At 69.8% G+C, this 56,694-nt stretch carries 51 protein-coding genes and 1 pseudogene (1 of these 52 only partly in view); 23 read left to right on the forward strand and 29 right to left on the reverse strand.

All coding sequences use genetic code 11. The features are described from left to right. The first annotated feature begins 111 nt into the window (after positions 1–111). Complete coding sequence (locus Pth03_RS27685; RefSeq protein WP_239119421.1) at positions 112–1,329, forward strand: DUF6716 putative glycosyltransferase; 1,218 nt, start codon at positions 112–114, stop codon at positions 1,327–1,329. A gap of 203 nt (positions 1,330–1,532) precedes the next feature. Here Pth03_RS27685 and Pth03_RS27690 read toward each other — a convergent pair whose 3' ends face one another. Both Pth03_RS27690 and Pth03_RS27695 read right to left on the reverse strand, forming a co-directional pair. Next, complete coding sequence (locus Pth03_RS27690) at positions 1,533–3,605, reverse strand: N-acetylneuraminate synthase family protein (RefSeq protein WP_203947341.1); 2,073 nt, start codon at positions 3,603–3,605, stop codon at positions 1,533–1,535. A gap of 401 nt (positions 3,606–4,006) precedes the next feature. Next, a complete protein-coding gene (locus Pth03_RS27695; protein ID WP_203947342.1) occupies positions 4,007–5,425 on the reverse strand; it encodes a sensor histidine kinase in 1,419 nt (472 codons plus the stop codon). Between the two features lie 237 nt (positions 5,426–5,662). On the opposite strand from Pth03_RS27695, the gene Pth03_RS27700 reads away from it, so the two are divergent. Further along, positions 5,663–6,295, forward strand: a complete 633-nt coding sequence (locus Pth03_RS27700) for an ACT domain-containing protein (RefSeq protein WP_203947343.1) — start codon at positions 5,663–5,665, stop codon at positions 6,293–6,295. A gap of 21 nt (positions 6,296–6,316) precedes the next feature. Here the strand turns inward: Pth03_RS27700 and Pth03_RS27705 are convergent, their stop codons facing one another. Next, positions 6,317–7,600, reverse strand: a complete 1,284-nt coding sequence (locus Pth03_RS27705; RefSeq protein WP_203947344.1) for an ABC transporter ATP-binding protein — start codon at positions 7,598–7,600, stop codon at positions 6,317–6,319. Between the two features lie 379 nt (positions 7,601–7,979). On the opposite strand from Pth03_RS27705, the gene Pth03_RS27710 reads away from it, so the two are divergent. Then, complete coding sequence (locus Pth03_RS27710) at positions 7,980–9,602, forward strand: glycoside hydrolase family 13 protein (RefSeq protein WP_203947345.1); 1,623 nt, start codon at positions 7,980–7,982, stop codon at positions 9,600–9,602. A gap of 40 nt (positions 9,603–9,642) precedes the next feature. Further along, positions 9,643–10,659, forward strand: a complete 1,017-nt coding sequence (locus Pth03_RS27715) for a LacI family DNA-binding transcriptional regulator (protein ID WP_203947346.1) — start codon at positions 9,643–9,645, stop codon at positions 10,657–10,659. Positions 10,660–10,825: 166 nt separating this feature from the next. On the opposite strand, the gene eda is transcribed toward Pth03_RS27715, so the two are convergent. From eda to zwf, 4 genes are read right to left on the reverse strand one after another with little or no spacing between them, the layout of a single operon-like run. Beyond that, positions 10,826–11,440 (reverse strand): bifunctional 4-hydroxy-2-oxoglutarate aldolase/2-dehydro-3-deoxy-phosphogluconate aldolase, encoded by a 615-nt coding sequence (eda, locus tag Pth03_RS27720; protein WP_203947347.1) that lies wholly within the window; start codon positions 11,438–11,440, stop codon positions 10,826–10,828. Continuing rightward, complete coding sequence (locus Pth03_RS27725; RefSeq protein ID WP_203947348.1) at positions 11,437–12,396, reverse strand: glucokinase; 960 nt, start codon at positions 12,394–12,396, stop codon at positions 11,437–11,439. Before Pth03_RS27725 ends, eda begins: the two co-directional genes overlap by 4 nt. Continuing rightward, entirely contained in the window at positions 12,393–14,225 is a 1,833-nt protein-coding gene (edd, locus tag Pth03_RS27730) for a phosphogluconate dehydratase (protein WP_239119418.1), read from the reverse strand. Before edd ends, Pth03_RS27725 begins: the two co-directional genes overlap by 4 nt. Next, complete coding sequence (zwf, locus tag Pth03_RS27735; RefSeq protein ID WP_203947350.1) at positions 14,222–15,718, reverse strand: glucose-6-phosphate dehydrogenase; 1,497 nt, start codon at positions 15,716–15,718, stop codon at positions 14,222–14,224. The genes edd and zwf overlap by 4 nt, the downstream gene beginning before the upstream one ends. 104 nt (positions 15,719–15,822) lie before the next feature. On the opposite strand from zwf, the gene Pth03_RS27740 reads away from it, so the two are divergent. After that, positions 15,823–16,974 carry an ROK family transcriptional regulator gene (locus Pth03_RS27740; protein WP_203947351.1) on the forward strand — a complete coding sequence of 384 codons (1,152 nt, stop codon included), beginning with the start codon at positions 15,823–15,825 and terminating at the stop codon, positions 16,972–16,974. Between the two features lie 6 nt (positions 16,975–16,980). Here Pth03_RS27740 and Pth03_RS27745 read toward each other — a convergent pair whose 3' ends face one another. Beyond that, the gene (locus Pth03_RS27745) at positions 16,981–17,733 is read right to left on the reverse strand and encodes a DUF2470 domain-containing protein (RefSeq protein ID WP_203947352.1); all 753 of its coding nucleotides are present in this window, start codon (positions 17,731–17,733) and stop codon (positions 16,981–16,983) included. A 77-nt stretch (positions 17,734–17,810) separates the two neighbouring features. Between Pth03_RS27745 and rpsD the strand changes: the two genes are divergently transcribed. Continuing rightward, positions 17,811–18,425 (forward strand): 30S ribosomal protein S4, encoded by a 615-nt coding sequence (rpsD, locus tag Pth03_RS27750; protein WP_203947353.1) that lies wholly within the window; start codon positions 17,811–17,813, stop codon positions 18,423–18,425. On the opposite strand, the gene Pth03_RS27755 is transcribed toward rpsD, so the two are convergent. Next, entirely contained in the window at positions 18,413–18,979 is a 567-nt protein-coding gene (locus Pth03_RS27755) for a P-loop nucleotide/nucleoside kinase family protein (protein ID WP_203947354.1), read from the reverse strand. The genes rpsD and Pth03_RS27755 overlap by 13 nt on opposite strands. 59 nt (positions 18,980–19,038) lie before the next feature. Next, entirely contained in the window at positions 19,039–20,583 is a 1,545-nt protein-coding gene (locus Pth03_RS27760; RefSeq protein ID WP_373318604.1) for an LCP family protein, read from the reverse strand. Positions 20,584–20,868: 285 nt separating this feature from the next. Between Pth03_RS27760 and Pth03_RS27765 the strand changes: the two genes are divergently transcribed. Further along, the gene (locus Pth03_RS27765) at positions 20,869–21,738 is read left to right on the forward strand and encodes a LysR family transcriptional regulator (protein WP_203947356.1); all 870 of its coding nucleotides are present in this window, start codon (positions 20,869–20,871) and stop codon (positions 21,736–21,738) included. A gap of 85 nt (positions 21,739–21,823) precedes the next feature. Further along, on the forward strand, positions 21,824–22,696 hold the full coding sequence (folP, locus tag Pth03_RS27770) for a dihydropteroate synthase (protein WP_203947357.1): 873 nt from the start codon (positions 21,824–21,826) through the stop codon (positions 22,694–22,696). On the opposite strand, the gene Pth03_RS27775 is transcribed toward folP, so the two are convergent. Further along, positions 22,683–24,122, reverse strand: coding sequence for a pyridoxal phosphate-dependent decarboxylase family protein (locus Pth03_RS27775; RefSeq protein ID WP_203947358.1), 1,440 nt, complete (start codon positions 24,120–24,122; stop codon positions 22,683–22,685). The two genes, folP and Pth03_RS27775, sit on opposite strands and share 14 nt — an antisense overlap. Positions 24,123–24,266: 144 nt before the next feature. On the opposite strand from Pth03_RS27775, the gene Pth03_RS27780 reads away from it, so the two are divergent. Then, on the forward strand, positions 24,267–24,737 hold the full coding sequence (locus Pth03_RS27780) for a hypothetical protein (protein ID WP_203947359.1): 471 nt from the start codon (positions 24,267–24,269) through the stop codon (positions 24,735–24,737). On the opposite strand, the gene Pth03_RS27785 is transcribed toward Pth03_RS27780, so the two are convergent. The 4 genes from Pth03_RS27785 to Pth03_RS27800 are packed head-to-tail and all read right to left on the reverse strand — an operon-like array spanning position 24,667 to position 27,471. Then, complete coding sequence (locus Pth03_RS27785; protein WP_203947360.1) at positions 24,667–25,467, reverse strand: ABC transporter ATP-binding protein; 801 nt, start codon at positions 25,465–25,467, stop codon at positions 24,667–24,669. The two genes, Pth03_RS27780 and Pth03_RS27785, sit on opposite strands and share 71 nt — an antisense overlap. Beyond that, entirely contained in the window at positions 25,468–26,265 is a 798-nt protein-coding gene (locus tag Pth03_RS27790; protein ID WP_308442387.1) for an ABC transporter permease, read from the reverse strand. It abuts the gene before it with no gap. After that, positions 26,262–27,035 (reverse strand): ABC transporter permease, encoded by a 774-nt coding sequence (locus Pth03_RS27795; RefSeq protein WP_203947361.1) that lies wholly within the window; start codon positions 27,033–27,035, stop codon positions 26,262–26,264. The genes Pth03_RS27790 and Pth03_RS27795 overlap by 4 nt, the downstream gene beginning before the upstream one ends. 52 nt (positions 27,036–27,087) lie before the next feature. After that, positions 27,088–27,471: a DUF3052 family protein gene (locus tag Pth03_RS27800; protein WP_203947362.1), complete on the reverse strand. Its 384-nt coding sequence runs from the start codon at positions 27,469–27,471 to the stop codon at positions 27,088–27,090. A gap of 119 nt (positions 27,472–27,590) precedes the next feature. Here Pth03_RS27800 and Pth03_RS27805 point away from each other — a divergent pair, with 119 nt between their 5' ends. The 3 genes from Pth03_RS27805 (at position 27,591) to Pth03_RS27815 (ending at position 31,097) form a co-directional block, all read left to right on the forward strand. Continuing rightward, entirely contained in the window at positions 27,591–28,571 is a 981-nt protein-coding gene (locus Pth03_RS27805; RefSeq protein WP_203947363.1) for an alpha/beta hydrolase, read from the forward strand. 173 nt (positions 28,572–28,744) lie between these two features. Then, the gene (locus Pth03_RS27810) at positions 28,745–30,262 is read left to right on the forward strand and encodes a serine/threonine-protein kinase (RefSeq protein WP_203947364.1); all 1,518 of its coding nucleotides are present in this window, start codon (positions 28,745–28,747) and stop codon (positions 30,260–30,262) included. A 31-nt stretch (positions 30,263–30,293) separates the two neighbouring features. Continuing rightward, positions 30,294–31,097: an ABC transporter ATP-binding protein gene (locus Pth03_RS27815; protein WP_203947365.1), complete on the forward strand. Its 804-nt coding sequence runs from the start codon at positions 30,294–30,296 to the stop codon at positions 31,095–31,097. A gap of 36 nt (positions 31,098–31,133) precedes the next feature. Here the strand turns inward: Pth03_RS27815 and Pth03_RS27820 are convergent, their stop codons facing one another. Further along, positions 31,134–31,694 carry a hypothetical protein gene (locus Pth03_RS27820; protein ID WP_203947366.1) on the reverse strand — a complete coding sequence of 187 codons (561 nt, stop codon included), beginning with the start codon at positions 31,692–31,694 and terminating at the stop codon, positions 31,134–31,136. A gap of 132 nt (positions 31,695–31,826) precedes the next feature. On the opposite strand from Pth03_RS27820, the gene Pth03_RS27825 reads away from it, so the two are divergent. Beyond that, positions 31,827–33,023 carry a sensor histidine kinase gene (locus tag Pth03_RS27825; protein ID WP_239119419.1) on the forward strand — a complete coding sequence of 399 codons (1,197 nt, stop codon included), beginning with the start codon at positions 31,827–31,829 and terminating at the stop codon, positions 33,021–33,023. Further along, complete coding sequence (locus Pth03_RS27830; RefSeq protein ID WP_203947368.1) at positions 33,020–33,700, forward strand: response regulator; 681 nt, start codon at positions 33,020–33,022, stop codon at positions 33,698–33,700. The genes Pth03_RS27825 and Pth03_RS27830 overlap by 4 nt, the downstream gene beginning before the upstream one ends. Positions 33,701–33,787: 87 nt before the next feature. On the opposite strand, the gene aceA is transcribed toward Pth03_RS27830, so the two are convergent. Then, positions 33,788–35,077, reverse strand: coding sequence for an isocitrate lyase (gene aceA, locus Pth03_RS27835; RefSeq protein WP_203947369.1), 1,290 nt, complete (start codon positions 35,075–35,077; stop codon positions 33,788–33,790). Between the two features lie 245 nt (positions 35,078–35,322). Here aceA and Pth03_RS27840 point away from each other — a divergent pair, with 245 nt between their 5' ends. From Pth03_RS27840 to Pth03_RS27855, 4 genes are all read left to right on the forward strand, one after another. Beyond that, a complete protein-coding gene (locus Pth03_RS27840; protein ID WP_373318605.1) occupies positions 35,323–36,792 on the forward strand; it encodes a helix-turn-helix transcriptional regulator in 1,470 nt (489 codons plus the stop codon). A 93-nt stretch (positions 36,793–36,885) separates the two neighbouring features. Next, the gene (locus Pth03_RS27845; RefSeq protein WP_203947370.1) at positions 36,886–37,839 is read left to right on the forward strand and encodes a glucosyl-3-phosphoglycerate synthase; all 954 of its coding nucleotides are present in this window, start codon (positions 36,886–36,888) and stop codon (positions 37,837–37,839) included. Positions 37,840–37,928: 89 nt separating this feature from the next. Then, the gene (locus tag Pth03_RS27850; RefSeq protein WP_203947371.1) at positions 37,929–39,155 is read left to right on the forward strand and encodes an acyl-CoA dehydrogenase family protein; all 1,227 of its coding nucleotides are present in this window, start codon (positions 37,929–37,931) and stop codon (positions 39,153–39,155) included. Between the two features lie 39 nt (positions 39,156–39,194). After that, positions 39,195–39,899, forward strand: coding sequence for an HAD family hydrolase (locus Pth03_RS27855; protein ID WP_203947372.1), 705 nt, complete (start codon positions 39,195–39,197; stop codon positions 39,897–39,899). A gap of 47 nt (positions 39,900–39,946) precedes the next feature. On the opposite strand, the gene Pth03_RS27860 is transcribed toward Pth03_RS27855, so the two are convergent. Further along, positions 39,947–40,531, reverse strand: a complete 585-nt coding sequence (locus Pth03_RS27860) for a TetR/AcrR family transcriptional regulator (protein WP_203947373.1) — start codon at positions 40,529–40,531, stop codon at positions 39,947–39,949. A gap of 135 nt (positions 40,532–40,666) precedes the next feature. Between Pth03_RS27860 and Pth03_RS27865 the strand changes: the two genes are divergently transcribed. Then, complete coding sequence (locus Pth03_RS27865) at positions 40,667–41,500, forward strand: SDR family NAD(P)-dependent oxidoreductase (RefSeq protein ID WP_203947374.1); 834 nt, start codon at positions 40,667–40,669, stop codon at positions 41,498–41,500. Between the two features lie 189 nt (positions 41,501–41,689). Here Pth03_RS27865 and Pth03_RS27870 read toward each other — a convergent pair whose 3' ends face one another. The 9 genes and pseudogenes from Pth03_RS27870 to Pth03_RS27905 all read right to left on the reverse strand — a co-directional run bounded on the left by Pth03_RS27870 (position 41,690) and on the right by Pth03_RS27905 (position 49,751). Continuing rightward, positions 41,690–43,699 carry a hypothetical protein gene (locus Pth03_RS27870; protein WP_203947375.1) on the reverse strand — a complete coding sequence of 670 codons (2,010 nt, stop codon included), beginning with the start codon at positions 43,697–43,699 and terminating at the stop codon, positions 41,690–41,692. After that, positions 43,696–44,862, reverse strand: coding sequence for a 5'-methylthioadenosine/S-adenosylhomocysteine nucleosidase family protein (locus Pth03_RS27875; protein WP_203947376.1), 1,167 nt, complete (start codon positions 44,860–44,862; stop codon positions 43,696–43,698). The genes Pth03_RS27870 and Pth03_RS27875 overlap by 4 nt, the downstream gene beginning before the upstream one ends. Next, a complete protein-coding gene (locus Pth03_RS27880) occupies positions 44,789–45,592 on the reverse strand; it encodes an NUDIX hydrolase (protein ID WP_203947377.1) in 804 nt (267 codons plus the stop codon). The genes Pth03_RS27875 and Pth03_RS27880 overlap by 74 nt, the downstream gene beginning before the upstream one ends. A 157-nt stretch (positions 45,593–45,749) precedes the next feature. Beyond that, positions 45,750–46,562, reverse strand: a complete 813-nt coding sequence (locus Pth03_RS27885) for an aminoglycoside 3'-phosphotransferase (RefSeq protein WP_203947378.1) — start codon at positions 46,560–46,562, stop codon at positions 45,750–45,752. A 107-nt stretch (positions 46,563–46,669) separates the two neighbouring features. Then, positions 46,670–47,398: a hypothetical protein gene (locus Pth03_RS27890; RefSeq protein ID WP_203947379.1), complete on the reverse strand. Its 729-nt coding sequence runs from the start codon at positions 47,396–47,398 to the stop codon at positions 46,670–46,672. 30 nt (positions 47,399–47,428) lie between these two features. Beyond that, on the reverse strand, positions 47,429–47,956 hold the full coding sequence (locus Pth03_RS27895; RefSeq protein ID WP_203947380.1) for a DUF1697 domain-containing protein: 528 nt from the start codon (positions 47,954–47,956) through the stop codon (positions 47,429–47,431). Positions 47,957–48,066: 110 nt separating this feature from the next. After that, entirely contained in the window at positions 48,067–48,993 is a 927-nt protein-coding gene (locus Pth03_RS27900) for an alpha/beta fold hydrolase (protein WP_308442388.1), read from the reverse strand. A gap of 73 nt (positions 48,994–49,066) precedes the next feature. Beyond that, positions 49,067–49,282, reverse strand: a pseudogene (locus Pth03_RS41705) (epoxide hydrolase N-terminal domain-containing protein); the annotation flags it as partial. Between the two features lie 22 nt (positions 49,283–49,304). Next, on the reverse strand, positions 49,305–49,751 hold the full coding sequence (locus Pth03_RS27905) for a MarR family winged helix-turn-helix transcriptional regulator (RefSeq protein ID WP_239119420.1): 447 nt from the start codon (positions 49,749–49,751) through the stop codon (positions 49,305–49,307). 139 nt (positions 49,752–49,890) lie between these two features. On the opposite strand from Pth03_RS27905, the gene Pth03_RS27910 reads away from it, so the two are divergent. After that, complete coding sequence (locus Pth03_RS27910; protein ID WP_203947381.1) at positions 49,891–50,406, forward strand: DinB family protein; 516 nt, start codon at positions 49,891–49,893, stop codon at positions 50,404–50,406. Positions 50,407–50,735: 329 nt separating this feature from the next. Beyond that, complete coding sequence (locus Pth03_RS27915; RefSeq protein WP_203947382.1) at positions 50,736–53,912, forward strand: ATP-binding protein; 3,177 nt, start codon at positions 50,736–50,738, stop codon at positions 53,910–53,912. A gap of 14 nt (positions 53,913–53,926) precedes the next feature. Here the strand turns inward: Pth03_RS27915 and Pth03_RS27920 are convergent, their stop codons facing one another. Next, positions 53,927–54,217 (reverse strand): hypothetical protein, encoded by a 291-nt coding sequence (locus tag Pth03_RS27920; RefSeq protein WP_203947383.1) that lies wholly within the window; start codon positions 54,215–54,217, stop codon positions 53,927–53,929. A gap of 219 nt (positions 54,218–54,436) precedes the next feature. Here Pth03_RS27920 and Pth03_RS27925 point away from each other — a divergent pair, with 219 nt between their 5' ends. Further along, on the forward strand, positions 54,437–55,270 hold the full coding sequence (locus Pth03_RS27925) for a putative protein N(5)-glutamine methyltransferase (protein ID WP_203947384.1): 834 nt from the start codon (positions 54,437–54,439) through the stop codon (positions 55,268–55,270). Between the two features lie 351 nt (positions 55,271–55,621). After that, positions 55,622–56,134, forward strand: a complete 513-nt coding sequence (locus Pth03_RS27930; protein ID WP_203947385.1) for a hypothetical protein — start codon at positions 55,622–55,624, stop codon at positions 56,132–56,134. 75 nt (positions 56,135–56,209) lie between these two features. Here the strand turns inward: Pth03_RS27930 and Pth03_RS27935 are convergent, their stop codons facing one another. Then, positions 56,210–56,694, reverse strand: the 3' portion of a protein-coding gene (locus Pth03_RS27935; RefSeq protein ID WP_203947386.1) for a YdeI/OmpD-associated family protein. Its footprint extends 82 nt past the window's final position; the window shows 485 of its 567 coding nt (coding positions 83–567); the start codon falls outside the window, past its right edge; it ends in the stop codon at positions 56,210–56,212.

The following is a 56,694-nucleotide window of genomic DNA, read 5'->3' on the forward strand; positions in this document are numbered from 1 at the left end:
CCCGGGGGCGACCCCGGACCCCGGCAGTGTTGACCCGGGGGCGACCCCGGACCCCGGCAGTGTTGACCCGGGGGCGACCCCGGACCCCGGAAAGGTTCCTTCTTGACCCGCGTGCTCGCCGTCGCCGACTCAGATTCGTATCTCAAGTGGGCCGCAGGCCTGCTCAACAATCTCCCGGCGTCATGGACGACCGAGATGACGGTGGTCCGAACCCCCATCGCCCCGTCAGACTCCCAGATCGCCGCCGCGGTGAGCGGCACCACAAGCGCCGGCGTGGGGGAGAAGGGCACCCAGCCCTCCGTCGTGTCGTCCCGGCAACTGCGCAAGGCGGCCGAACGGTTCCGACCCGACGTCGTGCTGCTCGCCTGCACCGGCCCCGTCGTCGACGTCCTCGCCGCGGAGGTCCTCTCCGGCCTGCGGCCTCGCCCCGTGTTCGTGTCCGGGCTCCCGGGCATCTCGGTGCCCGCGACCGAGAAGGCCTGGCTTTTCCGCAGCGCCTGCGACCTGTTCATCGTGCACAGCGGCCGTGAGGTCGCCGAATTCTCCGCGATCGGCCGCCAGTTGGGCGGAGGCGGCAGCGTGGCCCTGGCCCGCCTGCCGTACCTCGACCTCGGCAAGGCGGACGCGCCGAACGGCGACCGCGACCGCGTCATCTTCGCGACCCAGGCCAAGGTGCCGTACGAGCGGGAGGAGCGTGAGCAGATCCTCCTCTCCCTCGCCGCCCTCGCCGCCGGCCGGTCCGACCTCGACGTCGTCGTCAAACTCCGGGCCCGCGACTCCGAACGCCAGACCCACAACGAGCGCCACCACTACGAGCGGCTCTGGAACGAGATGGCCGCGGAGGGGCGAGTCCGCCAGGACGCCGTCCGGTTCGCCGCCGGGCCGATGCACGAACACCTCACCCACGCCGCCGGCTTCGTCACCGTCAGCTCGACCGCCGCGCTCGAGGCGATCGCCCAGCGTGTGCCCCTGCTCGTGCTGTCCGACTTCGGAGTCAGCGCCGAGATGATCAACCTCGTCTTCGAGGGCAGCGGCTGCCTCGGCACCATGGACGACCTCGCCAAGGGCGACTTCCGCATGCCGACGGACGCCTGGTGCCAGGCCAACTACTTCCACGACGCCGCGGCGAACGACTGGATCGACAAGATCTCCGCGCTCGTGTCCGAGTCCCACGCCGGCACGTTCGTCCCCGCCACGTCCGTGCTCGACGGTCCCGAGCACACCTCCGCCCGCCGCCGCGCCCGCCTGCGCCTCGACGTGCCGCCCACGGTCCTGCGGTACGGCTACCGCGCCAAGCGCCAGATGCGCCGCTACCTCAAGGTGTTCTGAGCCCCCGTACGCCACGCAGACGCGGCCCCCGATCCGAATCGAGGATCGGGGGCCGCGTCCGTGTCAGCGCTTGATCAGGGGCGTGCCGGCCACAGGCGTCCGCCGGCCCGTGACATGAACAGGCCACCCCGGAAGCCTTCGAAGACTTCCGGGGTGGCCGTCGCATCGGGACCCGCGAACTCAGCGCGGTGATGCTCTAGATGTCAGGCGGTGACGCGGCGCAGACGAGCCCGCGGAGCCTCCTCGCCCGGGAAGACACGCTTCACGCCGTCGCCGAGGGCGCTCTCGATGACGCGGATGTCGCGGACGAGGTGCTCCAGGCCGCTCGGCTCGAGCGATGCCGCGTGGTCCGACCCCCACATCGTGCGGTCGAGCGTGATGTGCCGCTCGACGGTGACCGCACCGAGGGTGACGGCGGCGAGGGAGATCTGCAGGCCGCGCTCGTGACCGGAGTAGCCGACCGGCACGCCGTACCGCTCCTGGAGGGTGACGATCGTGCGGAGGTTGGCCTCCTCCGGGGGCAGCGGGTAGGTGGAGGTGGCGTGCATCATGACGAGCTTCGACGTGCCGAGGATCTCCACGGCCTTGTCGATCTCCTCCAGCGTCGACATGCCGGTCGACAGGATGATCGGCTTATTGGTGGCGGCCAGGGCGCGCAGCAGCTCGTGGTCGGTGATCGAGGCGGACGCCACCTTGTGCGTGGGCACGTCCATCGCCTCGAGGAACTCGACCGACGGCACGTCCCACGGGGAGGCGAACCACGCGAGCCCGCGCTCCTCGGAGTGCTTGGCGATCTGCGAGTACTCGTCGTAGCCGAACTCGGTCCGGATCTTGTACTCCATGTAGGTCATCTCGCCCCACGGAGTCTGCCGGATCTGGCTGCGCTGCTCCAGGGGCACGCAGATCTCCGGCGTGCGCTTCTGGAACTTGACGGCCTGGCAGCCGGCGTCGGCCGCCACGTCGATCAGCTTGCGGGCGATGTCGACGTCGCCGTTGTGGTTGATGCCGATCTCAGCGATCATGTAGACCGGCTGGCCGGCGCCGACCAGCGCGTCGCCGATCTGCACGGGCGCGGGCTCGGGCCGGCGCGAGACCGGGGACGAGAACGCCGCGGTCGCCTTGGCGACCGGCGCGGCGCCGGCCTCGGGGCGGGCCGCGAGAACCCGGTCGGCGAGCTCCCGTACGGCACCGGCGCCACCGGGGGTGGACAGGACGACCCGCGCGACGGCACGCACCTGGGCGTGGGCGTCGGGCACCGTCACCGGCCAGCCGACGAGGGACATCGCGGTGAGGTCGTTGACGTCGTTGCCGACGTAGGCGACCCGCTGGGGGTCGAGGCCCTCGCTGGCGATCCACTCGGCGAGCGCCTCGTGCTTGCTGGCCAGGCCCTGGATCACCGGGACGCCGAGCTTGGCGGCGCGGGCGGCGACCACGGGGTTCTGCTCGGTCGAGAGCACGAGCAGCTTGACGCCGGCCCGCTTGAGGAGGGAGAAGCCCATGCCGTCGGCCCGGCTGACGGCGACGATCTCGCGGCCGTCGGAGTCGACGAACGCCCGGTCGTCGGTGTGCACACCGTCGAAGTCGGTCACCACGGCGTCGACGGCGATGGGCAGCGGCGCGTCCACCACGGGGGCGAGCGCGCGCACGATCTTCAGGTCGTCGGAGGTGTCCACCTCGACCGCGTGCTGAGCCGGGACCGGCTGGACGGCGATGCGGCCGAAGAAGCGGTGGCCGCCCTCGCGCAGGCCGGCCGTACGCATGACGTAGAAGGCGCCGGTCTCGCGGAACTGGGCCTCGCGGTCCTGGCGGCGCGGGCGGGTCGCGGGGTCGTGGTTGACGCCCTTGCCGTCGCCGGTCCACACGAACTCGTAGGTCTCGGTGCCGGAGAAGACCGAGTCGGCCTCGCCCGCCAGGACCTTCGCGATGGCGGCGTCGAGGTCGGCCGGGTCGATGAAGGCGCTGGTGCACTGGATCAGGACGACGACCTCCGGGTCCCCGTCCAGGCCCTCGGAAAGCGCGTGGAGGACGGCGGACTCGCTGGAGGCCGTGGACCCGCTGATGTCGGCGGGGCGGCGAACGACCCGGGCGCCGGCGTCGGCGGCGACCTCGGCGATCTGGTCGTGGTCGGTGCTGACCACGACCTCGTCGACGAGTTCGGCACGCAGACCGGCGGCGACCGCTCGTGCGACCAGTGGTGTGCCTCCCACCTTCTCCAGGTTCTTCAGGGGGACGCCCACAGAACCTCCGCGGGCGGGAACAACGGCCAGCACTCGCACGAGTGACTCCTTCTAGCTGATCTGCAAGCGATACGGGGTCCCCATGTTGGGGGTGTCCCGAAACCTAACCAGATGAAGGGCCCGTTGGGGGCGACTCAGCTGAACGAGTATGGGCGTAATGTTTAATTTTTGGTTACGTAATGGCAGTTCAGGGCCGTACGGGTGAGTTTCGTCACACTGAATCGTCGCAGCTCGGGACGGGTTTTCCGCCGCGTGACCCTCGTTCACGGGCCTGACCTGCCGCAAGTGCGAATTCGGACGGGGGATGCGGAACGGCATCGATAAAGGCAACAATGGATGCCTCTGCCATGCTGGGCCCTACCGCTCGCAGTCTCCGGCGGGATGACGCTCACGCGGCCGCGCTTCGACGTCGACGTCCCGGCATGCTGCGGCTCGCAGGACTATTCGCCGCCGGCGGCGGGCGGGCGGCCGTGCGGAGACCCGTGGGCGGCGCCGTGCGGACGCTCGGGCTGCGGGTCGTGAGGGGCCAATGGCAGGCGGATGACGAAGCGGGCGCCCTCGGTGGCGTCCTCGGCGGTGATCGTGCCGTGATGGGCCTCGATCACCTCGCGGGCGATGGCCAGACCGAGCCCCGTGCCCCCGTGCCGTCTGCTCCTGGCCGTGTCTCTGCGGTAGAACCGCTCGAAGATGCGCTCGCGGTCCTCCTCGGGGATGGTCTCGCCGTCGTTGACGACCGACGCGACCAGGTGGCAGCACTCTCTGTGCATCTCCACGCCGACCGACGTGGCGGCGTGCCGTTCCGCGTTGTCGAGCAGGTTCACCAGCACCCGGGCGAGCTGGGGGCCGAATCCGTTCACGATGAGGTCGGGCTCGAGCTGGAGCCGGATCGGCAGGCGTCCCGACCGGTGTTTCACCTCCGCGGCGACGATGCGCCCGAGGTCGACGGGCTCTCCTGCCGTGTCGGGATTGGTGCCCAGGCTGGTCAGCAGGAGCAGGTCGGTGACGATCGCCTCCAGCCTGTTGGTGTCGCGCAGCGCCGCGTCGATGGCGACGGTGGTGTCCTCCGGGTGGAGCCGTGCGCCCTCCAGTTGCGCCCGGATGCCGGCGATGGGTGTGCGCAACTCGTGTGAGGCGTCGGCGGTGAACTGGCGCTGCTGGCGTATCGACCTGTCGAGCCGGGCAAGTGCGTCGTTGGCGGTGCGTGCCAGCCGGGCGATCTCGTCGTTCCCCGGCGGTTCCGGCACCCGCGAGCCGGGGTTCCTCGCGGTGATCTCCTCCAACTCGGAGCGGATGGCCTCGACGGGGCTGAGGGCGCGTCCTGAGACGTTCCACGCCACCCAGCCCGCGCCGCCGCCCAGCACCAGGATGAGCGCCGCGAGCTCCAGCTCGGGTAACCGGCTGTCGAGGATCTTCGGCGCGGTGCGTCCGGCGTAGACGACGGGGGAGTCGGGGGCGTCGGAGACGCGGACCGCGGTCAGGTAGACGCAGTCGCGGCCGGGGAGCCCGCAGGTCGTGGTCTGCGTGGTCTCGGTGTCGGACGCGGGCCGCAGCGAGGTGAGCGGCGGCAGTCCCCGTGCGTCGGCACTGGTGGCGATCACGCCCTTCGGACCGCCGACCATGATGAGGTTGATGTCGTTCCCCGTCGTCGGGATGGTCTTCGGCACCTGCCCGTTGCGGATCTCCGCGGCGACCTTGCTGGCGGTGTCGAGGCCGTCGCTCCATATCCGGACCGCGACCGCGTGCCGTATGCCCACATCCGCCGCGATGGCGACGGGGATCAGGACCAGAGCCGCGGCCGCGACGGCGATGAACGTCAGGCGTGCACGCAACGAGCGCGAACGCGGCCAGGGGAGGGGCATTCCCCGAGGCTACTTATGGTCATCGAGGCGGAAATTCGCGGAGTGGGAAAGGAATCCTCAAAATTCGTCAAAATCGAAAGGGGCGCCGCGCGGACCAGGTCGCGCCGGTCTGCCCCGCTCCGTGGCGCCCGGGCGCAACATCCGGGAATTCACCGGCGGTGTCGTGACCCGCCGCCGTAATGAACCTGAAACCTCTGTCCGACACTGTTGTTGTCGCACGACTTGGAGGTGATGCGGATGTTGCTGCGGCTACGGGTCTCGCTCCCCGACCGGCCCGGGGTGCTGGGACAGGTGGCGCGGGCGTTCGGAGTGATGGGGGCCGACATCCTGCAGGTGACCGTGCTGGAACGGCAGGCGGGGCGGGCGGTCGACGACTTCACCGTTTCGTGGTCGGGAGTCTTCGAACCCGCCGAGTTGCGTGAGCGGATCGGCGTGGTGCCCGGCACGCGGGTGGAGTCGGTGTGGCCGACCAGGGAGGTCCCGGGCACGAGCCCCGACTACGACCTGCTCGGTCATGTGGCGGGAGAGCCCGACCGGGCGCTCATGACGCTGGTCGACGCCGTGCCCGATCTGGTGAGCGCCGACTGGGCGGTGGCCGTCGACTCGGGTGACGGAAAGGTCGTCCACGGCAGTTGGCAGGCCCCCGAAGACGTTCCGGCGTCGGATCTGACGCCGATCAGGCCGTCGGCGTTCAGCGAGGGGACGCTGCACCTGGTCAGTGTGCCCATGGACGGGACGCACCTCGTGGTCGCCCGCGCGCAGGGGCCCGCGTTCCATCGGGCGGAAGTCGACAAGATCGCCCGCCTGGCGGGGATCGTCTCCGTGCTGGCCCGCCCGGGCCGCCTGACGTCTTCTCCCGCCGCTTCGTAACGGGTCGCTCAGTGGCGCCTCTCAGCGGCGCGGCGGGTCGATTCTGTGGCCGTCCTGGGTGAACAGCATGAGGCGGGAGACGTCGACGGCGACCCGCCCGTGCTCGCCCGCCCGCCACACCGGGCGGGCGCCCAGCCGGACGATCAGGTCGGCGCGCCGGTGCGTGCCGCTGCCCGCGGGCACGGGCCCCGCAGGCTCGCCGTCCTCTGCGGCGTTGCCGCCGCTGAGGAGGCGGCGCACCACCGAGCGCGACCGGCCGGCCTCCTGCCCGCCGCCCGTGCGGGCCTGCCGCGGGTCAGGCGGCTCCGGCACGACCACGGCGGGGATGCCGGCCTCCAGGTAGGCGAGCCACTCGTGGCCGTGGTACTCGAGCGTGCGCACGCGGCCGAAGAACGTGGGCCCCTCGGTGTATTCGGGCACCGGGACGAGCGCGTCCGGCCGGATGCCGACGACGATCTGCGAACCGGTGTGCTGGGAGATGGCGTACGCGCGTGGATCGGTCCAGTTCATCCTGATCTGGTGAGGGCCGAAATCCAGCAGGATGAACTGGTTCTGTGGCGTACGGACGTCCGCGGCGAGCAGGTTGAGCTGCTGGGAGCTCAGGAACGCCGCCGTGAACGCCGTGGCCGGGTCGTTGTAGACCTGGCCGGGGGTGCCGATGTCCTGGAGCACGCCACGGTTCATGATCGCGATCCGGTCGGCCAGCGTCAGCGCCTCGATCTGGTCGTGGGTGACATAGACGGTGGTGACGCCGAGCGCGCGCACGAGCGAGGAGATCTCCATGCGCAACTCGGTGCGCATGCCCGCGTCGAGATTGGACAGCGGCTCGTCCATGAGGAACAGCGACGGCCGGCGGACGATCGCGCGGCCCATCGCCACGCGCTGACGCTGGCCGCCGGACAACGTCGCCGGCCGCCTGTCGAGCGTCTCGTCGATGTGCAGGGCACGCGACAACTCCACCACGCGCTCGCGGACCACGGCCGGATCGGTTTTGGCGATCTCCAGGGGGAAGGAGATGTTTCCCCGCACGGTGCGGTGCGGATAAAGGGCGCCGTTCTGGAACACCATGGCGACGTCGCGGTCGCGGGGGGCGAGGTGGTTCGCGTGCCGTCCGCCCAGCCACAGTTCGCCCGCGGTGATGTCCTCAAGCCCGGCGATCATGCGCAGCAGGGTCGACTTGCCGCAACCGGACGGACCCAGCAGAACGAGCAGCTCACCCTCGTCCGCTCGCAGGTTCATACGGTCGACCGCGAGGTGGCCACCCGGGTAGACCTTGGTCACATTGTCGAGGACGACGGTGCTCATGCGAGCTCGTTCCTCCCGGGCGCGCGAGCCCGGATCCCCAGCGATCGGTGTGATTGATGAGGTAGTACATCGCGTCTAGACGCCTGTGTCTATACATAGTGTGAGAAATCCGGCACCCAGTGGAAACTCATCGTTCCACTGGCGTTTACTGGGAATTTCGGAATTGTCAGGGCAATTTGTCAGGCCCGTCGACGGTCATGGATGACTCGCCCATATGTGGCAAATGTAACGATCTGCGGAAAATTTCTGCAAAGGCTTTCATCGGGGTTCTTGCCGCTGTTAGCTTCCGGGCAAATCCCCCGGACCACGAGGAGTGCCCGCCCCGCGGTGGCCGGGTCGCGAAGAAGCGTCACGTCAAGGAAAGAAATCGGGGGACCCCATGACCGAGCTCGCCGTCAAGCCGTCCGTGGCGGCCACCCGATGGTGGCGGGACGCGGTGATCTACCAGGTGTACGTCCGCAGTTTCGCGGACGCCGACGGCGACGGTGTCGGCGACCTGCCCGGGGTGCGCGGCCGCCTGCCGTACCTCGCCGACCTCGGGGTCGACGCCCTGTGGCTGACGCCGTTCTACACCTCCCCGATGGCCGACTTCGGATACGACGTGGCCGACTACCGCGACGTCGACCCGATCTTCGGTTCCCTCGCCGACGCCCGGGCGCTGATCGAGGACGCGCACGCCAGGGGCCTGCGAATCATCGTGGACGTGGTGCCCAACCACACCTCCGACCGCCACGCCTGGTTCGCCGCGGCGCTGCTCGGAGAGCCGGGCGGACCCGAGCGTGAGCGGTACGTCTTCCGCGAGGGCAGGGGAGCCGCGGGCGAGCTGCCGCCCAACGACTGGGAGTCGGTCTTCGGCGGCCCGGCGTGGACGCGCGTCGAGGACGGCCAGTGGTACCTCCACCTGTTCGCCCGCGAACAGCCCGACCTCAACTGGGACAACCCCGAGGTCCACGCCGAGTTCGCCGACGTGCTGCGGTTCTGGCTCGACCTCGGCGTGGACGGCTTCCGCATCGACGTGGCGCACGGCATGGTCAAGGCGCCGGGGCTGCCCGACGTCGGATATCCGGGGCACGTCGAGATGATCGGTGTCGCCGACGTGCCGTTCTTCGACCAGGACGGCGTGCACGAGATCCACCGCACCTGGCGGCGCATCCTCGACTCCTACCAGGGCGAGCGGATCGGCGTCGCCGAAGCGTGGGCGCCGACGCCGGAGCGGCTGGCCCGCTATGTGCGGCCCGACGAGCTCCACCAGGCGTTCAACTTCCACTTCCTCAAGGCGCCGTGGGACGCCGCCGTCTTCCGCTCGGTCATCGAGGAGTCACTCACCACGGCCGCCCTGGTCGGCGCGCCGTCGACCTGGGTGTTGTCCAACCACGACGTCAAACGGCACGTCACCCGTTACGGCGGGGGTGAACTCGGGCTGCGCCGGGCGCGCGCGGCGGCGCTGCTGATGCTGGCGCTTCCCGGCTCCGCCTACGTCTACCAGGGCGACGAGCTCGGCCTGCCCGAGGTGCTCGACCTGCCTGAGGAATACCTGTGCGACCCGCAGCGGCTGCGCGCCCCCGACAGCGGGCGGGACGGCTGCCGCGTGCCGATCCCGTGGACGCAGGCGGGCGGACCCACGCACGGCTTCGCCCCGGCGGACACCGTCCGCAGCTGGCTGCCGCTGCCCGCGGACTGGTGCAACCTCAGCGTCGAGGCGCAGCTGCGCGACGAGGCCTCGATGCTGAACCTCTACCGGGCCGCGCTGAGGATCAGGCGATCCCTGCCGCAGCTCGGCGAAGCTCCTCTGACGTGGGTCGACGCTCCTGCCGGCGCACTCGCGTTCTCGCGGGAGGGCGCCCTGACCTGCCTGGCCAACTTCACCGGCGAGTGGGTCGAAGCACCCGGGAGCCTTGGGGAACTCCTCCTGGCCAGCTCCGCCCCCGTCGTCGCCGGGGGAGTCGTCCGCTTGGCGCCGGATTCGGTCACTTGGTGGAGTGGCGGCCGTCCCGCACTCTGACCGCCGCCTCGCCGGGCGCCGCCTTATTTAGAGTGATCTCGTGAACACCACACGGCTCGCCGACATCGCGGCTCAGGCGGGGGTCAGCGAGGCGACGGTGAGCCGGGTGCTGAACGGCAAGGCCGGCGTGGCGGCCGGCACCCGGCAGGCGGTGCTCGCGGCGCTCGACGTCATGGGATACGAACGCCCGCAGCGGCTGCGGAGGCGCGGCAACGGCCTGGTCGGCCTGGTGATCCCCGACCTGGGCAACCCGATCTTCCCCGCCTTCGCGCAGGCGGTCGAGAAGGCGCTCACCCAGCACGGGTACACGCCGATCCTGTGCACCCAGGAGCCTGAGGGCACCCCCGAGGACGAGTTCACGAGCATGCTGCTCGACCGGGGCGTCGCCGGGATCGTGTTCGCCTCCGGCCTGCACGCCGACACCACCACCCGTATGGACCGCTACACGCGCCTCACCGACCAGGGGGTGCCGATCGTGCTGGTCGACGGGTACAGCCCGGTCATCCCCGCACCGTTCATCTCGCCCGACGACCGGCTCGCCGCGCGCCTGGCCGTACAGCACCTGGTGGACCTCGGGCACCGGCGCATCGGGCTCGCCCTCGGCCAGCGTCGGTTCGTGCCCGTCATCCGCAAGATCGAGGGGTTCCGGCAGGCGATGACGCATCTGCTGGGGACGGCCGACGTGGACGACCTCATCCAGCACTCGCTGTTCTCCGTCGAGGGCGGGCAGGCGGCCGCCGCCGCGCTGATCGACCGCGGCTGTACGGGCGTCTTCTGCGCGAGCGACCTGATGGCGCTCGGTGCGATCCGCGCGGCCCGCGAGCGCGGATTGTCGGTTCCCGCCGACGTGTCGGTCGTCGGGTTCGACGACTCCCCGCTGATGGCGTTCACCGACCCGCCGCTGACGACCGTGCGCAAGCCCATCGCGGCCATGGCCGCCGCCGCGGTCGAGACTTTGCTCGAGGAGATCGGCGGCACCCCCTCGCGCCACCTGGAGCTCGTCTACCAGCCCGAACTCGTCGTCCGCGGCACCACCGCCCCCGCCCCTTGTGCGTGATCATGCAGTGGCCATGGCAGGCGAAAGGCCCGTGACCATCGATCCGAAGGTCACGGGCCAGACTCATGAGCGTGCATCCGGGTCACGGGACACGACATGGCCGCCGGCTTCGCCGAGGGAGAAGCCAAGCCGACGAAGTCACAAACCCGAGATTACGGGCAAAAGGTCACGAACGCAGCCCCGCCGCCTCCGTCGCGAGCTTCTCGATGAGACCGAAGTCGCCGGCGGCCAGCGCGCTCGCCGGGGTCAGCCAGCTGCCGCCGACGGTGCCGACGTTGGGCAACGCCAGGTAGGACGGCGCGCTCGACAGGCTGATCCCGCCGGTGGGGCAGAACCGCACGTCCGGCAGCGGCCCGCCGAGCGACTTGAGGTACGGCACGCCCCCGGCGGCCTCCGCGGGGAAGAACTTCATCTCCCGCACCCCCTGGTCGAACAACGACATCGCCTCGGACGCGGTCGCGACGCCCGGCAGGAACGGCACGCCAGAGTCGAGCATCGCGGCCAGCAGGGAGGGCGTGCTCCCCGGCGAGACGAGGAAGCGGGCGCCCGCCTCCACGGAGGCGTCGACGTCGGCCGCTGTGCGGACCGTGCCCGCCCCCACCACGGCGTCGGGCACCTCGGCGGCGATGCGCCTGACGCACTCGAGCCCGGCGGCAGTGCGCAGGGTGATCTCGATGGCCGGCAGGCCGCCGGCGACCAGAGCCCGTGCGAGAGGGACGGCGGTCTCGGCGTCGTCGATCACGACGACGGGGACCACGGGGGCGAGATCGAGAAGACTCATACCAGTTCCACGGTAGACGAGCGCTGGGACAGCCACGCGGCGGCTCCCACCAGCGCGGGTTGCTCGGCGACGATCAGCGATGTGGCGATCGCCCCGACGTAGTCGGACAGGGCGGGAGCAGTCGTCTCGAACCTCGCCCGGAAGTCGCTGCCCTTGGCGCGCTCGGCGATACGCGGCAGCACGCCGCCGCCGATGTAGACGCCGCCGTGCGCGCCGAGCGTCAGGGCGACGTTGCCGGCGAAGCCGCCGAGCAGGGCGAGGAAGATCTCGACGGTCTCCACGCTGAGCGCGTCGTCGGATTCGACGATCCGCGAGGGGGAGGTCTCTTCGGGGGCGACGCCGCGCACGAGGGAGAGCCCCCGGTGCAGCCGGACCAGCCCGGGGCCGGAGAGCAGGTGCTCGGCGTCGACGTACGGCAGGCCGTCCGCGCGCAGCGCACGGACGATCTCCATCTCGAGGTCGGTCACGGCGGGGACCGAGACATGGCCCCCCTCGCCGGGCACGGGAGCCCAGCCGTCTCCGACCGGGACCAGGCCGCCCACGCCGAGGCCCGTACCGGGTCCGAGCACGGCCTTCATCATGCCGGGGATCGGCGGCGGCCCGCCGAGCGGCACCAGATCGTGCCCCGCCAGATGCGGGAGCGAGACAGCCAGCGCCTCGAAATCGTTGAGCAGGTCGACGTGCGGGATGCCAAGCTCGGTGACCGAGCCCGACCACCCCGCGTTCGTCAGCCGGTATCGGTCGTTCTCGACCGGACCGGCTATCGCCAGGCACGCGGCTCCCGGCCGAACTCCGCCCGCATGGTCTGCGAGATAGGCGGCTACGGCATCGGCGAGGCTTGGATGCTTGGCGACGTTCAGTACGGCGACGTTCTCGGGCGGGCCACCCAGTTCGGTGACCAGCCCGAATCGCGCGTTGGTGCCGCCGATGTCGGCGACGAGCCAGGGCAGCGTCATGCGGCACCTCCAGAGAAGACGCTCGCTCCGCGGTCGGGCGGACCGACCATCCGGCGGAACGAGGAGAACAACTCCCGGCCGGTGCCCGCCCATTCCTCGTCGGTGAGCGGAGCACCCTCCGGGGTGCGGCCCGACATGTCGGAAAGGACGGTCAGCGTCCCTGCGGTCGAGTCGAGCCTGATCAGGTCGCCGTCGCGGACGAGCGCGATCGGGCCGCCGTCGGCGGCCTCGGGCGACAGGTGGATGGCGGCGGGAACCTTGCCCGACGCGCCCGACATGCGGCCGTCGGTGACGATGGCCACCTTCTGCCCGCGGTCGAGCAGCACGGCCAGCGGGGGCGTGAGCTTGTGCAGCTCCGGCATGCCGTTGGCGCGGGGACCCTGGTAGCGGACGACGGCGATGAAGTCCTGGCCGTCCAGCACGCCGGACTCGAACGCGCCGAGCAGTTCTTTCTGGTCGTCGAAGACGCGGGCGGGCGCCTCGATGACCAGGTGTTCGGGCTTGACCGCCGACACCTTGCTCACCGCCCTGCCGAGGTTGCCCGACAGCATGTGGATGCCGCCGTCGGCCGAGAAGGGGTCGCCGACCGGGCGCAGCACGTCGTGGTCGGTGCTGCCCTCCGTGCGCTCCTCCCAGACCAGGGCCCCCTCCTTCAGCGAGGGCGCGGCGCGGTAGAGGTCGAGCCCCCGCCCCGCGACCGTCAGCACGTCGGCGTGGAGGAGCTCGCCGTCGAGGAGGTCGCCGATGAAGACCTGCATGCCGCCGGCCGCCTGGAAGTGGTTCACGTCGGCCTGGCCGTTGGGGTACATCCGGGTGAGCAGCGGCACGACCTTGGACAGCGCCGCCATGTCGTCCCAGGTCAGCTCGATGCCCGCGGCGGCGGCCATGGCCACCAGGTGCATGGTGTGGTTGGTCGAGCCGCCGGAGGCCAGCAGGGCGACCACCGCGTTCACGATGGCCTTCTCGTCGACGACCTCCGCGACCGGCGTGTACTCGTCTCCGTGGGGCGTGATCTCGGCCGCCCTGCGGCCGGCCGCCTCGGTGAGCGCGTGCCGCAGCTCGGTGTGCGGGTTGACGAACGTCGCCCCCGGCAGGTGGAGGCCCATGACCTCCATGAGCAGCTGGTTGGAGTTCGCGGTGCCGTAGAAGGTGCACGTGCCCGGCGAGTGGTAGGACTTGGCCTCCGCGTCGAGCATCTCGTCGCGCCCGATCAGCCCTTCGGCGAAGTGCTGGCGGGCGCGCGCCTTGACCTTGTTGGGCAGGCCGGACGCCATCGGCCCGGCGGGCACGAAGATCGCCGGAAGGTGGCCGAAGTGCAGGGCGCCGATCAGCAGGCCAGGGACGATCTTGTCGCAGACGCCCAGAAGCAGCGAGGCGTCGAACATGTCGTGTGACAGCGCGATCGCGGTCGCCATGGCGATCACGTCGCGGCTGTAGAGCGACAGTTCCATGCCGGCCCGGCCCTGGGTGATGCCGTCGCACATCGCGGGCACGCCGCCCGCGACCTGCGCCACGCCGCCCGCCGCCCGCACGGCCCGCTTCAACTCCGGCGGGTAGGTCTCGTACGGCTGGTGCGCGGAGAGCATGTCGTTGTAGGAGGTGACGATGGCCACGCCCGGCTTGGCCGTACCACGCAGGTCACGCTTGTCGTGCTCCGGTGCGCCGGCGAATCCGTGCGCGAGGTTGGCGCAGCCCAGGCGGCCCCGGGCCGGTCCCCGCTCGCGCAGTTCCTGCCCGGCCTGTGCGACGCGCTCCATGTAGGCGGCACGCCGGCCGGCGCTGCGCGCCCGGATGCGCTCGGTGACCTCGTCGATCACGCGGTTCGTCACTGGGGGGCCTCCTCGTGCCACGTGCGGTCGCTGCGGGCCAGCAGTTCGTGCGCGCCGGCCGGCCCGGCCGTTCCGGCGGGGTACGGCTCGGGCAGCATCGCCGAGCCGTCCCAGTGCGCGATGATCGGGTCGATCCAGCGCCAGGCGGCCTCGACCTCGTCGCGCCGCATGAACAGGGTGGGGTTGCCGGACAGCACGTCCATGAGGAGGCGCTCGTAGGCGTCGGGCACCCGGCTCTGGAACGTCTCGGCGAAGCTGAGGCTCAGCGGCACGGGGCGCAGCGTCACGTCGCCCGCGCCCGGCTCCTTGGCCATCAGGCACAGCTCGATGCCCTCGCTGGGCTGCAGCCGCAGAACGAGGCGGTTGGGCGCCGCACCGGGGAAGATCGCGTGCGGCACCTCCTTGAACTGCACGACGATCTCCGAGCGCCGGGTGGGCAGGCGCTTGCCGGTGCGCAGGTAGAACGGCACACCCGCCCAGCGCCAGTTCTTCACCTCGGCCCGGACGGCGGCGAAGGTCTCGACCCGCTGGGACGCGGGGGTGGGCCGGGTGCTGTCGGGTTCGTCGAGGTAGCCGGGGACGGTGACGTCTCCGGCGGCCGTCGCCGTGGTGCCCTCGGTGTACTGGCCGCGCACGGTGAAGCGGTCGACCTCGGAGCCCACGATGGGCCGCAGTGCCTGGAGCACCTTGACCTTCTCGTCGCGCACGGCCTCACGGTCGTTGTGCGCGGGCGGTTCCATGGCGACCAGGCAGAGCAGGTTCAGCAGGTGGTTCTGCACCATGTCGCGCAGAGCCCCGGCGTGGTCGTAGTAGCCGCGGCGCCCGGGAGTGCCGACGGTCTCCGACGCGGTGATCTGGACGTGGTCGATCCACAGCGAGTTCCAGATCGGCTCGAGGAAGGCGTTGGCGAACCGCAGCACGAGCAGGTTCTGCACCGTCTCCTTGCCGAGGTAGTGGTCGATACGGAAGATCTGCCGCTCCTCGAAGATCGCGCCGACCTCGTCGTTGATCGCCTGCGCGCTGGCCAGGTCGCGGCCGAGCGGCTTCTCCAGGACGACGCGCGAGCGCGGGGTGACCAGCCCGGCCTCCTGCGCGCCGTGGCAGAACGGGCCGAACGTCATGGGCGGGCTGGCCAGATAGAAGATCCGGTCGCGGTCCTCGTGCCCGGCGAGCAGCGCGGCCAGGGCGTCCCAGCCCGCGGGGGCGGCGGGCCCGCCGATGTCGATGGAGACGTGGTGGAGCCGGCGGGCGAACCGGTCCCAGCCCTCCGGGTCGCCCAGCGCGGGCCGTACCTCGGCGTCGACCTTGCCGCGGAAGTCGGAGTCGCCCAGCCCGCCGCGCGACATCGCGATGATCCGGGTCTCGTCGGCGAGGCGTCCGTCGCGGTCGCAGTGATACAGGGCGGGGAGGAGCTTCCGCATGGAGAGGTCCCCGGTGCCGCCGAAGATGATCAGATCGGCCGCCTGCCGGTCAGCGGAGGGTTCAACGGGCATGGGTCGGACATTAGCGGGAGATATGTGCACTTTCAAGCTGACTTTTGTAACCGAAGATGAATAAGTCATTGCACTTAGGTATGTCGCTATGCTTCACTTCTGAGATGTCACGACTTGCGACAACCGGTGAAATCTTCCAGCTCATCCGGAGCGGGGAAGCTGTCACCCGTGCCGACATCGGCCGGGTGACCGGTCTGTCGCGCCCGGCCGTGGCCCTGCGCATAGCCGCCCTCCGGGACCGCGGGCTGATCGTGGAGGACGCCGAGGGGCCGTCCACGGGCGGCCGCCCGCCGCTGCGCCTGCGCTTCGACGCCGCAGGGGGCGTGGTGCCGGTGGCCTCGCTGGGTGCGACCCGCACCCAGATCGCGATCTGCGACCTCGCCGGCGAGGTGCTCCTGCGCACCGATCTCGACATCGACGTCGAGGAGGGCCCGGACGTCGTGCTCCCGCTGCTCATGGACACCTGGGAGAAGCTGCTCGACGGCCAGGCGCCGGCGGTGGGCATCGGCCTCGGCGTGCCCGCGACCGTCGAGTTCGCCGCCGGCCGCACCGAGAGCGCGCGGGTGATGGCCAGCTGGACCGGGGTGGTCATCCCGCCGATCATCGCCGAGCGGTTCCCTGTGCCGGTGCTCGTGGACAACGACGTGAACGTCATCGCGATGGGCGAGCACCGCGTCGTCTACGCCTCCGAACTCGACGACCTCCTCTTCGTCAAGGTCTCCACCCGCATCGGGGCCGGCGTGATCTCCGGCGGCGGCATCCTGCGCGGCGCCCTGGGTGCGGCGGGGGAGATCGGCCACATCCCCGTCATGGACGGCGGGGGAGTGCTCTGCCGTTGCGGCAACCTCGACTGCCTCGACTCGGTGGCCAGTGGCACCGCCATTCTGCGCGACCTGCGCGCCACGGGGCGCGAGGTGCTGTCGCTGGCCGACGTGACCGCGCTCGTGCGCGCGGGCGACGCCGAGACCATGGCCGTCGTACGGCAGGCCGGGCGCAGGCTCGGCCAGGTCATCTCCGGCGCGGTGAACCTGCTCAACCCCGCCGTCGTGGTGCTCGGCGGCGATGTCGCCGAGATGTTCCAGCCGCTGGTGTCGGGGGTGCGCGAGGTCATCTACCAGCGCTCGACCCAGCTGGCCACGCGGAGCCTGCGCATCGAGCGCAGCCACCTCGGCCCGGGGGCCGGAATCACCGGCTGCGCGCTCATGGTGCTCGACCACGTGTTGTCGGCGGAGGCCGTCGACGCCGCGACCTCCTGAACGGGCCTACTGCCCGCGGGGGAACAGCAGGCACCGCATCGCGTATTCGAGCGCGTGCGGGCTGGCCGCGGGGATCGGCCAGGGCAGGCGCACGAAGCGGTCCTCGGCGGGTTCCCCCGCGTCACGTGTCACCGCCGACCTGATCGTGGCGCCGTAGCGGTCCAGCTCCCACAACCAGACCTCCCCCGCGGGCTCGCCCATGAGGATCTCGGTCGCCGCGGCCAGTTGCTCGCGGTGCGACTCGTTGATGTGGCGCACCATGCGCTCGGCGGCGTGCAGGAACGGGTCGGGGGAGGCGTCGAGGTATTCGTCGGCGTCGAGCAATCCCGATTCCTGGCCGGTGAGGTAGACCACGTGGGCCACGTCGATCCGCACCAGCCGGGGCGCCCCTCCTTCCAGCACGGTGAAAAGGTCCTCGTCCGGGCAGGTCTCGGCGATCGCCACGGCCGTCTCGCGCCGGTCGGCGTCCGGCACGTCCTGCGTCCAGCCCCGCACCTTCAGCAGGCCGCGCGGCCGGTCCTCGCCGCCGATCGTCCGCGTCGCCACCAGGTCGACGGTCACCACGGTCTCCTCGGCCGCGCCGTACAGGGCCTCGCCGGGTTTGACCAGCAGGACGGGGCGTCCGTGCGCGTCGACGCCGCCCCTGACCGCGTACGCGGGCATATCGGTGCCGGCGACGGCCACATGCGTGGGGGCCGCGGCCGCGGCGATTGTCCTGACCCGCTCGGGAATGGGAGGAGCAGTGACGGGGTGGTGCATGACGCTCCTTGAGTGCCGTCGATCGCTTAGGTTAGTCTTACCTTAGTAAGGATTACCTAACTTGGAAAGGTGAATACATGCGTTACACAGGGCCGAAAGTGCGGCTGTCGCGGCGGGCGGGGGTCCCGCTGACCCGTAAGGCGGTCAGGTACTTCGAGGCCCGGCCGTACCCGCCGGGGGAGCACGGGCGCAAGACGAACCGGCGCAACACCGGCGACTACGGTGTACGCCTGCTGGAGAAGCAGAAGCTCCGCTGGTACTACGACGTCTCGGAGAGGCAGCTGCGCCGCTACTGGGACCTGGCGCTGCGCCGCCCAGGCAGGTCCGGAGAGGAACTGCTGGTCATCCTGGAGACCCGGCTCGCCTCACTCGTGCTGCGCGCCGGGCTGGCGCCGTCCATCTACGCCGCCCGGCAGTACGTGAATCACGGCCACATCACCGTCGACGGGCGCAAGGTCGACATCCCCAGCTACATCGTCAAGCCCGGCCAGGTCGTCGGCGTGCGGGCCAGGTCGCACGGCATGCAGCCGTTCGTGGCCGCGGCCGAGGGGATCTACGCGGACGAGCGCATCGCGTCCTACCTGTCGGTCGACCACAAGGAGCTGCGCTTCACCCTGCTCCAGCGTCCCGCGCGCGAGCAGATCGCCGTCCCGGTCGACGAGCAGCTCGTCGTCGAGCACTACTCGCGCTGAAGCAGCGCCCTGATCTGCTGTTCCAGCGGCGGGGCGCTCCGGCGGTTGTCAATCTCCCCGTACGGCACGGCCGGCGGATCGTCCACCCGGATGGCCTTCAGATAGTCCTCGAACCGGCCGAGCTTGCCGCCGTCCCGCGGTGACCCGCGGCGTTCGAGCCGCTCCCGGAGGGTGGGGCCGTCGGAGCGCACCCACAGCAGGTGGACGGGCGGGCCGCCGAGCTCGCCCACCCATTCGTGCCACCGCCCGGCGTCGTGCACCTGGCCGGTGAAAGGCCCGCTCAGCATGACCGGGCACCCGTGCGAGCGGATCTCGCGGGCGGTCGCGGTGAGACCGGCGTACTCATGCCGCTTGACGTGCTCGTCGTACCACCGGCCTTCGCGTTCGCCGGGCGGCCTGCCGTACCCCGCGAGCGTGGCGGCGACGAAGCCGCCGTAGACCGTGTCCTTGTCCAGCAGGGCGGGCACGGGCGACAGCAGGGGCAGCAGGACCGAGCAGACCGTCGACTTGCCCGCGCCCGGCGGGCCCGACACCACCCACACCGCCGCCGTCACCGGCCACCCCCTGAAGCGTCGCCCCGCCCTCCATCCTGGCCGACGGCGTGGGTCGGCAGCTAGAACCCGCACAACTCCGACAGGCCCTGGGCGGAGCCCGGCTTGTTCGGCGTGGGCGTGCCGTGCGGCTTCGGCTTCTTGACCGTCGTCTTCGAGGGCGTGGGCGTCGGGCTCGCCCCCGACGCTCCGGGGGTGGGCGCTGTGGACGCGTCCGCGGAGGCCTGCCGCACGCCGGCCGTGGAATCCCTGATCGCCTTCGCGGTGAGCGTGCGGATCTTCTTCCAGTCGGGGTTGCCCGTGTAGATGAGCGGCGGCACGAACTGAAGGCTGGTGATCTTGGCTTCCTTCACCTTCGTGCCGAGCGGCACCAGATGGGGGAGCAGGTCGCGCGGGATGTCGGTGCGGAACATGTGCCGCGCCGCCGCGGCGATCTTGTTGAAGTTGGCCAGGACGGTGGACGGGGTGACCTGCTGGGCCATGGCGCCGATGACGCAACGCTGGCGGCCCATCCGGGAGAAGTCGTCGCTGTCCACGCGGGACCGGCCGTACCACAGCACCTGCTCGCCGTTCAGCCGCCGGTATCCGGCCCTGATGGTGCCCGCGGTCCCGAAATGCCCGCCCCACTTGACGTCCTGCGCGACCCGGATCTTGAGGCCGCCCACGGCGTCGATGAGCGCGGCGAAGCCGTACATGTCGACGATGGCGTAGTAGTCGATGTGCAGGCCGAGCGTGTAGCCGATGGCGTCCTTGAGCGCCTTGGCCCCCCGGTTCTTGCCGCCCATGACCTGCGGGTTGTTGTCGGCGTAGTACCAGACCGAGTTGAGCAGCCCCTGGCCTTCGGCGTTGAACCCGTGGGGGAACACCTTGTGCAGCGGGCTCGTCGGGGGGAACCGCACGTACTGCAGGTTGCGGGGGAGGCTGAACAGCACCGTGTTGCCGCTGGCCACGTCGACGCTCGCCACGGTCATGGAGTCGGTGCGCACGCCGACCCTGTTGCCGGCCGCGTCGCCGCCGAGCAGCAGGAAGTTGATTCGCTTGCGCCCGTTCCATGGATCTTCGGCCCTGACGGGAGAGGGGACGACCTCCGGGTCCTCGCCGGCCGCGGGCGCCGTCACGGCGTCGAGGAGGTCGCTGGTGGTCTTGACCGTGACGGCGGCCAGCGCGAAGGGCGCCGTCACCGTGATCGCCAGGGCGCCGGCGACGACGCCGGAAAAGATCTGCCCTGCCCGCGACAGGCGCCGCGGCCGCAGCGCCATGTAGGAGACCAGGATCAGCGTGAACCAGGCGAGCGCGCCCACGGCGGCGCCGATCATGATGGTGTTGAGCGTCCCGGTCGCCAGCGCGGATCCTCTGTCCGCGTTCAGGCGTACGGCGAAGACGACGATGGCGGCGATCGCGGCGCCGAAGGCGGCGAGCAGCGTGAGCCCGGTGATCCGCTTGCCGGCCCGCAGATGGGCGGCGCCGGGGATGATCGCGGAAAGGGCCATCCAGCCGATCAGGGAGCCCGCCGACAGGGGGCGTCCGAACCGGGGTTCGGCATCCCGGCGCGGCTCCCTGACGCCGTCACTCTCGTCAGCCGTCCCCCGCGAGGCCTGACTCAACACTGGGCTCCCTCCCGTAAAACTTGGGACCGGAGTTTAACCAGATATTCGGACAAGCCAGGCGTAATTGCCATTTGAGATGAATAGTTATCAAATAGACGCCGACGCGCAAGGGAACGCAATGATTCCGCGGGCCGATGGGTGTCGGCATCCGCGATTTGTGGCAGTAAGCCACTTATTTCCCATCCGTCACTGAAGTAGCAACATCCGGGCACGTTGCGTAATCGCCTGAGGTGATCTCTGCGATGTTCCGGATTAGCCGGGCTCGTCTGCCCTAGCGTTTTTCGCATGAATCTGCAGCAGCTCCGTTACGTGGTCGCCACCGCGGAGCACCGCACCATGACCGACGCCGCCAGATCGCTTTACATCGCCCAGCCTGCCCTTTCCCGTGCCATCCGGGATCTGGAGCGGGAGCTCGGCATGACGCTCTTCGCGCGCTCGGGAAGGGGAGTGGTGGTGACGGCGCAGGGCCGCCGCGTCGTCAAACTTGCACAGGAGGCGCTGGACGCCGTCCATGAAATCGAGGCGCTCGCGTCGCAGGCGCCGTCGGCGGCGTCGGAGTTACGGGTGGCGTCGACGCCCAGCCTTGAGCCCGGGCTCGCCGGCCGCCTCCTCCCGGCCTACGTGGCCGAGCACCCCGAGGTGCGCGTGCAAATCGTCCGGTGCGAGGGCCGCGAGGCAGTGGTGAGCGCGGTCCGCGAGCAGCGCGCCGACCTCGGGCTCACCGACCTTCCCGTGCCGACCGACCTGGTCAGCCATCCGGTCGAGCGCCAGGAGATCGTGCTGATCTCGCCTCCCGGCGTCGACCTGCCCGACCCCGTGCCGCTTCCCCGGCTCAACGGCATGCGCCTCGTCCTGCCTGCCGCGGGCAGCCCGCGCCGGCGCGAGTTCGATCACATCTTCGCGACGTACGGCATCTGCCCCGTCCCGGCGGTGGAGTCGGACGAGCGCGGCGGCTGGGTGCGGGCGGTGCGCGACGGCAAGGCCTCCCTGCTGTGGTACCGCGCCATGGCGGATCAGGCCGCACGGGCGGGCCTGGTGGTCCGGTCGCTCGATCCCTCGCTCAAGAAGATCATCGCTGTGGTGCACGCCCGGCGGCGGCTGACCTCGGTGGCGCAGGACTTTCTCATGCTGGCGGAGGGCGGCTCGGCAGCCTGATCGACAGCGCGAATGTTGGAACGTTCTAAACCCCCGCGAAGCGCGCACACGATCGATGCGGTGACCGGCGAGTAGTCTGGCCTCGATGTCTACTCCGTCTGCCCTGCGACTACGGGGCCGCACGTTCGGGCCGGGCGATTTCGCCGTCATGGCCGTGGTGAACCGGACCCCCGACTCGTTCTTCGACAAGGGCGCGACCTTCGGCTTCACAGCCGCGGTGGACGCGGCGAGCCGCCTGATCGACGAGGGCGCCGACATCGTCGACATCGGAGGCGTCAAAGCCGGCCCCGGCGACCTCGTCGGCCCCGCCGAGGAGATCGACCGGGTCGCGGGGGTGGTGGCCGCCGTCAGGGAACGGCACCCCGACGTGATCATCAGCGTGGACACCTGGCGGGCCGAGGTCGCCAAGGTCGTCGCCGAGGCGGGGGCCGACCTGCTCAACGACACCTGGGGCGGGGTCGACCCGGGCCTGGCCGAGGTGGCGGGAACGTACGGCATCGGCCTGGTGTGCGCGCACGCCGGCCGGGTCGAGCCGCGCACCCGGCCGCACCGGATCGGCTACGCCGACGTCGTGGCCGACGTGATCGCCCACACAACCGCCCTGGCCGAACGGGCCGTCTCCCTCGGCGTGCGCCGCGACGCCGTGCTCATCGACCCGGCGCACGACTTCGGCAAGAACACCTGGCACTCGCTGGAGGTCACCCGGCGGCTCGGCGAGCTGGTCGCCACCGGCTGGCCAGTGCTCGTGGCCGTCTCCAACAAGGACTTCGTCGGGGAGGCGCTCGGCGGCCTGCCCGTCGAGCAGCGCCATGCGGGCACCCTGGCCACCCTCGCCGTCTCCGCCCTGCAGGGGGCGCGGGCCTTCCGCGTGCACGACGCGGCGGCCGCCCGTGCCGCCCTCGCCGTCGTCGAACGGCTCCGCGACGGGCAGGGCGAGCGGCGCGTCAGCCGTACATGACCGACAGGAAACGCACCAGCACGGCTTCGCGGGTGGGCGCGGGCAGGGCGTCGAGCACCGCGTTGACGATCGCCATCTCCGGCTGGGCCGTTCCTTCCGAAGCGCCCTCGGGGCCGCTCAGGTCGATGCCGACCGATGCGGCCAGCTCGGTGAACGTCGCGTCGTCGAGGGCGTCGAGGTCGAGCCCGGCGATGAGCTCGGCGAGCCCGTCCGGAACCGTGGCGGGCCCCTTCAGCCGGGCCGCCTCCGCGGCGGCGGAGATGACGTCGAGCAGGGCGTCGACTCCCGCAAGGGTGACCCCGGTGACGGTGATGTGCAGGTTGGCCGGGATGCCGGCGTAGGACAGCTGCGGCTGGAGAAACCAGCCGAGCTTGCGCGCCTCGTCGGCGAGCACGAAAACGTCGACCTCGGCGGAACCGGCGATCGCGACCAGCGACGACTCCGGCTCGCCCAGCACGCGCAGGCCTGGGATCGTCCCCACTCCCTTGACGAGCCTGCGGGTCGCCTCGAGGGTCGTACGGCCGAGCTCCAGATAGCCCTCCCTGCCGAGGGACTGGAGGGTGGCCCACGCCCCGCCGAGCGGGCCCGCGGACCGGGAGCTCTGCACGGTCGCGTTGATGATCGTGTAGCCCGGCCAGGCGGCCGAGGCGAAATAGGCCTTCCTGCGCAGGGCGGGGTCGGAGAACAGCAGCACGGAGGCCCCCTTGGGGGCGTAACCGAACTTGTGCAGGTCGCACGAGATGGACGTGACGCCCGGCACGCTCAGGTCGAACGGCGGGACGTCCGCGCCGGCCTCGCGAAGCCAGGGCAGCAGCCAGCCGCCCACGCACGCGTCGACATGGCACGGCACGCCCCGCGAGGAGGCCACCGTGGCGATCTCGGCGACCGGATCGATCACGCCCTGGGGGTAGGAGGGCGCCGACGCCACCACCAGCGCGGTCCTGTCGGTGAGGGCGGCCTCGACCGCCGCAGCCGTGGCCTTGAACGTGACCGGGTCGACGGGCACGGGCACCACGGTCATGCCGAGATAGTGGGCCGCCTTGTGGAACGCGGGATGCGCGGTCACCGGCAGGACGATCTCGCGGACGCCGGGGCCCGCGTCGCGGGCCGCCTTCACCGCCAGCATGATCGACTCGGTGCCGCCGCTGGTGAACACGCCCGGGGCGCCCGGGCGGCCGAGCAGGTCGGCGACCGCGCCGACCACCTGCTTCTCGATCGCCACCATGCTCGGGAACGCCGTCGGGTCGAGCATGTTGACCTCGAGCATCTCGGCGTAGGCGCGGTGGGCCGCGTCGTGGATCTCGGGCCGCCCGGTGTCGTAGACGTAGGCGGTGACCTTGCCGCCGCGCACCGGGAGATCTCCGGCTTTCAGCGCGGCGAGCTCTGCGAGTAGATCCTGCGTGGACCTGCCGTACTCGGGAAGCATGTCGATCTCCTCACGTCACGAGGATGCTAATCGCCGCCGGAGGAGGAGCGCAGTACACGCCGATCTGACGGAAGTGGTTGAGTGGGGTGTCTTTGTAGTGTTTTGTCGCTATGGTTGCCGCGAACATCTCACAAGGTGGTGTGCATGCGGCACTTCTTCGGGCTGGTGCTGGGCGTCATCGTCGCCGCGGCTCTTCTTCTCGGAGGCGGGTGGGCGTCTCAGGAGACGGTCCGCGCCGCGGCCCAGAACCTCGACCCCGCCAAGGACACCCGCATTCTGATCGCCGTCGGTGTGATGGCTGTGGTGGGACTCCTGGTGGGTCTCGTCCTCATCGGCAAGGTCTCGCCCCTGGCGACGTTCATCCCCTCGCTGGTGCTGCTGGCCTGGACGGTCGTCTACGTCCTCGACGTCTCCCGCGCCGCGAGCCTCGCGCCCACCGGGGCCTCCACGCAGGCCGACCTCGCCCAGGCGGGCCAGGGCATGCTCAACCTGCTGTCCACCGGGGTGTACGGCATGCTGGGCGTGGCCCTGTTCGTCCCCGTGCTCATGCCGTCACGCTGGGCGGGTCCGGTGCGGGACGCGGATGACGAGTACGAGGATCAGGTCGGCTACTGAGATAGAGCCGGGCGACGGCGTCCTCGATCGTCACCTCGCCGGGCACCAGCGCCCGCAACTGCGTCACCGTGCCGTCGAAGGCCAGGCGGCCGTGGTCGATCAGCACCACCCTGCGGCACAGGCGCTCCACGTCGCCCAGGTCGTGGGTGGTCAGCAGCACGGTCGTCCCGCGCTCGGCGTTGAGCGCGCCCAGGAAGTCGCGCACCCCGGCCTTGCTGACGACGTCGAGCCCGATCGTCGGCTCGTCGAGGATCAGCAGCGGCGGGTCGTGCAGGAGTGCGGCGGCGACCTCTCCCCGCATACGCTGGCCCAGGCTGAGCTGGCGTACCGGAGTGCGCAGGAAGTGACTCAGGTCGAGCACCTCGCATAGTTCGTCGAGGCGCCGTCGGAACGTCACACGATCTACTTTGTAAAGAAGCCGGACCAGTTCGAAACTGTCCTTGAGCGGCAGGTCCCACCACAACGTGGTCCGCTGGCCGAAGACCACGCCGATCCTGCGCGCGAGAGCGGTACGGCGGCGGGTGGGGTCGAACCCGGCGACGCGCAGCCGGCCGGTCGTGGGCGCGAGGATGCCGGTGAGCATCTTGATCGTCGTGGACTTGCCCGCACCGTTGGGCCCGAGGCAGCCGACGAACTCCCCGGCCTCCACGGTGAAGGACAGGTCGCGGACGGCGTGCACCAGCGAACCGCGCACCTTGAACGTGCGCCCGAGACCCTCTGCCTCGATCATCTAGCTCCCCGTCGATCGGTAGCGGCGGATCCCCGCGCGCCATGCCAGGGCGGCGGCCAGCGCCGTGACCAGAGCGGCCGCCGGTGAGAGGAATCGCAGCACGTACGGCAGGCCCAGCGGATCGGGCCGGCCGAGCACGTAGAGCCCGGGCTGCCAGTTGACGAAGGCCAGCGGAACGACAAAGGTGACCCCAATGACGAGCCGGTCGCCGTAGACGCTCAGCGGATATTGGGTGAGCGTCGCGCCGCCGTAGGTGAGGGAGTTGGCGAGCTCGGGCGCCTCGGTCAGGAGGAACTGGACGGCGCCCCCGAGTGCCCAGAGCGCCGTGAAGATCACGATTCCGGACACGACCATCACGGGGATCATCCAGGTTCGTCCCGCGGGCACGTCGAGCCGCGCCAGCCCGACAGAGAGCACCGCGGCGGCCTGGATCACCCGGCCGACGCGGTGCGGGGCGAACCGGTCGGCGGCGACCTGGACGAACAAGCTCGCTGGGCGGATCAGCATCACGTCCAGCGTGCCGGCCTTGATGTGCCTGCCGATCCTGTCCACGTTGCCGAACAGCAGGTCCGCGACCGTGAAGGACAGGAAGGCCGTGCCGTGCAGGAACATGACTTCGTCGAGGGTGAAGCCGCCGAGCGTCGTGGTGTTCGAGAAGATCACCCAGATGACGGCGATGTCGAGGCCGCCGGTGACGACGACTCCGGCGGCCATGAGCGCGAACGAGACCGGGTATTGGGCGGCGGCGCGGGTCCACGTCCATACCAGCAGCACATAGGTCCTAAGCACGGCGCTCACCCACCCTGGATCACCAGCTTGCGGCGCGCGGCGGCCGTGACGAAAGCCCCGAGCCCGAGCAGCACCAGCGCCCAGAACGCCTGGAAGGCGAGCGCGCCGCCGATGGAGGTCGTCCCGAGGTAGACGTCGGCGGGCACCTGGACCATGGCCGCCCAGGGCAGGGCCCGGGCGAGCTCGCCCAGCCAACCTGGGAAGATCACCAAAGGCAGCATCAGGCCGCTGAAGAACGTGGTCATGATCAGAGAGACGATGGCGAGGCCGCGGTCGTCGAGCACCCAGAACGAGGCCAGCGCGACCAGGTAGCGCCAGCCGAAGCTGACGAGGACGGCCAGGGCGACGCTGACCGGGAACGCCGCCCACGTGCCGGGTCCGGCGGGAGGCGCGATGCCGAACACCAGGGCGCCCACGAGAGTGGGCGGCACGCTCCTGGCGATGACGAGGTAGGCCGCCCGGCCGAGATCCTCCGACAGGTACCAGAGCTGGAGGGAGGCGGGGCGGGCGAGATCGAGCGCGACGTCGCCGCTGCGGACGCGCTCGGGAAGGTCAAGGCCGCCGCCGAAGACCTGCATCGGGCCGATGTAGGCCTGGGCGAGAAAGCAGAAGGTCACGGCGTCGGCGAGGTCGTAGCCGCCGAGGCCCGGCCGCGTGCTCCATAGCGCGATCAGCACGTAGGCCTGGAGGATCCCGAAGACGGTGTTGGTGAACGCCCCGGCCAGCGCGGCCGCCCAGTAGGTGGCGTGCCTGCGGAAGCCGTACCTGATCAGCCGCATGTAGAGGGAGAAGGCCTGGCACCTCCAAGACGGGGGACCCGCTGATGATAAATCACCGATCGCCGAGGCGGTAGACGAATCGCAGCCCCGACCACACGGCGTCCACGGCGCAGACCTTGTTGTCGACCATGCCCTGGGCCAGGCCGAACTCCCTGACCACGCCGTCGGACAGGTCGGTCGCCACCTTGCTCGCCTTCTTGGGCCGGCACACCCACAGGCCGCCGTCCCGGGCGAGGGCGTCCGCGGCGGGCGCGAACCCGTCCCGCAGCGCCTCCCGGTCGCGGCAGAACAGCAGGATCACGTCGTACGGCCCGGGGCCTTCATCGCCGTCGACGCCCAGATCCGGCGGGCCCGGCGGCACTCCGAGCAGCCGGACACGGTGGTCCGGCTTGATGCCCAGCTTCTTGGGCAACGGGATTCCGGTATATCCGCTCATATCCGGGGGATCCTCAACCTGTGAACGTTACCGCACTGTAACAAATCCGTAAGACAGGAGAAACGCACCAACCGGTAGAACGATTGCCTAGCCGGGAATGTCCCTTTTGGGAGGTTTGCATGTCTGATGAGATCGACGCGGACATTCACCCCGAATATCCGGTCAGCTGGCAGGCGGCGGCCCTCAACGGAGTCCTGCGCGGCACGATGAAACCGATCTCGACGATCCTCCTGCGCAATACAGCCGGCATGGCGGTGGCCAGCCGGTTGATCTGTCTCGGCGAGCGCGTTCCGGGGATCCTCCCCAAGCACGTCACGGTGAAGCCGGAGACGTTCGGCTCCTGCGACGGCGAATGGGTGCGCGGAGGCGACGACATCGACGAGAGCAAGGCGCTGCTGTACTTCCACGGCGGCGCCTACTTCATCTGCTCGGCGGCGACCCACCGGCCGATCACCTGGCGCCTCTCGGCGGTCTCCCGGCGGCCCGTGCTCGCGCTCGACTACCGGCAGGGGCCGATTCACACCCTCGCCCATTCGCTCACCGACGCCCTCTCCGCCTACCAGAGCCTGCTCGACCGCGGCTACCGGCCCCAGGACATCCTGCTCGCGGGTGACTCCGCCGGCGGGCACCTCACCCTCGCCACCCTGCTCGCCCTGCGCGATCAGGGCCGGCCGCTGCCGGCCGCGGCCATCTGCATGTCTCCCTGGACGGACCTCAGTGACGCCCGCCGCCGAGTCAACTGCTGGGCCGATCCGCTGCTGCCCGCGGGCAGGGTCGACTGGCTGGCCCGCCGCTGGACCGACGGCCTCGACTGCCGCGACCCCCTCGTCTCGCCGGTGTACGGCGACTACACCGGCGTTCCCCCGCTCATGATCGTGACGGGTTCCACCGAGATTCTGCGTGACGACGGCCGCAGGGTAGCGCTGAGCGCCCGCGAGAACGGCGTGCCGGTCACCTATGAGGAGTGGAACCGGATGCCCCACGTCTTCGCCATCCTCGCCGACGTCGTTCCCGAGGCGCGGCTGGTCTTCCAGCACATCTCCCGGTTCATTGGCGCGGTGGAGGCGCGCGCCGAGCGATCCGGGATGGAAGCCGCCTGATGTAGCTTTTGTGGCTATTGGGATGCTTGTGACCTGCAGGTTCCCAAATATTGCTTACCCCTAGGTGCCATTGACCTTACCTGCGATGCCGGTTGCCGCCACTCCGGCCCGTGCCGCGTTCCAAAAGAGCACAGTGTGCTCAGCGGTACTTCCGTGAGAGAGGCAACGTCCGGATGGCGCGTGGCGGAAAAGGCCCCCAGAACGGCATGCCGGAAGGCGTGCGGCCGCTGACGGTGGGGGACCCGGTCATCATCGGCCGTTATCTGCTTCTCGGCCGTCTCGGCAGCGGAGGCATGGGCGTGGTCTACCTCGCCGAGCATCCCGCCCACGGGCTCGTCGCGCTGAAGACGCCGCACGCCGTGCATCTGGGCGACCGCACCCTCAGGGCGAGGTTCACCGAGGAGATCGGGTTCTCCCGTCGCGTGACCCCCTTCTGCACCGCCACCGTGATCGAGGACGGCGTCGACGGCGACCGGCCCTACCTCGTCACCGAATACATCGCCGGGCCGGCGCTCTCGCAGGTCGTCGTGCATGGCGGGCCTCTCACCCCCGACCTCGCGTACGGCGTCGCCCTCGGCGCGGCGGCGGCGCTCCTGACCACCCACGAGGCCGGCCTGGTGCATCGCGACCTCAAGCCCGCCAACGTGCTGCTGTCGCCCCGGGGGCCCTTCGTCATCGACTTCGGCATCGCCCGCGACCTGGACACCGCCACGGCGCACACCCAGGCGGGCCAGATCATGGGCAGCCCCGGCTGGGTCGCCCCGGAACGGCTGACCGGCGGCCCGGCGATCCCGGCCTCCGACGTCTTCTCGTGGGGCTGCCTCGTCGCGTTCGCCGCCACCGGGCTGCACCCGTTCGGCACGGGCGACCTCGACGTGGTCAGCAGACGCATCCTCGTGGAGGAGCCCAGGATCGCCGGCGTGCCCAAGCTGTTGTGGGACAGCGTGGCCGCCTCGCTGCGCAAGGAGCCCGCGGAGCGGCCGGACGCCGGGGAACTGCTGTCGGCCCTGCTCGCGGCAGGCGGGATCGCGATGCCCGGGAACGTGCGCGACGCGGTCGGGAGCATCCTGCAGGAGATCTGGCGGGACGTGCCGTTCCCCGAGGGCGGCGACGAGGAGCCCACCACGGGACGCGCGGACGGCAGGGTCGCCCGGCGCGCCACCCGCCACTCCGGCGGCAGGCAGGCGGGGGACAGGACCGGGAGCCGGCGGATGGGCGGGTACGCCACCCAGGCGGGTTTCGCGGCGCTCGCCACGGTGACGATCGCCGCGGTGACCGTCGTCGCGACCGGATCGGGCGTGGCGCGCCTGCGCGGCGACACCGAGCCGCCGCCCGCCCTCCCCGTGGTGATGCCGGGCGACGAAGGCGTTCCCGCGCCACAGGAACTGCCCCTCGCCTCGATCCCGCCCACGGTGACCAGCCCGCCGGTGCGGACCACCGTGACCACTACGGTGGGCCCCGTCTCCCGGCAGGAGGAACCGGTGCGGCCCCCCGCACTCCCGCCCGGCCACGTATGTGAGCCCGGACGACCCAAGGCCTGCCCGCCCACGCAGGCGCCCTCTCCGGTTCCGTCCGTTCCGGTGGAGCCGCAGCCGTCGCCCGACGACGGGGAGCCGCCGCAGCCGAGCCCGCCGGTCAGCCCCGAGGTGTCGCCCAGCCCGACCTCGTCGTTCGCCGCCCCTGCCAGCTGACAGGCGGCCGGGTTGGTGCATCCTTGAGCGCATGCAAGCGGCGCTCGAACTGAACGACATGACGGTCCGCGTGGTCGGCAGGACCCTGGTCTCCGAGGTGAGCTGGCGGGTCGAACACGGCCAGCACTGGGTGCTTCTCGGGCCCAACGGCGCGGGCAAGACGACGATGCTCTCGGTGGCCGCAGCCGTACGGCACCCGAGTTCCGGCACGGCCATGGTGCTCGGACGGCAGCTCGGCCGGACCGACCTGCGTGAGCTGCGCCGGGAGATCGGCCTGGTGGCGGGCAGCCAGCGCCTCGTCGACGAGTCGCTCTTGGAGGAGGAGGCGGCGACCGCCCTCACCGTCGTCCTCACTGGTCACACCGGGACGAGCGCCCCCCTCTGGGACCGGTACGGCGACGCCGAACGGGAACGGGCCTTCCGGCTGCTCGCCGATCTCGGGTGCAAGGAGCTGGCCGACCGGCCCTTTCAGGTGTGCTCCCACGGAGAGCGGGCCCGCATCCGGGTGGCCAGGGCGTTGATGGCCGACCCCGAGATCCTCCTGCTCGACGAGCCCTTCGGCGGCCTCGACCTGCCCGCGCGGGAAGACCTCATCGAGGCGATAGAAGACCTCGCCAGGGCCCGGGCCGAGCTGACGACCGTGCTGGTCACGCATCACCTGGAGGAGGTGCCCGCCACCACCACGCACGCCCTGCTGATGAAGGACACCCGGGTGGTCGCGGCGGGGCCGGTGGAGGAGGTCCTCACCGGGGACAACCTGTCGGACTGCTTCGGGCGCCCGCTGCGGATCGACTCCGTGGACGGGCGCTGGTATGCCAGGGCCGTACGGGCCTGAGGATCGGCGGTCGCCGGCCCGGGTTGGGCAAGGGCGTCACTCCTGGTGGCGGGACGCCGGCCGGCTCGTCGTCCTCTTGGGGAAGAGCGTGTACGCCAGCGGCCACAGAAGGGCGATCGCCGGCACGCGGGCCAGTCCGATCATGAAGGTGACCAGCGCCGTGGTCCGCGTGGGGTCGCCGACCGCGCAGATCGCGAGTCCCAGCAGGGCGCACGCGATGCCGTACGCCAGCACGATCCGCAGCCACATCCCCCATTCGTACCGGGCTCTGGCCATTCCGCCCGCAGGGGGCTTCCAGGGCGGCGGGCCGCCGGAAAGCCGGTGCGCGGCGACCTGGTCGGCCCAGCGGATCGTGCGGTGGCCGAAGACGATCGAGTACGCGAGGTACGCCGCGGCGAGCCCGTGCGTCCACGCGGCGGCGCCGCCGCCGCGCAAATCGATCACCGTGGCGACCAGCAGCACCACGTCGATCAGGGGAACGCACAGTAGGAGCGCGCCGCCCAGACGCCGGCGTCGCAGCTTGTAGCGTGCCAGCAGGCCGAGGCCCAGCAGTACCCAGAACCCGATTTCACATGCGATGACGACGGCTACGATCACGCTTCCACCCTCGGCGTCCGGGAGCGGTCCGTCGTCGTCGGCGATGATGAACCCGTCTACACCGTTGTGTGTACGGACAGGTCATGACCGAGGCGGTGGCGTGCGGTCTCCCGGCGTGATGCGATGACGGGCATGAACCCCCTCCGGCAGGATGCCCTGGTTGCGGCCGTCGTGTTCGCCGGCGGCGTCGCGCTGCTGGCGAGTGGTGCGTACGTCCACCGGGGCCAGGCGGTGCCGCCGATGGTGATACCTCTGGCGGTGACGTGCCTGGGGGTGGTCCTGCGGCGGCGCCGGCCGGTGGCGGCTCTGGCGCTCGGCGTGGCCGCGGTCATCGGCGACCTGATCCTGGGGCCGTCCCTCGGTACAGTCCTGATCTTCACCGACAACCTGTACGCGGCCACTCTGTACGGCCCGCGCCGCCTGGCGACGTGGCTGCTCGGAATCACCGCCGTCCTCGCCGTGGTCGTCGGCGCCGTCGCCGGGCTGGCCGCGGGGAACTGGGGAGCGCTGGCGATCGGCGGTGTGCAGGCCGGACTGGTGCTCACGACTCCCACGCTGACGGCACTGATCATCCGGCAGCACCGGGACCAGGTCATCGCCGAGCGTGCACGTGCGCGGCAGCTTGCGCGGCTGGCCGAGCTGGACCGGCAGGCTGCGGTCACCGCCGAGCGCACCCGGATGGCGAGAGAGCTGCACGACATCATCGCCAACCACTTCAGCGCCGTCGCGATCCAGTCGGCGGCGGTCATCGCGCGGCAGGACCTCAACGCGGAGTCCGTGCGGAAGGTGCTGGAGTCGATCAGGGCGAACAGCGTTCGCGGCATGGCGGAGATGCGCACGATGATCGGCCTGCTGCGGGCCGAGGCCGACGACGAGCCCGAGACCGTTTCGCATCGTCTGAAGGACGCGCCCGAGCTGGTGGCGCGGTCGCGCCGGGCGGGGATGGACGTGCGTCTGTCGGTGGACGGCACGCCTCGCGACCTCGCGCCGTCCATCGAGGTGGCGGGTTACCGCATCCTCCAGGAATCCCTGACGAACGCTCTGAAACACGGCACCGGTCGGGTGGACGTGACGGTCGAGTACGCCTCCGGCGAGGTGGTGCTGACGATCGAGAATCCCTGGGGGAGCGGCTCGTCCGGTCTTCCCGGTTCCGGGACGGGCCTGGTGGGCATGGCCGAGCGCGCGGCGGTCGTCGGCGGCACGTTCACGGCAGGCCCTGTCAAGACGGCCTTGGGCGAGGGGGAGCAGTTGTGGCGCATCGTGGCGACGTTGGCCGCGGAGTCACAGCCGTTCGAGGCCAAGCTGATCTCGGCTGAGGACGGTCGGTGATCAGGGTCCTGGTCGCCGACGACCACGCCGCGGTGCGTGCGGGCGTCGTGCTGATCCTCGAAGGCCAGTCCGACATCGCGGTGGTCGGCGAGGTGTGCGACGGTGAGGCGGCGGTGCGCGCGGCCGTCGAACTGCGCCCGGACGTAGTGATCATGGACATTCGCATGCCGCGGCTCGACGGCATCTCCGCCACGCGTGAGCTGGCCGGCATCACCGACGTGCTGATCCTCACCACGTTCGACCTGGACGAGTACGTGTTCGGCGCGCTGCGCGCCGGCGCCGCGGGATTTCTGCTCAAGAACGCCGACGCGGACACGCTGATCCAGGCCGTGCGACTGGTGGCGCGCGGGGACGGGCTGATCTCGCCGTCGGTGACCCGGCGCCTGATCAGCGCGTTCGCCCGGACGAGTGAACCAGAGACACGCGATCTCGGCGTCCTGACGCCGCGTGAGCGCGAGGTGCTGGGCTGCGTGACGCGAGGCATGTCGAACGCGGAGATCGCGCGCGCTCTCGACATGAGTGAGGCGACGGCGAAGACCCACGTCAGCCGCGTGCTGGGCAAGCTCGGCCTGCGCAGCCGGGTCCAGGCCGCGATTCTTTACGTCGGTGCGCAGGAGTGGTCTCGGGGGGACGGACGCGGCAGGCCCCGCCGGTGGCCGTCAGATCCCATGGGGTGACCTGCGGCTCCGTGCGGGGCCTGGGTTTCCGACCGGCAGCGGTCCCGGATCAGTGAGCGCCGTTGATCACTGACGTCTGATCGGCGATCAGTGGGTGTCGGCGAACTGCTCCTCCTCGGTCGACCCCTTGAGCGCGGTCGTCGAGGAGTCCGGAGCGATGGCCGTGCTGACCAGGTCGAAGTATCCGGTGCCGACCTCGCGCTGGTGGCGGGTGGCGGTGTAGCCGCGCTTCTCGGCGGCGAACTCGGCCTCCTGCAGGCCGACGTAGGCGCTCATGCCCTCCTCGGCGTAGCCGCGGGCGAGGTCGAACATCGAGTAGTTCAGCGAGTGGAACCCGGCGAGGGTGATGAACTGGAACTTGTACCCCATGTGCCCCAGTTCGCGCTGGAACTTCGCGATGGTGGAGTCGTCGAGGTGCTTCCTCCAGTTGAAGGACGGCGAGCAGTTGTAGGCCAGCATCTGGTCCGGGAACTGCGCCTTGATCGCCTCGGCGAACTCGCGTGCCACGTCGAGATCGGGAGTGGAGGTCTCCATCCAGAGCAGGTCGGAGTAGGGCGCGTAGGCGAGGCCGCGGGCGATACAGGCCTCCACGCCGTTGCGGACCCGGTAGAAGCCCTCCGCCGTGCGCTCCCCGGTCGTGAACTCGCGGTCGCGGGGGTCGACGTCGCTGGTCAGCAGCGTCGCCGCCTGCGCGTCGGTGCGGGCGATGACCAGAGTGGACACCCCTGAGACGTCGGCGGCCAGCCGGGCCGCGTTGAGGGTCTTGATGTGCTGGCCGGTCGGGATCAGCACCTTGCCGCCGAGGTGGCCGCACTTCTTCTCGGAGGCGAGCTGGTCCTCCCAGTGCACGCCCGCCGCGCCGGCGGCGATCATGGCCTTCATCAGCTCGAACGCGTTGAGCACGCCGCCGAAGCCGGCCTCGGCGTCGGCCACGATGGGAGCCATCCAGTACGGCGCGTCCTCGTCGCCTTCCGACCAGGTCACCTGGTCGGCCCGCAGGAGGGCGTTGTTGATGCGGCGGACCACGGCGGGGACCGAGTTCACCGGGTAGAGGCTCTGGTCGGGGTAGGTCTGGGCGCCCAGGTTGGCGTCGGCGGCCACTTGCCACCCGGACAGGTAGATCGCCTTGAGGCCGGCCTTCACCTGTTGTACGGCCTGGTTGCCGGTCAGGGCGCCGAGGGCGTGAACGTAGTCCTCCGTGGTGAGCAGGCGCCAGAGCCGTTCGGCTCCCAGCCTGGCCAGGGTGTGCTCCTCCTGGATCGATCCGCGGAGCCGGATCACATCCTCCGCGCTGTAGGTGCGCTCGACGTCTTTCCAGCGCGGGTTGGTCTCCCAGTCATGCTGCAGCTCTTCTGCCTCAGCGATGCGATCCGACATGTCCTGTCACTCCCTCGTTGCGTGCTTGAGCCGTCACCGGGTGCTTGCTCCGAGTTTGTTCCCTGAGGTGAGAGACCAACAAGGCGGACATCTCGAAAAGATGTGCACATTTTCCTCTTTGTCGAATACTCACCGGTATTCTTGAGTGAAGAATCGGAGATTTTCCGTGATGGACTAGACCAATTAGTGTGTGGCTGATCGACACAGGCTGGAAGAAGTGACGAAATTCCGCTTAGGATCGAGGCATGCCGTCCTTGTTGGGTGAAGAACCACTGTCTTTGACACAGGAGCTCGACCTCCTGGCCTTCGGCCAGCGCCTCAAGCACCTGCGACGGCAGCGTGGCCTCACCCTGTCCGATCTCGGCGAGCGAGTCGGGCGAGCCCCCAGCCAGCTCTCCCTTCTGGAGAACGGCAAGCGCGAGCCCAAGTTGTCGCTGCTGAAAGCCCTGGCCGTCGCGCTCAACGTGCCGGTCGAGGAGCTGCTGCGCCGGCAGGCCCCCAATCGCCGGGCCCAGCTGGAGATCGCCCTGGAGGAGGCCCAGCGTGATCCGCTCTACACCGCTCTGGGGCTGAGCAGGCTCAAGGTCTCCACCCGGGTGCCCAACGACGTGCTGGAGCACATCCTCGGCCTTTTCGATGAGCTGAAGGCGCGCGAGGCCAAGGGCACCGCCACCCCGGAGGAGGCCCGGGCGGCCAACGCCGACCTGCGCCGCGAGCAGCGGGAGCTCGGCAACTACTTCGAGGAGATCGAGACGGCCGCGGCCGACGCCCTCGCGGCGGTGGGCTACCGGTCCGGCGCCCTGTCGGAGAGCACCGTCCAGGCGCTGGTCTCCCACTTCGGGTTCACCGTGCACCAGGCGCAGGACCTGCCGCGCTCGTCCCGCTCGGTCACCGACCTGCGCAACCGGCGCATCTACCTGAAGCGCGAGCAGCTCGGCGTGCACACCCCGCGCACCGTGCTGCTGCAGACGATCGGGCACTTCGCGCTCCAGCACCACAAGCCGCGCGACTTCGCCGACTTCCTCCGCCAGCGCGTGGAGGCCAACTACTTCGCCGCGGCGGTGCTCGTCCCCGAGACGGCCGCCGCGCCGTACCTGCAGGAGGCGAAGCAGAACAAGGCGCTGTCGGTGGAGGACCTGCGCGACGTCTTCGCCGTCTCCTACGAGATGGCCGCCCACCGGTTCACCAATCTCGCCACCCGCCACCTGGACCTCGTGTGCCACTTCGTGCGCAACGACGCGGGCGGGATCATCTACAAGGCCTACGAGAACGACGGCATCGTGTTCCCCGCCGACGAGCAGGGGGCGATCGAGGGGCAACGGCTGTGCCTGCGGTGGTCCGGCCGCCAGGTGTTCCAGTCGCCCGACCGCTTCTCGCTGTACTACCAGTACTCGGACACACCGACGGGCAGCTACTTCTGCGTGGCGCACGTCGACCCCTCGGCCGAGGAGGACTTCGCGATCACACTCGGCGTGCCGTACCGGGAATCGCGGTGGTTCCGCGGCAGGGAGACCACCAACAGGACCAAGTCCAACTGCCCGAACGGCGAATGCTGCCGCAGGCCGCCCACCGATCTGGCCCAGCGGTGGGAGGGGTACGCGTGGCCTTCCGTCCGGACCAATTCCCACGTGCTCGCCGCCCTGCCGCCCGGGTCGTTCCCCGGCGTCGACGAGGCCGACGTCTACGCGTTCCTGGAACGCCACGCGTCGTCCTGACCGCCTTCGCATGCCGCCCCCGGGACCCCAGGTTTCCCACGGCGCACCGTAGGGTGATGGTCGTGGATTCAGGGGCTGGGGAGAGGATCGTGCGTGCTGCCTGAGGTCGAGACCTGGCTGCGCAGCCGCACCACATCCTCCGCCGACTGGCCGATCGGCACGCTGATGGCGGCCAAGGGGGCGACACGGGTCAGCGTGGTGCTCCCGGCGCGTGACGAGGCGGAGACCGTGGGCGAGATCGTCTCGGCCGTCCGGCGCGACCTGGTGGAGGCCGTCCCCCTCGTCGACGAGCTCATCGTCATCGACTCCCGGTCGACCGACGACACGGCGGGCCAGGCCGTACAGGCGGGGGCGAAGGTCTTCGCGCAGGACGAGATTTTGCCCGACCTCGAACCGCTGGACGGCAAGGGCGAGGCGCTCTGGAAGTCCCTCGCCGTGACGACCGGCGATCTGATCGTCTTCATCGATGCCGACCTGCGGGAGTTCCGCACCTCGTTCGTGACCGGGCTGCTCGGGCCGCTGCTCGTCGACCCCTCCGTGGCGTACGTGAAGGGTTGTTACGACCGCCCGTTGTCGGAGGTGCAGGGAGCGGGCGGCCGGGTCACCGAACTGGTCGCGCGGCCGATGCTCAACCTCCACTGGCCCCAGCTGGCCGGCTTCGTCCAGCCGCTCGCGGGCGAGTACGCCGGGCGGCGCTCGGCCCTGGAGCGTGTGCCGTTCGTGAGCGGGTACGGCGTGGAGCTGGCCCTGCTCATCGACCTCCTGGAGTTCGCCGGGCTCGACGCGCTCGCGCAGGTGGACCTCGGCAGGCGGGTGCACTCACACCAGTCGACCGAGGCGCTCGGCGGCATGGCCGGGCAGATCATGCACACCGCGTGGACACGGCTGGAACGGCAAGGCAAGATCGTGTCGCTGCACGAGCCGTCACCCTCGGTGACGCAGTTCAGGCGGGGTCCTTCCGGCCACGACCCACTGGTCAAGGACGTCACCGTCGCCGAACGGCCGCCGATGGTGACCGTCCCTGATTACGCGTCACGGGGGCGATGAGCCCGGGTGCGGGGGTGGCTGATCGGCGTATCTTACTGGCGGGTAGCATTTCTGACCGTTGATGCGGCTTCCCCCATGGACAGGACTCGATGAGCGACAACGCGGCGGGTTTCAACCCCGAATTGAGTGACGACGTCCGCGAGGTACGGGACTGGGCGCGCGAGTTCGCCCGCGAGGTCATCCGTCCCGCCGGAGCGGAATGGGACGAACGGGAGGAGACCCCCTGGCCGGTCCTCCAGGAAGCGGCCAAGATCGGCCTCTATTCGCTCGACTTCTTCGCCTCGCAGTGGTTCGAGGAGTCGGGGCTCGGCCTCCCCGCGACCTTCGAGGAGCTGTTCTGGGGCGACGCCGGGATCGGCCTGTCGCTGGTCGGCACCGGCCTGGCCGCCGCGTCCCTCGCCTCCAACGGCACGCCCGAGCAGATGGGGGAGTGGCTGCCCCAGATGTTCGGCACTCCCGACGACGTCAAGCTGGGCGCCTTCTGCGCGTCGGAGCCCGACGCGGGCAGCGACGTCGGCGCCATCCGCACCCGCGCCGTGTACGACGAGGCCAAGGATGAGTGGCTGATCAACGGCGTCAAGACCTGGGCCACCAACGGCGGCATCGCCAACGTCCACGTCATCGTCGCGTCGGTCGATCCCGAACTCGGCACCCGCGGTCAGGCGTCCTTCGTGATCCCGCCCGGCACGCCCGGGCTGTCGCAGGGTCAGAAGTTCAAGAAGCACGGCATCCGCGCCTCGCACACCGCCGAGGTCGTCCTGGACAACGTGCGCGTGCCCGGCTCGTGCCTGCTCGGCGGCAAGGGGAAGCTCGACGAGCGCCTCGCCCGGGTGCGCGCCGGATCCAAGGGCGGCGAGCAGGCCGCGATGCGCACGTTCGAGTCGACCCGCCCGCTGGTCGCCTCCATGGCCGTCGGCCTGGCCCGGGCGTCCTTCGAGTACGCCAGGGACTACGCCGCCGAACGCGAGCAGTTCGGCCGGAAGATCGGTGAGAACCAGTCGATCGCGTTCCTGCTGGCCGACATGGCCACACGAATCGACGCCGCCCGGCTGATGACCTGGCGGGCCGCCTGGATGGCCAGGCACGGCCGGCCGCTCGCGAACGCCGAGGGCTCGATGAGCAAGCTCATGGCGAGTGAGACGGCGGTGTGGGTGAGCGAGCAGGCCATCCAGGTGCTCGGCGGAGCCGGTTACACCCGGGACCATCCCGTTGAGCGCTTCCACCGGGACGCCAAGATCTTCACCATTTTCGAGGGGACCTCGGAGATCCAGCGGTTGATCATCGGCCGCGCCGTCACCGGCCTGCACGTTCGCTGATACGTCACAATTGGGGGCCTTGGTGATTGGAGGTTGTCTTTGATCAAGGGAGTGATGTTCGACTTCTCCGGGACGCTGCTGCGCATCGAATCCACCGAGCAGTGGTTGCGGGGTGTCCTCGCGGAGACCGGCTACACGATCGAGGAGCCGGAGATCATCGCGTGCGCCGAGCGTCTGGCCGTGGCCGGCGCGCTGCCCGGCGGGCCGCCGCCGCGTGAGGTGCCCGGCCATCTGCTCGACCTGTGGCGTAGCCGAGATCTGACCGCCGAACATCATCGCGCGGTCTACACAGCTTTGGCGCGCGAAGCCCGGCTTCCAGCCCCTGAACTGGCCGAGACTCTGTACGACCGGTCCTGTCATCCGGTGGCCTGGCAGCCCTACCCTGACGCCGAACAGACCCTCCAAGAGCTACGGCGTCGTGGTGTGTCCACTGCTGTCGTCAGCAACATCGGCTGGGATCTGCGCCCCGTCTTCGACCACCACGGCCTGACCCGGTACGTCGACGTGTTTCTGCTGTCCTACGAAATCGGGATCAAGAAACCCGACCCGCGAATCTTCCAGACCGCATGCGACAAGCTCGCTCTGCCGCCCGCTGATGTCCTCATGGTGGGAGACGATCAGGTGGCCGACATCGGCGCCGCCGCCCTCGGCTGCCCGGTCCACCTCGTCGACCACCTGCCCGTGGACGAGCGGCCGGACTCCCTGGCCCTGATCCTCGACATGATCCCGCCCGTACGACGCTGAACAGGATGACCGGCGTGCTGAGTTCACCGGCCCGCCGTGCCGCCTGGTCAGGTTGCCTGTGAGAGCAATGCGTCGATCAGTGAGGCGGCCGTCGCCCTGAGGCGCTCCGGGTCCTGGTAGACGCGTTCCATCACGACGATTCCCCGGGTCATCGTGATCAGCACCCGCGCTGCCTCCGCCGGGGGGATGGCCAGCCGGGCCCGGGCCTCGTCGGTGGACAGCCGCTCGCGCAGGAGCCGTTCCATGCTGTCGAGCAGGTCGCGAAGCGCGGCGCGGATGCCTTCCCCGTCGGCTTTGGTGTCGATCGCCGTCTTGGTCGTCAGGCATCCACGCGTGGGAACGCCCGTGGTCATGGATGTGATGGTGTAGTCGAAGAAGTCGCGGAGGGCACGATCGATGATCGGGTGGCTGAGCGCTCGGGTCGTTTCGCCCAGAACCTGGTCCGCGTACTCCTCGAAGACCAGCAGGAACAGGGTCTCCTTGTCGCGATACGCGTTGTAGAGCGATCCGCGCAGAACGCCAGAGGCAGTCGCGATGTCCTGCATGGAGGTCGCGCTGTAGCCCTTGAGCCAGAACACCTCTCGGGCGAGATCCAGCGTGCGCTCTTCATCGAACTGCCGTTGTCCGACCATGCGGCGAACCTACCCGATGTTTGACACTGTCGTCAAAGTTTGCAACCCTGTCAAACATGACAAGGGTGTCAAACATGGAGGCGTGTCAGCCGTCCGCCCGCACCCGCGCACTTACATCTGGAAAAGGAGCCTTCTATGGATTCGGCCAAGCTTGACCTGCAGGGACGCCGCACCCTCATTACCGGGGCCGGGAGTGGGATCGGCCGCGCCCTGGCCCTCGAACTGGCCTCCCGCCACGGTGCACTGGCCCTGGTCGGCCGACGCCTGGAGCCCCTGGCCGAGACCGCGGCCCTGGTGGCTGATCGCGGAGGCGCCGCCCACACGATCACCGCCGACCTCACCGCCGATGGCGAACCCGAACGCGTGGTCGCACAGGCCGTCGCCCTACTGGGCGGCCTCGACGTGCTGATCAACAACGCGGGAAACGTTCGGGCGGCTCCGCTCGAAGACATCGATGTGGCCGACATCCAGGCCATGATCAATCTCAACCTGGTCGCCCCCATCCTCGCGACGCGAGCGGCGTTGCCGTACCTGCGCGCCGCCGGCGCTCAGCACGGGCATGCCGCCCTGATCGGCATCGCCTCGGCCTCGGGGCTGGTCGGCACCCCTTATTACGCCACCTACGCGGCCACCAAGGCCGGCCTCACCCGCTTCGACGAGGCGCTGCGCCGCGAACTGTACGGAAGCGGCGTCCACGTTGCCACGGTCTACCCCGGTCCGGTCGACACGCCCATGATGGCGACGACCAAAGCCGGTGAGGACCTGGGGTACGGACTCCGTCCGGTCGACCAGGTGGTCGCCGAGATCGTGTCCGGCATCGAGGCTCGGCAGATCGACGTCAATACACAAATCCCTGAGCGGCGGGCGATGGAGGAGCTCAACGCGCGGGATCCGCTCGCCGTCGACGCGGCCATCGGGGCCAAACTGGCCGAACTTCGGGCCGCCGTCAGCACGCACCGCAGCATCTGACCCGTATGGCGGAGGTCCAACTGTTGGCGAGGCCATGCCAACAGCGGCCGCAGGCACAGATTACGGAACCGGCGAAGTCGCAGGCGCCGGTGGCGGCTCGCATCACCGATCAGATGATGTCAGCGTGGTGCTCGAAACGGTCCTGGTAGCGCCTGCGGCGATAGGCGAAGGGGGTGGGGTGCTCCCGTCTCATGCGGCATGCCCCTCCTCGTCTGGCGGGGGTGGCGAGAGGTCTCCTGAGCGTTGCTTGCCCCGGCGGGCTTCCTGGCCGAGCCATTCCTTACCCTCTGCCGCTATCCCCTCAAGAACGTGCAGAGTGTGATTCAGCCCTGCCGCATCCAATGTCGCCTCGGACACAGCTCCGGCCTCTTCACCCTGCTGGAGCTCCTCGGATCCCGGCTCGATCACCTTGATGCTGATCTTCTGGTGGTTGACCAGGGCGAGTTCGAACGTCCGCTCGCCGTCATCCGCGTGCTTCACGCTTACGGCCGCGACCGCGTCGAAGCGGTAGTTCATGCGATGATGATCGTGAAAGGTACAGTCCTCGAAATCAAGCGTGACGCCAAACTGGCGTACCCCGTCGGCGGTGAGCAGGAAGAGCAGCAGTCGGTATTTCTTATATCGCCAAGGGCCGCCTCGCACTCGCGCCCGGGCCGTGGAAGCGCCGGGTGCCTCGATGAAGGCGTACGCGACGACGTCGCTCATTTTGAGCTTGTAGTGCTGTAGCGCCTCGCTCAGCAGCATTTTCCGGTCGCAATCCAGCCAGGTGGCCATCTCCCGGTCATTGGGCTTGTCGGCCAGCCGGTCCTTCCATCGGGCGAAGGCTGCCATACTGTCGCGTTTGAGGGCGTCGGCTTCGGACTTGTCGGCGGCGGTCCGGCGGCCTCCCAGGATGATGCGAAGCCAGGCACGCGCGGCGACCCAGCCGGCGGCGACGGTCAGGACAACTGATCCCATCCCGTTCAGCGGCTGCGCCTGGACCGCGCCGCTCGCGGCCCAGATCCCTCCGGAGGCGCAGGCCAACAGTCCGAGCACGGCTGTCGCCTTCGTCGCCAGGGGAGTGGCCAGTTCCTGGCGGTAACTCCACATCGTGCCGTTTTCCCAGCGCCTTTTGACATCGCCGGCGCGATGGCGGATCAACCAGTTGATCCTCTCCACTCTGGTTGGCTTCTCGCGGTACGCCTCCACCAATTCGTTCCGGATGCTCCTGCGGACGCCTGCCGTCCACGCCAGCCAGACATCGCGCTCCATGCCGCGCGGCAGGTACTTGGCGACGTAATACTCGAGCCGTTGGTCCACCTGTCGCCCGAAGGCGTCGTGGGGCACATTGGTCCTGCGGTGCAGGGCCATGGCGTACTCCTCGTCCCTCGCTCGGCGTCGCTCCAACCGGAAGCGCCATTCCACGCCTTCGCGGGCGCCGAAGTAACCGCCGGCGATGGCGAGCAGGCAGGCGAGCAGACCACCAACCTTGCCGCCTTGTGCCAGCAGATACCCGATATGCGCGGTTGTGGCGACAGCCACGACCGTCCCCGCTACCGCCTGCATCCAGGTGAAGCCGGGAATCGTGACCGGTTCCGGTAGCCGTACCCGTGGATCGGCCGGGTTGGGCTGGAAGAACTTCCAAATTCGCTCGTCCCGATCCCCGGCCATCCTCTCCGTCTTCGCCCATTGGAGGGTGCGGCGCCACATCTCCTCGTTGAGCTGCCCGTCGAGGAACGATTCGAGGTGCCGAAGGATCATGCCTCGCTGCACCGAGCCGAGCGCGTCGAACTCCTTCATCAGGACACGAGTGTCCGCGTCGTGTTTCCTGGCTGCGACCAGCAGCCGACGGATGGCATGAACACCGTCCGCCCAGTAGTCGTCTTCGATGAGTGGAAACCAGCGATCTGAGTTCTCAAAGCGGACTGTTTCCTCGGCTGACAGCTCATGCCGCGTCTTGCCGCTCAACAGGGTGAGCATCCAGTAGAAACAGGCTTGATTGGTGCGATAGCCGGAGATCGCGGCATCATTGATGAGCTCCCATGCCCTTCCCAGCATGTCGCCTTCGAGGTATCGCAGGCCTGCCTCGAACTTCTCCTGCGGTGACGGTTCAGGCGAAACCGTGTAATGGTTGACGTCGCCATGCACGATCGCCGCCTGCACGTCGACGTGTGCGGAATCGGCCGCGACGTTCGTCCCTGGGCTACCCGGCGGCGTCATGACAGGGCCTGAGCCAGGGTGATGATGTTCGCCAGGTCCGCTGCCAGGTCGGCGACATCGCCCACCAGCCCGCGCACCTTCTTGAGCGCCAGCGTCAGCTTGCTCTTGCTCTCCGGTGTCTTCGCCTGCAGGGCCTCGTCGGCGATGGTGAGCTCCGCTTCCGCCGCCGCGTACGTGTCATCGTCCAGGCGGCCGTCGGATCGGGCGCGCTGGAGTTGGGCGCGGAAACCGGCGAGCGCATCTGCCAGGTCCGTCGGCTGATCCAGGTCGAAGCTGACCCGGATGCCGCCGTGAACGATGCCGGCCTGTACTCCTACCCGCGCATTGTCGCGTGCGATGTTGTACGTGACCTCGTGCCCCTCCATCGTTGCTCCCCTCGCCGTTCTCGTTGCCGGCAACCAGCCACCGTCCTTGTCCTCGGCGGCGATCTCTTCGGCCAGTGCCGCAGCGAACGCCGCCGCGTTGGCCACGGCCCGCTGCTGCCATCGCGCGCGATCCGTGATCTCCTTTGTTCCGTCGGCCCGATCGCTGATGCCCCGGATGACGACCACGTGCAAAGCGCCGTTCAGGTGCCCGGCCTGGGCCACACCGGCTCCCTCCATCTCGATCGCGGACGCGTCGTTGTAGTTCTGCTGGATCCAGCGGGCGTGCCCGGACACCTTCGAGTTCAGGACCACCTCTCCGGCGGCGATCGGACCGAAATGCACTTGCGGCGTCGCGCTGCGAACCGGAAGGCGGAGCGTCCACGCGTTAGTGCGGCCGATGTGCCGCGCGATCTGGTCGGCGGCGTGCGAGGTCTCCCAACTGCGAGGTCGGCTCTTGAGCCCCTCGTCCTCGCTCGTCCCCCCGTGGTAGGCGTAGATGCGCGTCGCCACCACGACGTCCCCGAGGGCGATATGGGAGTGCAGGGCACCTGCCACGCCCACGAATAGCAGAGCGGCCGGGGCGAATTCGGCGATGGCGCGCTCGGCCAGTACGGCCGCCGACTGGTTGCCGGTGCCGACGTGGGCCAGGGCCACCCGGCAGCGGCCGCCGTCGAGGCGGCCGACTTCGAAACGGGTGCCGTGCTGATGGCGGTGTAGCTCGAGGTCAACCAACTTCGCCTGGATGGCTTGATACTCCAGATCTAGTGCGGTGAGGATCACGATCGGGCGGTTGCTCACTCTCCTGCTCCTTTGCGCTCGATGCCTCGGCGGGCCGGACCAACGGCGGATGAAGGACTGTGCGGGGACCAGCCCGGAACACGCGAGCCGGTCGACCAGTGGCCGATTTGCGGGCCGTCCCTGCCGGGACGATGAACCCTTCGGTCTTCTGGACCTTGCGATAGAAGTTCCGGGGGTCGAGCTCAATCCCCCAGACCGCCTCGTATACGCGCTGCAGATCGGTGATAGTGAACGTCGGTCCGCAGAATGCCGTGGCGAGGGCGGAGTGCTCAAGCTTCACGCGGGCGCGTTCGATGCCGTCCGCGATGATGCGCCGATGATCGAAGGCAAGCGCAAGGTCGCCGGAGAGTACTCGGTCGGAGGGGTGCCATCCGGCTGCGGCCGCGTCCGTTCCAGCGCTCGGCTCGGGGAGGCGGGGCGCGATGGCCAGGTACGCCACCGACACCACCCGGCCACGCGGGTCGCGGCCGGGGTCGCCGTACACCCCCAGTTGTTCCAGGCGGAGGGTTGCGACGTCGAGGTCGGTCTCCTCCGACAGCTCGCGGCGGGCCGCGGCGGTGATGCCTTCCCCGGAGTGCTGCAGGAATCTGCCGGGCAGGGCGAGGGTGCCCTTGTACGGGTCGACGCCGCGCTCGATGAGCAGGACGTGCAGGCGGGACTCACGCAGCGTCAAGATCACGAGATCTACGGCGAGCAGCACCACGGGCGGCACCCATGGGTCGTCGGTCATGCGGCAGAGGCTAGCTTTTTGTCAAACTGACAGAAATAGCCGAGAGGTAAGACATGTGAGTCGCGAACGGTCAGGAAATGAGGCTGAATACGGCTTTCCGACAGATCCGACGGCACGGTCAGCGGAACGAATTCACATGGCCTGACCCCTGCGGAGGTCAGGCCATGTCCCAGAGCAGGCGGTAGTAGGCGATGCGTTCCTGGTCCGGGGCGATGCCGTACGCGTCATACACGATGCCGTCGTAGCCCGGGCCGTAGTTCCACTCCGTGCTCCACGCGGCCACCGCCAGGTCGGCCCAGCGGTCGGCGACCCCGAGCGAGCCGAGGTCGACGTGCGCGGCGAACCGCCCGTCGTCGAGCAGCAGGGTGTTGGGGGCACACGCGTCCCCGTGGCAGACGACGAGGCGGTCGATCGAGGGGGGCGCTCCGATGCGCGCACGGGCGCCGGCGAGATCGAGATGCCGGTGCTCGCGAAACCAGTCGGCGGGTCCCTCGCCTGCCGCGATGCGTTCGTCGGCGCGGGCGATCCGCCGGTCGACGCTCCACTCGAACGGGCACTGCTCGACGGGCAGGGCGTCGTGGAAGGCGCGCAGGCCCCGCCCGATCGCGGCGGCGGCGGTCGCCGGGTCGGCGACCCATCGCGGCGCCACGGCCGACAGGCCGGGAACCGCCGCGGTCATCAACCATGAGCCGTCGGCGTCCGCCCCCTGCCCGATGACCTGCGGAACCGCCACCCACGGCCGTGCCCAGGCCAGGCGTTTCGCCTCGCCGGCAAGGTCGATCTCGGGGGTGCCGGTGGCGATCCACTTGACGTACCGGATGCCGCCGCGTCCGTCGTCGAGGCGGAACGTCAGGCCGCCGAGTTCGTTGCGCCACACCGGGGTGACGGCGTCGCCTCCGGCGAGCGCCGCGACGATGCCGGGGACGTCCACGGGCCCGGTCGGGATCTCAGAGGTGACGTCGCGGCTCACGGGGAGCGATTCTCGTCGACCGTACGGCACGCCGTCGAGCCGTGGCGGGCGGCATCACCGGTCCGACCCGGCAAGGCCGCCGAGCGCGGTGATTTCCTGTACCGATGTCATTCGTATAGCTGGCCGCACAGGGCGAAATCGGCGAGATCGTCCCAGGTCACGGTCTCGATCGAGAGGATCGCGGGGTCCGGTGGCACGTCCGGGTGGACGGGCCCCGGCACCGCGACGCGTGTGCCGTCGGACTCGTCCCAGCCGCCCAAAGCGCCCGCCAGCCCGCATTCGAGATAGCTCGCCGGGTCGAAGTTGTACCAGCGGGACGGCGTCGCCCGGGTCGTGGAGGTGCGCGGTGCGTCCACGCCGAAGAAGGCGTGGTCGCCGGGCGGCTGTAGCGCGAAGTCGTCGAGGTCGGCAATCTGGGAGAGGATGATCGCCTCCCAGCGGGCGAAACCGTTCAGGGTCTCCTCGGGCGCGAAACCGTCCGATGCCGCGGCCGGTGGGGGAGCCAGGGTGACGGCCGCCGTGAACATCGCGGCCACCTCGTCGAGCGGGAGCCGGTCACGGTCCTTCCTGGTACGGCTGACGCCCCACAACGCCCGCAGATACTCGGACAAGATGCGCCCGCCGGAGACCAGCGGCTCACGCAGGTCGATGATCCGCAGGTACAGGTCGCGATTGGTGAGGGGTACGGCATCCCCGGCCACCCAGTAGATCTGCTTGTGCGGGTGGCCGGCGTCGAAGGTCAGCACTCTCGTCAGCGCCGCGATCCGCTCGTCGTAGTGCGCTACCTCGACGCGGTTGCCGTTGTCGTCCTGACGCCAGACCGACCATGTCGTCATGCGGAGATCATTCCTCACCTCCGGACCCGCTCAGGACTCGGCCAGGGCCAACACCTTGGTAACGGTGTTCCAGTTGCGCATCGTGGCCGCCGCCGTCGACCGTTTCTCCAGGAGCGGCGGCAGCTTCGGACGGCGCAGGCCGTCGGGAAAGTACATGTAGAGCTCGCGTCGTCCGACGCTCATCTCCTCCGGCGCGTAGCTTGCGGGGTCGATGCCTTCCAGCATCCGCCTGTCGGGCTCCTCGGACAGGAACACGACCGCGAATTTGGCAGGGTCGCGGACCTCCAGCGGGTTGTCCTCGACCACGGCGCGCAGTTCGCCGGCCGTCCGGACGAGGACGGGAACCGTCATGCCCAACTCGCCCGCGATCCGCTGTTCGACGTCCGCGCCGATCCGTACGGGGTCGAGCTCGCCCGCGGTGAACACCGCGTTGCCGCTCTGCAGGTGGGTCCGCACGTCGGTGTAGCCCAGGCTCTCCAGCAGTGCGCGCAGATCGGACATGGCCACGCGCGTATGGGGGTTGACGTTGATGCCGCGTAGCAGCGCCACGTATCGCATCGAACGGCGCCTCCTTTCTCAGGGGTACGGGCGGACGCTATCGGCGGTACCTGACGAGTGATGTCATGTACGGCATGGCCGCACTGCGAGGACGGGCGCCCCCGGGTCGGCTATCGCCGGCCGCGGAACGTGCGGCGCAGGTCGTCGACCCACTCGCCGGGGATCTCCCACGGGATGAAGTGACCGCCCCGGTCGTGGGCCGTGAGGTTGACGTGGTTGTACCAGGCGGCGCGGTCGCTTTGGAGGAAGTGCTGGACTCGCCGGTCGGTGCTGACGCCGGGCGGGTTCTCGTAGCCGACGAAGGTGATGCCGGTGGGCGCCTCGACGACCGGCTGCCGGTCGTGGGAGGGGGTCCACGGATAGCGGTTGTTGTTGGCGTAGGTGCGTATCGAGGTGCCGATCGAATTGCTCACCCAGAAGATCATGGCGTGGGTGAGGAGGTCGTCCTTGGTGAACACGGTCTCAATGTCGCCGCCGTTGTTACTCCAGCTCACCCAGCGTTGGAGAATCCACGCGAGCATTCCGGCAGGTGAGTCGGACAGTCCGTAGGCGAGCGTGCTCGAGTCAAGCACATGGGCGGCGAGGTGGACGGCGAAACGCTTCTCCAGGGTGACGATCCCGGCGCGGACGTCGGAGGGCAGGCCGTCCGGAATGGGGCTGCCGCCGCTGAGATCCCAGGCCCGGTCGCCGTTGAACAGGGTGAGCTTCTGGCCGGAGCCGATGTGGATGCCGTGGAGCTCACTGGCGTACTTGTGCCCGAGCTGGCCGGTGACCAGGGCTCCGACGTCGCAGCCCGCCGCGGCGTACCTACGGTGGCCGAGGGTCTCGGTCATGAGCGTGTGCCAGAGGTCGGCGACCTTCCAGAAGTTCATGTCCGGGTGGTTCGGCAGCGGCGCGGAGAAGCCGAAGCCGGGAAACGAGGGGACGATCACGTCGAACGCCTCGGCGGGGTCCGCGCCGTACGCGCCGGGGTCGGCCAGCGGATCGACGACCTTGGACCAGTGCCAGAACGTCCAGGGCCATCCGTGCGTGAGGATCGGGGCCGACTCCGGGCCTGCGCATGAAGTGCACCGGCACGCCCTCGACCTCGACCTGGTAGTGCTCGTAGGCGTTGATCGCGGCTTCTGCCTTGCGCCAGTCGTAGCCCGTGCACCAGTAGCGGACGAGTTCTTGCAGGTAAGCGCGGTTCACCCCGTAATACCAGTCCTCGTTGCCCGCGTCGACCGGCCAGCGGGTCAGCTCCAGGCGCTGCCGGAGGTCGGCGAGCACGTCGTCGGGCACGTGGATCGGCGTCGGCTCCAACGGGAAGGCGTGGCCGTCTGACATGGTCTTTCTCCTGTTCTCGTGCTCAGTCGATCCGGCGTTCGTTGAGCTCGACCAGGCGCGCCAGGGCCGGCAGGGCCGCCGCGATGGCGTCCCGTTCCGCCCGCGTGAGCCGCTCGGCGAGTTCCGCGAGATGCGCCATGCGTTCCGCTCGCCGCCCGTCCACGACGGCGGCACCCGCCGCCGTGATGTGCACGAGGACGGCACGGCCGTCCGACGGGTCGGGTTGACGTCTCACCAGGCCGTAGCGTTCGAGGTTGCGCACGATCTGCGTGATCGCCGGTTGCGTGACCTGTTCGCCGGCCGTCAGCTCGCTGAGCCGCTTCGGGCCGCCGCTCGATAGCGTGTGGAGCACGGACAGCGTCGTGAAGCTGAGTCGGTGCACTGCCGGCAGGCGGATGGACATCCGGGTGAAGTCCTCCATCACGGCGGTCAGTTGGGCGATGCTCAGCTCATGGGCCTGCGAAGACACGTGGAAACTATATAAGTCTCTTATATAAGTTGCTTAGGCCCTGTCCGGCGGATCTTGCACAGCCGGTGCTGTGGCACACGACGGTGCTTCCGGCAAATTGAGTCGACACCCCGTTCCGAGCTGCGGGAAACTCCCCGCGATGACTCAACGAACCGACACGCCTCCCACGTGGGACGAGCGTACGCAGCTGGCCACCTTCCTGGACTACGCCCGTGATACTGCGCGAGCCAAGTGTCAGGGCGTATCCGCCGGAGACGCTCGCAAGGCCCCGCTCCCGAGTTCACCGCTGATGACGTTGTGCGGGCTGATCAGCCATCTGCGGTGGGTCGAGTACTACTGGTTCCAAGTCATGTTCCTGGGCGAGGAACCTGCGGGACCGCTCACCGAGGCGACCGACGATGATCCCGACCCTGAGATGCGGACAGCAGTCGACATCCCGTTGCCCCGGCTTCTCGCCGAGTATGAGGAGCAGAGCGCCCGGTACCGCCGCCTGGTGTCCGATCACGACCTGAACTCAACGGCGAAGCGTCCCGTCAGCGACGGCCGCCACGTCGACCTCCGCTGGGTGATCCTCCACCTCATTGAGGAGACGTCCCGCCACAACGGTCACCTCGACGTCGTGCGTGAGCTCGTCGATGGGCAGACCGGCGCCTAAGACCTGCCGTGCGGATCACAAGCGGAGCCACAGTCGGATTGCAGCGACGCTCGCAGTCCCCACCGACGACCTCGTTCAGCGTCGACAGCAGGATCCGCCTCGGCGTCGCCATCCACAAACCTGACTTCGCCGTGGGCTACTGCGGCGGATTATTGCGAAGGACGATGCCTTCCGGTCGGCGCGATGCATCGGCGAGGGGACTGCGTGGAACTGTTGGCCGGGCTCATCGGAGCCCTTGTAGGGGTTGCTGCGGGCGGCTGCTCTTGAAGATTCAGCTATCGTGCTGCGTAGCCGCTGTCCGACGGCTTGTCTTCCGGGGTGGTTAAGGCGTGGCAATCCCGACCGTGGCTCACGAGCGCGCGCTCCGGATCGAGGTCCTCGGTCCGTTGCGGGTCTGGCGGGACGGCGTCGAGCTGGATACCGGCCCGCGGCAACAGGCCTTCCTGTTCGCGCTGCTGCTGGCCCACGCCGGCCGGCCCGTCAGCACGAACCAGTTGATCGACCTCATCTGGGAAGACGACGTGCCGGCCAGCGCGCTCAACATCGTCCAGAAATACGTGGGTGCGCTCCGCCGGCTCCTCGAACCGTCGCTGCCGGCGCGGGAGAGCGGGTCCTATCTGCAGCGCCGGGGGAACAGCTACCTGTTCGTGGCCGAGTCCGAGACCCTCGATCTCGTCCTGTTCCGCCGCCGGGTGAGGGCGGCCGGGGCCGCCGTGGCCGAGCGGCGGCAGACGGCTGCGCTCGCCTGCTACGTCGACGCCCTCGGGCTGTGGCGCGGGTCCGCGGCCGAGGGTTGGAATCACGGGGCTGCCGCCATGTCGACGTTCGTCGCGCTCGACCACGAGTTCTTCGACGCCTGCACCGCGGCGGCTGAGCTCGCGATCTCGCTGGGCCAGCCGGAGCGCATACTCCAGCCCCTGCGCCTCGCCGCGTCGTTGGCCCCCCTGCACGAGCCGGTCCAGGCCGCCCTCGTCTCGGTTCTGGCGGCTGCCGGACACCAGGCCGAGGCGTTGTCCGCCTACCTGCGGGTCCGCGCGCGGCTGGTTGAGGAACTCGGCATCGACCCCGGTGAGGCGCTACGGGCCGCCCACCAGCGGGTGCTGGGTTCCAGCGTCCCGCCACCGCGGGCCGCCGCCGACCCGATTGTCGCCGGGCAGCCACCGCCGGCGGCCGCCGGGCTTGTCGGTCGGGTCGAGGAGCTCGCTGTGGTGTGGCAGGCGGTGGAGTCCGCTCTGGCCGGCCGCACCGGGCTCGTCCTGGTGGAGGGCGAGCCGGGAGTCGGCAAGACGCGGCTGGTCGAAGAAGTGACCGATGCGGCCCACGGGCGAGGCGCACACGTCGTGTGGGGCAACTGCCTGGAGGACGCCGGCGCACCGTCGATGTGGCCGTGGGTGCGGGCCATCGGCACGGTCCTGGACGCCCTGGCGCCGGTGTCGCGTGAGAAGTGGCTGACCAGCGAGCTCGGCTACCTCGTCGAGTCGGACGACCGGGCACCGGCCGAGCCGGAGCAAGCCGACGCCGGAGGCCAATTCCGCCTGTTCGAACGGGTCGTCGCGCTGCTCCGCGAGGTCTCCGCCGCGCGGCCGGTCGTGCTCGTTATCGACGATCTCCAGTGGGCCGACGTCGCTTCCCTGCAGCTGTTCGGTCACTTGGCCGTCCGGCTGCCGAGCGGCGTCGCGATCATCGGCACGCTCCGCGACCGCGCCCCCACGCCGGGGACGGAGTTGTCGCGGCTGCTCGCGGTGACCAGCCGGCTGTCCGGTCATCGCCGCATACGCCTCGGCCCGCTGGGACCGGCCGGGGTCGCCGAACTCGTCCGCCGCGAGGCCGGCCGCGACCTCGGGGACGGCGTCGTGCGCAGCATCCACGCGCGCACGGCCGGCAACCCGTTCTTCGTCCGAGAGCTGTCCCGGCTGCTCGCCGCGGGGGGCGACATCAGCGGGGACGCGGCCGTGCCGTCGACCGTGCGGGACGTCGTGCGCGACCGCGTCTCGCACCTCGACGACGAGGCGCACGACCTGCTCCAAGCCGCGGCCCTCATCGGCCGCGACGTCGACCTCGGCCTGCTCGCCCGCGTTGCCGGGCTCGACACCCAGACCTGTCTCGACCGGCTGGAGCCTGTCGACCACCTCGGCCTGCTCGGGCCGACTCCCGGGAACCCGTTCTCGCTGCGTTTCGCACACGACCTGGTCCGCGAGTCGGTCGCTACGGCCACGTCACCGCACCGGATGATCCGGCTGCATCTCCGCGTGGCGGACGCGCTGGAAGCCACCGAAAGCAGCGTCGAGTCCGTCGCCGAGCGCGTCGCCCACCATCTCTGGGCCGCCGGCCCCCTCGCGGACCCGTCCCGGACCGCGAGCGCGCTCATCGGTGCCGGTCGCCGGGCGGTCGCCAAATCCGCTCTCGAAGCGGCCGAGCAGCACTTCCGGTCGGCGACGCAGGTGGCCCGCTCGGCGGGTCTCGCCGAGCTCGAACTGTCCGCGCTGTCACAGCTCACCGCTGTCGTCGGCAAGGGGCCCGGATACGTCGGCTCCGCGACCGACCTCCTCGAACGCGCCGAGCATCTGGCCCGCGAACTCGGCCGCGAGGAGGAGGCCGTCAACTTCCTGCTGTCCCGCCTGGCGGCCTACTGCCAGGGGATGCAACTCGACCGCGCCAAACGGTTGGCGCGGCAGTTCCTCGAACAGACCGAGGCGTCGGCCGATCCCGTCCTACGCGCCTACGGCCTGCACGCGTGGGCCATCTGCCAGTGGCACGTCGGCGAGGTCGGCAGCGCGTTCGAATACCAGAGGCGGTCGGACCGCACGCTGCTCGAAGACATCGCCGGCTACAGCGAGTTTCCGCTGCGGCGCGATCTACACCTGATCGCGGCCGGGATGCACGCGATGATCTCCGCGCTGCACGGAGACCTCGACGCGGCCGGGCCGGTGCTCGACACGTTGGAGGCCGCCGGTTCCGACCCGTACGCGATCACACTGTGGGCGACGTTCGCCTCAATGATCGCGGCGCTCGCCGACGACCCCGCCTGGGCGCTGCGCGCCGCCGAACGAGGCATCGCCGAGGACCCCGGATTCTCGTTCGCCTTCTTCGGCGCGCACCTCCACATAATCCGGTGCTGGGCGCGCGCCGTGAGGGGCCTCGACCCGGCCGGAGCCGCGGCCGAGGCCGAAACGCTGCTGACGGAGATGCTGCTCGACCCGCCGCACACCGGCCTCGCCTTCTGGTACGGCCTTATCAGCGAGATGTGGCTCGCCGCCGGTAGGCCGGACGCCGCCACCGTTGCCCTCGACCACGCCGACCGGGTCGTCGAAACCTACGGCGAGCGCTACGCCGAGGGGTTGCTGTTCCTGCTGCGGGCCCGGTTGCTGATGGCCGAAGGCGCCCCCGTCGAGGTGGCCCGGGCAGCCGCCGACCGCGCACGTGCGCTGTCCGCCGAGCGGGGAGCTCACCTCTTCACCCGCCGGGCTGAGCAACTGGTGCGAGAGCTTGGCGGACCTGTTCCGTGACCTGACGCCGTGCGTCACGCATCGAGATCGGCGCAGGCCGCGTACGGGCGGCGGCAGTAGTAGACGACGTCGGGTGGGACGTTGGCCCACTCGGCCCGCCTGATGACGACCTCGTCGAAGCGCGTCCGTTCCCGGGCGGTGACGGCAATGCCCGCAAGTCCGTCGACCTGGAGGACTTCTACGGCGGGGCCGTTGGTCCAACGCCCGCCGCGCTGCCCGACCTTGGGCAGATGCGGCTTCAGCGGGGCCCGCTCGTCACTCGTCAGATCTCCCCGCCCCATGCTCATGCCAACGAGCTGGGCCAAGGCAGTCACAGATCCACCGGACACGGCCTAGATATCCGGAATGTCCGCTCATGTGCGCAAAGCGGCCGGGCGCTCTGGTAGCGTGGCGGTCTCTGATCGTCATGAGGAGGTGAGACCCATTACCGCTGTGTCAGGCCGGGTGCTCTCATCTCACGCCCGTGCGGTCCACCTGGGATAGGTGACCGGGGAGCGCCCGTCGGTTATTCCGGAAGGCTCCCAGTGTCAGTTTCTCCCGCAGCATTCTCCCGATCCACCGTCATCTCCGCGCTTCGCTCCGCCGGCTGCGTCTTCGCCGAGGAAGAAGCGGATTTGATCTTTTCCACTGCCCTTACGCCGGTGGACGTCGCCGCCATGGTGGAGCGGCGCGTCGCCGGGCTGCCCCTTGAACACGTTGTCGGCTGGGCCGAGTTCTGCGGGCTGCGGATCACCGTGGACCCCGGCGTCTTCGTGCCCCGCCGGCGTACCGAGTTCCTGGTGAACCAGGCCGCCGAGCTCACCGGTCAGGTCCCGGTGGAGTCGGCGGAAGGCCCGCGCAAAGCCGTCGTCGTCGACCTGTGCTGCGGTTCCGGCGCGTTGGGCGCCGCGCTGGCGGCGGCCATGAAACGCGCATACGACGAGGTCGAGTTGCACGCGGCCGACCTCGACCCCGCGGCGGTGCGGTGCGCCCGCCGCAACCTGACCGGGCCGGGAAACCACGTCTATGAGGGCGACCTGTACGACCCGCTGCCCTCCGCCCTGCGAGGCCGGGTCGACGTGCTGGTCGCCAGCCCGCCGTACGTGCCGACGCGGGCGATCGGCCTGTTGCCGCCGGAGGCCCGCCTGCACGAGCCGCACGTGGCGCTCGACGGCGGCCCGGACGGTCTCGACGTCGTGCGGCGGGTGATCACCGAGGCGGTCTTCTGGCTGGCGCCGGGCGGCAGTCTGCTGGTCGAGACGAGCGAACGCCAGGCGGAGGAGACGGCGGAGGCGGTCGCCCGTCACGGGCTGGTGCCGACGGTCGCCTGGTCCGAGGAATGGGACGCCACCGCGATCATCGGCACCAGGCCGGCGTAGAGCTCGCGCAGAACTGGCGGTCGGCCGCCGGCCGCCGCTTGCCTCGCGCCCTGGGGGAGCGGCCGAGGTGGAGGTCACGGTCCACGGCGCGCCCGACGTAACGACGCCGTCTCCGAGGCGAACGACGCCTGGACATGATCCGCGTGAGTCAGGAAATATGGCGACGCCGACGACAGCCGTCGACGTTTTCACCGTTTCAGAGGTCCGGCAATTTCGGGCCTGCGCACATCAGAAGTAGCGGTTCCACACAAACAGGTAGGCGACTGCTCGTGAGCTGAAGGCCGTGCTGACGTCGTCGCCGACCCTGAGCGTTTCTCCCCGCCATTACGGCCGTATATGAAGGGATGGCCCATGGGGGTCTTCAGGAAGTTCACGCACGCCGCGATTGTCGGCGGTGCGCTGGCTCTGATCGCGGCTTGCGGAGGCGGCGGCGACTCGGGTGGTTCCAGCCCGGTGAACCTTCCCAGTGCAGTGGGCCTTCCCGGTGGGGAAGGTTCCGACAGCAGCGAGAGTTGCAAGTTCCTCACCGAGGAGGAGGTCACTCAGGCGATCGGCCCCAATGACGGCGGCCAGCAGGACTACACGTTCGGCGGATGCGTCTGGACGGCGTCGAGCGCCAAGGACGGCATCAATGAGGCGATCTTCGCGGCGGTGCTGCCCAAGGCCCAGTATGAGTCCGTGGCCGAGATCGGCGATCCGGTGAGTGGATTCGTCGACGGCGCCACCTACGCCGAACTGCACGGCGAGTTGTGGTTTCCCTGCCGCGGCGGTGACTATTGCGGGATCAAGGCGAGGACGGCGGACTCCGACGGCCGCCAGGAGATCGCCCTGAGTCTGGCCAAGCTCCTTCAGAGCCGCGTGTAGGTGTAGTCCGTCAATTCGACGTATGGCCGGTCGCCGTCCGTGGCGTCCGGCCCCACCATTAATCACGACCAGCTCTTAGTGGATCTTCTTGCGGTCGCCCAGCATCGCGACGATCGTGTCGATGCGGCGGGCCCGGGTCTCCGGCTTCTTCGCGTCCTGGATCCGGTAGACGATCGCGAAGACGTTCGCCCGGTCGAGGGTGGAGAAGAACTCCTCGGCGATGGGATCGAGCTCAAGGGCCCGCAGCAGGTCGTCGGGCACGGTCATGGCGGCCTGGCCCTCGTACGCGGCGTCCCACCGGCCGTCGGCCCGCGCCTGCTCGACCTCGCGCAGGCCCGCGGGCGTCATCCTGCCCTCGGAGATGAGCCTGTCCACGTGGTCCCGGTTGCGCTGCGACCACTTGCTCCGCGGCCTGCGCGGGGTGAAACGCTGCAGCCAGTGCTCGTCGTCGAGCTTGCCCTTCTGGCCGTCGATCCATCCGTAGCAGAGCGCCGAGTCCAGGGCCTCGGCGTAGGAGACCGTCGAGGCGTCCGCGCCCTTCTTCGCGATCTTCATCCAGA

This window comes from Planotetraspora thailandica, assembly GCF_016863335.1.
GTDB lineage: Bacteria > Actinomycetota > Actinomycetes > Streptosporangiales > Streptosporangiaceae > Planotetraspora > Planotetraspora thailandica.

What these genes read in the sequence shown, in the direction of transcription:
- Pth03_RS27705 (WP_203947344.1), bottom strand. Translation starts at nt 7,600, where the DNA reads ATGAGCACCGTCGTCCTCGACAATGTGACCAAGGTCTACCCGGGTGGC.
- Pth03_RS27700 (WP_203947343.1), top strand. Translation starts at nt 5,663, where the DNA reads ATGTTGCTGCGGCTACGGGTCTCGCTCCCCGACCGGCCCGGGGTGCTG.
- Pth03_RS27710 (WP_203947345.1), top strand. Translation starts at nt 7,980, where the DNA reads ATGACCGAGCTCGCCGTCAAGCCGTCCGTGGCGGCCACCCGATGGTGG.
- Pth03_RS27865 (WP_203947374.1), top strand. Translation starts at nt 40,667, where the DNA reads ATGGATTCGGCCAAGCTTGACCTGCAGGGACGCCGCACCCTCATTACC.
- folP (WP_203947357.1), top strand. Translation starts at nt 21,824, where the DNA reads ATGTCTACTCCGTCTGCCCTGCGACTACGGGGCCGCACGTTCGGGCCG.
- Pth03_RS27910 (WP_203947381.1), top strand. Translation starts at nt 49,891, where the DNA reads ATGACTCAACGAACCGACACGCCTCCCACGTGGGACGAGCGTACGCAG.
- Pth03_RS27890 (WP_203947379.1), bottom strand. Translation starts at nt 47,398, where the DNA reads ATGACGACATGGTCGGTCTGGCGTCAGGACGACAACGGCAACCGCGTC.
- Pth03_RS27740 (WP_203947351.1), top strand. Translation starts at nt 15,823, where the DNA reads ATGTCACGACTTGCGACAACCGGTGAAATCTTCCAGCTCATCCGGAGC.
- Pth03_RS27745 (WP_203947352.1), bottom strand. Translation starts at nt 17,733, where the DNA reads ATGCACCACCCCGTCACTGCTCCTCCCATTCCCGAGCGGGTCAGGACA.
- aceA (WP_203947369.1), bottom strand. Translation starts at nt 35,077, where the DNA reads ATGTCGGATCGCATCGCTGAGGCAGAAGAGCTGCAGCATGACTGGGAG.
- Pth03_RS27895 (WP_203947380.1), bottom strand. Translation starts at nt 47,956, where the DNA reads ATGCGATACGTGGCGCTGCTACGCGGCATCAACGTCAACCCCCATACG.
- Pth03_RS27785 (WP_203947360.1), bottom strand. Translation starts at nt 25,467, where the DNA reads ATGATCGAGGCAGAGGGTCTCGGGCGCACGTTCAAGGTGCGCGGTTCG.
- Pth03_RS27930 (WP_203947385.1), top strand. Translation starts at nt 55,622, where the DNA reads ATGGGGGTCTTCAGGAAGTTCACGCACGCCGCGATTGTCGGCGGTGCG.
- Pth03_RS27795 (WP_203947361.1), bottom strand. Translation starts at nt 27,035, where the DNA reads ATGCGGCTGATCAGGTACGGCTTCCGCAGGCACGCCACCTACTGGGCG.
- zwf (WP_203947350.1), bottom strand. Translation starts at nt 15,718, where the DNA reads ATGCCCGTTGAACCCTCCGCTGACCGGCAGGCGGCCGATCTGATCATC.
- rpsD (WP_203947353.1), top strand. Translation starts at nt 17,811, where the DNA reads ATGCGTTACACAGGGCCGAAAGTGCGGCTGTCGCGGCGGGCGGGGGTC.
- Pth03_RS27870 (WP_203947375.1), bottom strand. Translation starts at nt 43,699, where the DNA reads ATGACGCCGCCGGGTAGCCCAGGGACGAACGTCGCGGCCGATTCCGCA.
- Pth03_RS27780 (WP_203947359.1), top strand. Translation starts at nt 24,267, where the DNA reads ATGCGGCACTTCTTCGGGCTGGTGCTGGGCGTCATCGTCGCCGCGGCT.
- Pth03_RS27850 (WP_203947371.1), top strand. Translation starts at nt 37,929, where the DNA reads ATGAGCGACAACGCGGCGGGTTTCAACCCCGAATTGAGTGACGACGTC.
- Pth03_RS27810 (WP_203947364.1), top strand. Translation starts at nt 28,745, where the DNA reads ATGGCGCGTGGCGGAAAAGGCCCCCAGAACGGCATGCCGGAAGGCGTG.
- Pth03_RS27775 (WP_203947358.1), bottom strand. Translation starts at nt 24,122, where the DNA reads ATGCTTCCCGAGTACGGCAGGTCCACGCAGGATCTACTCGCAGAGCTC.
- Pth03_RS27815 (WP_203947365.1), top strand. Translation starts at nt 30,294, where the DNA reads ATGCAAGCGGCGCTCGAACTGAACGACATGACGGTCCGCGTGGTCGGC.
- eda (WP_203947347.1), bottom strand. Translation starts at nt 11,440, where the DNA reads ATGAGTCTTCTCGATCTCGCCCCCGTGGTCCCCGTCGTCGTGATCGAC.
- Pth03_RS27765 (WP_203947356.1), top strand. Translation starts at nt 20,869, where the DNA reads ATGAATCTGCAGCAGCTCCGTTACGTGGTCGCCACCGCGGAGCACCGC.
- Pth03_RS27695 (WP_203947342.1), bottom strand. Translation starts at nt 5,425, where the DNA reads ATGCCCCTCCCCTGGCCGCGTTCGCGCTCGTTGCGTGCACGCCTGACG.
- Pth03_RS27825 (WP_239119419.1), top strand. Translation starts at nt 31,827, where the DNA reads ATGAACCCCCTCCGGCAGGATGCCCTGGTTGCGGCCGTCGTGTTCGCC.
- Pth03_RS27840 (WP_373318605.1), top strand. Translation starts at nt 35,323, where the DNA reads ATGCCGTCCTTGTTGGGTGAAGAACCACTGTCTTTGACACAGGAGCTC.
- Pth03_RS27800 (WP_203947362.1), bottom strand. Translation starts at nt 27,471, where the DNA reads ATGAGCGGATATACCGGAATCCCGTTGCCCAAGAAGCTGGGCATCAAG.
- Pth03_RS27860 (WP_203947373.1), bottom strand. Translation starts at nt 40,531, where the DNA reads ATGGTCGGACAACGGCAGTTCGATGAAGAGCGCACGCTGGATCTCGCC.
- Pth03_RS27880 (WP_203947377.1), bottom strand. Translation starts at nt 45,592, where the DNA reads ATGACCGACGACCCATGGGTGCCGCCCGTGGTGCTGCTCGCCGTAGAT.
- Pth03_RS27805 (WP_203947363.1), top strand. Translation starts at nt 27,591, where the DNA reads ATGTCTGATGAGATCGACGCGGACATTCACCCCGAATATCCGGTCAGC.
- Pth03_RS27725 (WP_203947348.1), bottom strand. Translation starts at nt 12,396, where the DNA reads ATGACGCTGCCCTGGCTCGTCGCCGACATCGGCGGCACCAACGCGCGA.